A 57319-nucleotide genomic window follows, 5' to 3' on the forward strand; every position below is an offset into this window, starting at 1 on the left:
CGGGCGGTGGTGCGGCGCGCGGCGGGTGTGCGCTCGGGGGGGGGGGCGGGGGGGGGCCCCGGCGTTTTTGCCCCCCCCCGGGGCCGGTGGGGGCGCGGGTCCGGGCAGAGCCCGGTGAACGGGAGAAGGGCGGGGCGGGGAGACGGCACCCGCAGGGCCCGGACGGCCGACGGGCCGCCCGGGTCCTGCCGTCCGCACCCCGGCCTGTCAGGCCGTGGCGCGGCCCCGCCGCGACCGCCGCACCACGATCAGGCCGACGGCGCCGAGCGCAACCGCACCCGCCGCGGCCCCGCCGGCCGGCAGCACGCTCCCGTCAGCGGGCGGCGCCGCCGCCTCCGCGTAGCCACCCGCCCCGCCCCCCTTCGCGTACGCGGACCCCGGCAGCTTGTCCCCGTACGCCCGGGTCACCCGCGACCGGTACGAGGCGAGGCTGGTGCCCCCGGCGCCGACGGCGCGCTCGGCGTCCTCGTCCAGCGGCAGCACCCGGCTCCCCAGGGCCACGTACCAGGCGTCGATCTGCGGTTCCCGGAACACCGTGCCGCCCGGCAGTTTCGCGGCGCCGAGCTGCGCGTAGCGGAATTCGTCGTCGCCGGTCGCGATGTTCACGACCTGCCACCCCGCCTCGGTCCGGGCGGTCCACAGCGCGGCCTGCTGCCCGTCCGAGGAGACCGCCTTGCTGGCGAGGAACTCCAGCCGGGCCACGGGCGCCCCGGCCCTGCCCGCCACGAAGTCCGGGGACAGGTAGCTGACCGGTATCGCCTCGCCCTCGATCCGGGGCTGCGCCGCGGTCGGCGCGACCTTGCCCTCCCGGGCGAAGAAGCGGGAGAGCGTGGCCAGCGTGTCGGGGGCGGCGGCCGCCCGCGCGGCTGCGGCCCTGGTCTCGGCGGTGACGGACCGGGGCTGCGGCACGGGAGCCGCCGAGGCCTGCGGGGCCAGTACGAGAACGGCGGTCGCGGCGAGAACCGCGGCGGCGGCGCGCTGGGTCATGGCGGTCACGCCCCGATCCGGTAGAGCGAGTGGGTCCAGGAGAAGGTGCTGTTGTCCACGTACCAGGCGTGCGAGGCCCAGTTGTAGCGGTCGCTGGAGGGCCACGGGTCGCCCCAGTAGAGCCAGCTGTCGGCGGTGTCGTAGCCGTAGATGACGTGCATGTGGCCGCCGCCGCCGGACCACTGGATGCGGGTCTCGACCGGCCGGTTCGCGTCGATCTCGCTCTGCACGGTGGTGTAGCGGAGCCAGCCGTTCACGTACGAGCCGGAGTTGATGCCGGCCCAGTCCAGGGCGGTCTGGACGTTGCCCAGCGTGGCCTGGTCGTTGGGGCAGTCGTAGCCCTGCGGGCGGTTGAAGGCGGCGTTGCAGAACTGGTTCTGGGTGTAGTTGCGGCCGAACCAGGTGGCGATGGTGTTGCCGCTCGCGGCCCAGCACCAGTTGGTCTTCTGCTGTGCCTGCATGGTGATGTCCAGGCGCTTGTACGCCAGGGCGGAGTCGGCGGCGGCATCGGCGGCGGTGGCGGTGGCGGTGGGCAGGGCGAAGAGCACGGCGGTGACGACGGCGGCCAGGGAAAGCCGCCGGTTTCGGTTGCGCATCGCGTTCCTCCCGTGGGGGATCTCCCCGGCGGGGCCGGGGAGGGTGGGGATGGAGGAGCGCGTCCGGACGCTGTTGCCGAGCATCAGGGTGTTGTCGCGATCAGGTCAACAGGCTTCAATACGCCGTGACATTGCAGTGTGAACGGCAGGACCGCAGTGTGAACGACTGCCGTCCTTTCACCTGGCCCCCGGGTGCCACCGGCGAGCTCTCCCGCCCCACCGTGCGTGAATGTTCACAGGAGGAGCCGTCATGCGGTCGACCGGGGAGAGCGCGCAGGGGAGCACGCAGGAGCTGGGGCGCCTGCTGCGCGCCGGGCCCTTCCACCTCGCGCTGCGCGCCGCCCTGACCGCCCGCGGCCTGCCCCTGCACCGCGTACAGCACCGGCTCGCGGCCCGCGGCATCAAGCTCGGCGTGACCAGCCTGAGTTACTGGCAGCAGGGCGCCCGCCGGCCGCGCCGCCCCGAGTCCCTGAAGGCCGTACGGGCCCTGGAGCAGATCCTGGAACTGCCCGAGGGGGCCCTGCTGCGGCTGCTGGCCGCCCAGGACGGCGCCGGGCCCGAAGCGGTGCGCCCGCCGGCCCGCTCGTACCGGGCCCTGGTCAGCGTCGGCGCGGCCGTGGAGGGGCTGCTGGCCGGGATGGAGCTGCCCGCGGACGGCGGCCTGCACACCGTCGGCCACCACGAGCGGGTGCGGATCGGTGCGGGCGGCGAGCTGCTGGACCGCGAGTCGCAGCACGTCGTACGGGCCCACCGCGACGGGGTCGACCGGTACCTCGCCGTCCACCACGGCGACCCCGGCTGCGACCCGGCCCGGGTCCGCGTCCGGGCGGACGAGAACTGCCGGACCGGACGCGTCCGCTGGCACCGGGAGGCCGAGGTGCTGGTCGCCGAGCTGCTCTTCGACGCCCGGCTGCGCGCCGGGGACACGTACGTCTTCGGCTACGGCTTCGAGGACGGGACCGGCGGCCGCTGCACCGAGTACGTCCGCGGGTTCAGCTACAGCGGCGGGCAGTACGTGCTCCAGGTCCGCTTCGACGAGGCGGCGCTGCCGGTGCGCTGCCGGCGGTTCAGCCGGTCCGGACCGGGGGCGCCGCGCAGCGGTCTGGCGGACCTGACGCCGAGCGGGCGCCACCGGGCCGTGCACCTGGTGGAGCCGGGGGTACGGCGCGGGCTCCTGGGGATCGCCTGGGACTGGGCGTAGCGGGCGCTGCCCTGCGACGGATCAGCCCGCGATGAGCTTGCCGCCCTCGGCCTTGACCGGGACGGCGGGCAGCGGGTCGGTGGCCGGGCCGCGCAGCACCTTGCCGGTCGTCACGTCGAAGCGGCTGCCGTGGCAGGGGCAGTTCCCCTCGCGCTCGACGATCTTGTCCAGGACACAGCCGGCGTGCGTGCACTGGGCGCTGAACGCCTTGTACTGGCCCTCCGCCGGGCAGCTGACGACCAGCTTCTGCTCCCGGAACAGCTTCGACCCGCCGACCGGGACCTCGGACGCGGCGCCGAGCTCCACCGGGGCGGCCGGGACCGCCGGGGAGCCGGAGCCGCCGGTGCCCTCGGTGGAGCAGGCCGCGAGCGTCGCCCCGCCGCCGACGGCCCCGACGATCGCGGCGGCGCCCTTGAGCACGGTACGGCGGGCGGCGGACTGCGAGGCGGACATGCGGTTCTCCTGGCCTGAAGGTTCTGCTGGGCCCCCCGACGATACCGCCGCCCGGTTCCGCCGCCCGATGGGATACCTTCCCCCGCGTGATCGTCGTCGGTGGAGAAGCCCTGATCGACCTCGTGCCCGTGGCGCAGCCGCCGGGCGCGCTGCTGCCGCGGCCGGGCGGGGGGCCGTACAACACCGCGCTGGCGCTGGGCCGGCTCGGTGCGGAGGTCGCCTTCTGCTCCCGGGTCTCGGCGGACGGCTTCGGCGAGAGCCTGCTCGCCGGGCTGCGCGCGGCCGGGGTGGACCTCTCGCTGGTGCAGCGCGGGCCGGAGCCCACCACCCTCGCCGTGCCCTCGCTGGCCCGGGACGGCTCGGCTGCCTACGAGTTCTACGTGGAGGGCACGGCCGACCGGCTGTTCACCCTGCCGCAGGCGCTCCCCGCAGGCACCCGGGCGCTGGCGCTCGGCACGTGCTCCCTCGCCCTGGAGCCGGGCGCGAGCGCGTACGAGGCCCTGCTGCGCCGGGAGTCCGGGCGCGGCCTGCTGACCCTGCTGGATCCCAACATCCGCCCGGCGCTGATCGCGGATCCGGCGGCGTACCGTGCCCGGTTCCTGGGCTGGCTGCCGTACGTCTCGGTCCTCAAGCTGTCGGAGGAGGACGCCCGGTGGCTGGGCGGGCGGGTCTCGGACTGGCTGGACGCGGGGCCCTCGGCGGTGGTGCTCACCCGGGGTGCGCAGGGGCTGACGGTCCGGACGCGGGAGGGTGCGGAGCACACGGCGGCGGCCCGCCGGGTCGCCGTGGCGGACACGATCGGCGCGGGCGACACGGTCAACGCGGCCCTGCTGCGCCGCCTGTCGGATCAGGCCGGCGGCCCGGTGGACTGGCCCGGCGTCCTGGCCTACGCGGCCCATGCGGCGGCGCTGACCTGCACCCGGGCGGGCGCGGAGCCGCCGTACGCGGTGGAGCTCAGCGGATAGCGGACCACGGGGTCCGGGCGACGGCGGGGGCGAACTCCTCGACGGGCCGGACCACCTCCGGGCCGGAGAAGTGCAGGAAGAAGGCCCGCTGGAAGCAGGCGCCGAGCAGCAGTGCGGCCGCCGCCTCCGGATCGGCGTCGGGGCGCAGCCGCCCCCGCTCGAGCTCGCGGCGCAGCAGGCCGGTCAGGGCGTCGCGTACGACGTGGGGGCCAGTGCCGATCTCCTGGACGCCCTCGCGGTGCCGGGTCAGCAGGGCGGGCTCGGCGAAGAGCGAGGCGGCCATGGGCATGGCGTCCCCGTGGAACAGCGGGGCGTGACGGGCGACCGACGGGCTCGACGAGCAACAAGCAGGCCCGGCTCGCGCCGGTCATCGGGCCGGCGGTACGGGCCATCGTGTCGGCGATGGACCGTACGGGGGTGAGCCGCCTCGCGGCGGTGAGCGCGGCCCCGGTCGGGCCGGATGTGGAGAGCGACGGGGTGGTGACCCGGAAGGTCTTTCTCCCGCTGCTGCGGCGGGCGCTGCGCGGCGTCCCGGAGGGCCCCGGCCGGCGGCCGGGTCCCTCCGGGCACAACAGCGCTCCGCGCCGCCGCCGGACACCCCCTAGGCCTTGCGGGACCTCGCCGTCTTCTTCGCCGCGGCAGCGGTCTTGGCCGGGGCCGCGGCCTTCTTGGCCGCAGTCCGCTTGGCGGCCGCCTTCTTGGCCGGTGCCTTGGCCGGAGCCGCGACCGGGGCCGCGTCGGAGATCCGGTCGGCACCGAGGATGTCCCGGAGGAACTTGCCGGTGTGGCTCGCGCCCACCGAGGCGACCTGCTCCGGCGTGCCCTCGGCGACCACCAGGCCGCCCCCGTAACCGCCCTCCGGGCCCATGTCGATGACCCAGTCCGCGGTCTTGATGACGTCCAGGTTGTGCTCGATGACGATCACCGAGTTGCCCTTGTCCACCAGCCCCGACAGCACCTTGATCAGCTTCGAGATGTCCTCGAAGTGCAGACCGGTCGTCGGCTCGTCCAGCACGTACACCGTCCGCCCCGTCGACCGCTTCTGCAGCTCCGACGCCAGCTTCACGCGCTGTGCCTCACCGCCCGACAGCGTCGGCGCCGACTGGCCGAGCCGGACGTACCCCAGCCCCACCTCGTTCAGCGTCCGCAGGTGCCGCGCGATCGTCGGCACCGCCTCGAAGAAGTCCAGCGCCTCCTCGATCGGCATGTTCAGGACTTCGGCGATGGACTTGCCCTTGTAGTGGACCTCCAGCGTCTCCCGGTTGTACCGGTCGCCGTGGCAGACCTCGCACGGGACGTAGACGTCCGGCAGGAAGTTCATCTCGATCTTGATCGTGCCGTCGCCGGAGCAGTTCTCGCACCGGCCGCCCTTCACGTTGAAGGAGAAGCGGCCCGGCAGATAGCCGCGCACCTTCGCCTCCATCGTCTCCGCGAACAGCCTGCGCACGTGGTCGAAGACGCCCGTGTACGTCGCCGGGTTCGACCGCGGGGTCCGGCCGATCGGCGACTGGTCGACGTGCACGACCTTGTCGACGAGGTCGTCGCCGTCCACCCGCGTGTGCCGTCCCGGCACGGACCGGGCGCCGTTCAGCTCGCGCGCCAGGTGCGTGTACAGGATGTCGTTGACCAGCGTCGACTTGCCCGATCCCGACACGCCGGTCACCGCGGTGAGCACGCCCAGCGGGAAGGACACGTCGATGTCCCGCAGGTTGTTCTCCTTGGCGCCGTGGACGGTCAGCTTCCGGTCCCCGTTCACAGGCCGGCGGATGTCCGGTACCGCGATGGACCGCTTGCCGGACAGGTACTGCCCGGTCATCGAGTCGCCGTTCTTCAGCAACTCCTTCAGCGAGCCGCTGTGCACGACCTTGCCGCCGTGCTCGCCGGCGCCCGGGCCGATGTCCACGACCCAGTCGGCCACCTTGATGGTGTCCTCGTCGTGCTCGACCACGATCAGGGTGTTGCCCATGTCCCGCAGCCGCACCAGCGTCTCGATCAGCCGGTGGTTGTCGCGCTGGTGCAGGCCGATGGACGGCTCGTCCAGTACGTACAGCACGCCGACCAGGCCGGAGCCGATCTGGGTGGCCAGGCGGATGCGCTGGGCCTCGCCGCCCGACAGGGTGCCGGCGGCGCGGTTCAGCGAGAGGTAGTCCAGACCGACGTCGACGAGGAAGCGGAGCCGCTCGTTGACCTCCTTCAGGACCCGCTCGGCGATCTTCTTGTCGCGGGCGTCGAGCCGCAGCTGCCCGAGGAAGTCGGCGCACTCGCTGATCGACATCGCGGCGACCTCGGCGATGGACTTCTCCATCACCGTCACGGCGAGCACGATCGGCTTCAGCCGGGTGCCCTCACAGGTCGGGCAGGGCACCTCGCGCATGTAGCCCTCGAAGCGCTCGCGGCTGGCGTCGCTCTCGGACTCGGCGTGCCGGCGCTTGACGAACGGCACGGCGCCCTCGAAGGCCGTCGTGTACGCCCGCTCCCGCCCGTACCGGTTGCGGTAGCGGACCTCGATCTGCGTCTTGTGCCCGTACAGCAGGGCCTTCCTCGCGCGCAGCGGCAGCCCGGCCCACGGGATGTCCGTACGGAAGCCCAGCTCCCCGGCGAGCGCGCCGATCAGCCGCTGGAAGTAGTCCTTGGTGTGGCCGAGGGACCACGGGGAGACCGCGCCCTCGTCCAGGGACTTCTCCTCGTCGGGGACGATCAGCTCCGGGTCCACCTCCATGCGCGTACCGATGCCGGTGCACTCGGGGCAGGCGCCGAAGGGCGAGTTGAAGGAGAAGGAGCGCGGCTCGAGCTCCTCGAAGGACAGGTCGTCGTACGGGCAGTAGAGGTGCTCGGAGTACATCCGCTCACGCTCGGGGTCGTCCTGGGCGAGGTCGACGAAGTCCAGGATCACCATGCCGCCGGAGAGGCCGAGGGCGGTCTCCACGGAGTCGGTGAGCCGGCGCTTGGCGCTGTCCTTGACGGTGAGGCGGTCGATGACCACCTCGATGGTGTGCTTCTCCTGCTTCTTCAGCGTGGGCGGCTCCGAGAGCTGGATGGTCTCCCCGTCCACCCGCGCCCGGCTGTAGCCCTTGGTCTGGAGGTCGGAGAAGAGGTCGACGAACTCGCCCTTGCGCTCGCGCACCAGCGGCGAGAGCACCTGGAAGCGGCTTCCCTCGGGGAGGGCGAGCACCTTGTCGACGATCGCCTGCGGCGACTGGCGCGAGATCGGGCGGCGGCACTCGGGGCAGTGGGGCTTGCCGATGCGCGCGAAGAGCAGGCGGAGGTAGTCGTAGACCTCGGTGATGGTGCCGACCGTCGAGCGCGGGTTGCGCGAGGTCGACTTCTGGTCGATCGAGACGGCCGGCGAGAGCCCCTCGATGAAGTCCACATCGGGCTTGTCCATCTGCCCCAGGAACTGGCGGGCGTACGACGAGAGCGACTCGACGTAGCGGCGCTGGCCCTCGGCGAAGATCGTGTCGAAGGCCAGGGAGGACTTGCCCGACCCGGAGAGTCCGGTGAAGACGATGAGTGAGTCGCGGGGCAGGTCGAGCGAGACGTTCTTGAGGTTGTGCTCGCGAGCGCCACGAACGATGAGACGGTCGGTCACGCCGGTCCGCACCTTTCTTGAGAGAGCGGGGGCACGGGCCCCCGACTGTCCAGCGTATGGGGGCTGGGGGGCGCCTCTGCAATGGAGAAGAGCTTGGACTTCGAGCGTATAGCACGCGCATTCGATTTACGGCACTCCGCAGACGTCTTCACCCGTTCGTGTGCCCCGGGCCCCGCGGCACTAGGCTCGTATCCATGACTGATCATGTGCACGACCTGCAATCTGTACGTGAAGCCACGGACCGACTGCTGACCGCGGTCGCGAAACTGGACAACGCCGCCCTGTCCGAGGAGTCACACCTCCCGGGCTGGACCCGCGGCCACATCCTGGCCCACCTGGCGCGCAATGCGGACGCCCTCGTCAACGTCTTCGCCGGCCGCCCCATGTACGAGAGCGCCGAGGCCCGCGACTGCGACATCGAGCGCGACGCCCCGCGCCCGCTGGAGGTCCAGCTCGCCGACGTACGCGAGACCCACGCCCGCTTCCTGGCGCAGACCGAGCAGGACCAGGACTGGTCACGCACCGTCGAGCTGCGCAACGGGGTCACCGACCTGGCCTCGAACGTGCCCTTCCGCCGGCTCGTCGAGATCGAGCTGCACCACACCGACCTGAACATCGGCTACGAGCTCTCCGACCTCCCGGAGGAGTTCACCGCCCGCGAGATCGCCTTCCTCGCCGACCGCTGGTCGGGGCGCTCCGAGGTGCCCCCGGTGACCCTGCAGATCGGTGACGACGGCAGCGGTGCCACCCGGCACACCGGTGGCACCGAGGGTACTCCCGTCACCCTGATCGGCACCGGGGCCGAGCTGCTCGGCTGGCTGGCCGGACGCGGGGACAAGGGCGCACACCTCACTGTCGTCGGAGGCCCCCTCCCGACCCTCCCCCCGCTTTAGGATCAGGACATGACGTACAGCGGAGCGGTCAAGGTCGGCGGTCCGGCCGACGTGCACGAACTCCCGGACCTGATGATTTCCAAGGTCGCGGTGGGCCCCATGGACAACAACGCGTACCTGCTGCGCTGCCGTGCCACCGACGAGCAGCTGCTGATCGACGCGGCGGCGGAGCCGGAGACGCTGCTGCAGCTGATCGGCGACGACGGCATCGCGTCCGTCGTCACCACGCATCGGCACGGTGACCACTGGGGCGCACTCCAGGCCGTGGTCGCGGCGACGGGCGCACGCACCTACGCGGGTGCCGACGACGTCGAGGGCATCCCGGTGGCGACCGACGTGCCGGTGGCGGACGGGGACACGATCCGGGTCGGACGGGTCACGCTGACCGCCCGCCACCTGGTCGGGCACACCCCCGGCTCGATCGCCCTGGTCTACGACGACCCGCACGGGCACCCGCACGTGTTCACCGGGGACTGCCTCTTCCCGGGCGGCGTCGGCAACACCGGGAACGACCCGAAGGCCTTCGCCAGTCTCATCGACGACGTGCAGCACAAGCTCTTCGAGCAGCTGCCGGACGAGGCCTGGGTCTACCCGGGGCACGGCAACGACACCACGCTCGGCGCGGAGCGGCCGCACCTGGCCGAATGGCGCGAGCGCGGCTGGTAACACCCGCCCGGTCCCGGTCAACACCAGGGAAGGAAGCACTCCTTCCGGTCGAAGATGACCGAACGCACGTCCTGGGGGTGTGGGGCGGGGTAGTTGCTGCACCATGCAACAAGACTCCTCCCCCGCCCTCCCTCTCCCCGTCGCTCCCCGCTCCCCCTCGATGCTGCGGCTGGCATCGGCCTCGCTCGCCGGAACCGCCATCGAGTTCTACGACTTCTTCGTCTACGGCACGGCCGCCGCCCTCGTGCTCGGCCCGCTGTTCTTCCCGTCCTTCTCCCCGCTCGCCGGGACCCTCGCCGCCTTCGGCACCTTCGGCATCGGCTTCCTCGCCCGCCCGCTGGGCTCCGTGGTCTTCGGCCACATCGGCGACCGCTACGGCCGGCGCCCGGTGCTGCTCGGCTCCCTGCTGCTCACCGGCCTCGCCACGGTCGCGGTCGGCTGCGTGCCGACGTACGCGACGATCGGCATGGCGGCGCCCCTGCTGCTGCTCATGCTGCGCTTCCTCCAGGGGCTCGGCCTCGGCGGCGAGTGGGGCGGCGCGGTCCTGCTGACCGCCGAACACGCCCCCGAGCAGCGGCGCGGGCTGTGGGCGAGCTTCCCGCAGGCCGGCCCGGCGGTGGGCTTCCTGCTGGCCAACGGCATGACCCTCACCCTGTCCGCGACGCTGACCGACGGGCAGTTCGCCTCCTGGGGCTGGCGCGTGCCGTTCTGGGCGGCGGGCGTGCTGGCCCTCGCAGGGCTGTGGCTGCGCCGCTCGGTGGAGGAGACCCCGCAGTTCCGGGCCCTCGCCGAGACCGGCCGGCGCTCCGACGCCCCGCTGTCCGAGGTGGTGCGCGGGCACTGGCGGCTGCTCCTGCTGACCGGCGGGGCCCTGTCCGCCGGGTACGCGGTCTTCTACGCGGTGACCACCTGGTCCCTCGCGTACGCGACGGAGCACCTCCGCGTGGAGCGCACGGTGATGCTGGCCTGCATCATGGCGGCCGTCGCGCTCAAGGGCCTGATGACCCCGCTGGCGGCGGTGCTCGGGGACCGGTACGGCCGGCGGCCGCTGTGCCTGGCCGGCAGCGCGATGTGCCTGGTGTGGATGTTCCCGTTCGTCGCGCTGCTGCGGACGGGAGACCCGCTGCTGATGACGCTGGGCTGCCTCGGCGGGCTGCTGGGCATGGTGACGATGTTCGCCGTGGTGGGCGCGTACCTGCCGGAGCTGTACGCCCCGCGGATCCGCTGCACGGGCGCGGCCGTGGGCTACAACCTGGGCGGGGTGCTGGGCGGCGCGCTGACCCCGATCGTGGCGACGGCGCTGGCGGACGGCTCCGGTCCGCCGTGGGGCGTGGCCGTGTACCTGAGTGCGATCACCCTGCTCAGCCTGGTCTGCTTCGTGCTGCTGCCGGAGACGAACCCGACGGTCGTCCGGGCCCGCACGGGTCCCGGTACCGAGTCGGGCACGAGCGCGGGTACGGGAACGGGGGCGGCCGAGGCGGCCGCCCCCGCGTAGCCCCGCGGGGCCGTCGGGCCCTATGCGTCGATGCTCTCCGGGCAGGCGGCCGCCTCCGCGGCCGCCTGCTTCTTCGAGGCCGTCAGGCTGGTGATCGTGGTGATCACCAGGACACCGCAGATGACGCCCAGGGAGACCGGGATGGAGATCTGCGGGACGTGCACCCCGGACTCGTGGAGGGCGTGCAGCACCAGCTTGATGCCGATGAAGCCGAGGATGACGGACAGGCCGTAGCTGAGGTGGACCAGCTTCTTGAGCAGGCCGCCGATGAGGAAGTACAGCTGGCGCAGACCCATCAGGGCGAAGGCGTTGGCCGTGAAGACGATGTACGGGTCCTGGGTGAGGCCGAAGATCGCGGGGATCGAGTCCAGGGCGAACAGCACGTCGGTGGTGCCGATGGCGAGCATGACGACCATCAGCGGGGTCAGGATGCGCTTGCCGTTGTCCCGGATGAAGAGCTTGGTGCCGTGGTAGCGGTCGGCGACGCCGAACTTCTTCTCGATCGACTTGAGGAGGCGGTTCTCCTCGAACTCCGCCTGTTGGGAAGACGCCTCCTCGTCCTTGCGGGCCTCCTGGATCAGCTTCCACGCGGTGTAGACCAGGAACGCACCGAAGAGGTAGAAGACCCACGAGAACGTGGTGATGATCGCGGCGCCGGCGGCGATGAAGATCGCGCGCAGCACCAGGGCGATCAGCACGCCCACGAGCAGGACGCGCTGCTGTAGGTGGGAGGGCACCGAGAACTTCGCCATGATCAGGACGAAGACGAAGAGGTTGTCCACGCTCAGGGACTTCTCGGTGATGAAGCCGGCGAAGAACTCCTGGGAGGCCTGGCCGTTGCCGAAGAACAGCAGGCCGAGCCCGAAGAGGGCGGCCAGGACGATCCAGACGACCGTCCAGATGCCCGCTTCCTTGATCGATACGTCGTGCGGTTTGCGGCCGATGAAGAAATCGGCGCCGATCAGGATGCCCAGACCGAGGATGGTCAGCACCCAGAGGGTCAACGAAACGTCCACTGCTTATTCGCCTCCGGCAGATGGCTCAGCACACATGTCAGCGTCATCGCTGCCGGAGGTCTCTTCCACCCGGGCGGCCTGGAGGCCGTGGGCCGGCGCCCCGGGACCGACGGGGCTCATGGCCCGAAGTGGTCCGTATTGACGGGTTCGCCGTAGCAGGAAAGCAGGAATACTCCCCTCCGCGTGCTCAGGCTACCCGCCAGACCCCCAAAAGGTAAAGGGAGCCCCAAGAGCCGGTCATGGGCGGGCATTGCGCCGGGTCGCGGCGATCCGGTCCAGGGTCTGTTCCAGGATCCGGCTGCCCTGCGGCGGCAGGTCCGGCTCGAAGGTCCAGGCGTGGCCGACCCACGGGTCGGCGAGGTGGTTGTCCGGCACCGGCGACAGCCGCATCAGCGAGCGCCACAGCGGGTCCAGCAGCGGCCCGTACGCCGAGGCCTCGTCACGGTCGGCCACCATCAGCAGGTGCACGCCGACCGCCGGACCCTCGTCGGCCAGGTAGCGCAAGCGGGTGACGGCCCGGTCGTCGAAGCCGTGCGGGAAGTCGTGCACGATCAGCAGCTGGTCGGCGGTGTCCACGTCGGACGGCAGGTCCTCGGGGGCCCCGGCCCGCACGGCCATCTGTACGAGGTCCACCCGTCGGGTCAGCTCGGCCAGGGTCCGGGCGACTCCGGCGGCCCCCGCGGCCGGCGGACCGGCCAGCACCCCGGCCGCGACCAGCGGCGCCAGCGAGGCGGCCCCCGCCCCGGCCGCGTCGATGACGTGCACGGAGAACCGGTCCCCGGGGTGGACCGCGAGCAGCCGGACCGCGTGGGCTACGGCCATGTCCATGGCGGCCCGGCGCAGCCGGTCGGTGTCCATGGCCATCGCGGCCTCGGAGCCGGTGCGGCCGTTGTCGATCCACAGCCCGCGCTCCGCCGGGACCCGCACCAGCATGGGGATGCGCAGGTCGGGCCGCTCGGGCAGGTGCAGGTCGCCGAGGCGCAGGGCCATCGGGGCCTCCTCGGGGACCCCGTGCCCGTGCCAGACGGGGTTGGCCCAGCGGGCGTACGGGGCCGGCAGCGCGGGCTCGACCACCTCGGACTCGGCGATCAGCTGGGCGAGGTCCCGGTCGAGCACGGCCTTGGCCTGGGCGACGAGCTCGTCGTGGCGGGCCCGGGCCTCGTCGCGGGCGGCGTCGCCGGCGCCTGCGAGCCGGGTGCGGGGGTCGGACAGCGCCGCGTCGAGCTCGCGGTCCATCCGGGACTCGGCGAAGTCGCAGGCGCTGCGGTAGGCGGCCACCGAGCGGGCCAGGTCCTCGAACATCCCCCAGACCTGGTTGTAGAGCCGCTCGTCCATGGACCAGCCGCTGGCGTCGCCGGCGACCGGGACGGGCGGCCGGCCGGGCTGCTCGGGCGCGGCGGCCTGCGGCGCCGGTTCGGGCGGCTCGGTGGTGCTGCGGCGCCGACGGGGGTGCACGTAGCTCAGCGTCGGCGGGCCGTCGCCGGCGCCCTCGGGCACGGGGCCCGGCGGGCCGGCGTACGGGGCTCCGGAGACGGGCACGGGGGCCGGCTCCGGCTGCCCGGGGGCCACCGGGGCGGGCACGGCCGCAGCCGCGTCCTGCGGTTCCGGGAAGGCGAGGGGTGTCCCCGGGACGGCCCCGGTGGGCACGGGCGCACGCGCGGCCTCGTCCCGCGCGGCCGCGCCCACGACCGCGGCGGCCAGGGCGATGGCGGCCGGCGCGCCCAGTCCGGCGTCGGCCAGCAGCGCGCCGAGCCCGTCGGCATACCCCTGGCCCACGGCACGGACCTTCCAGCCGCCCTGGCGCCGGTAGAGCTCGAGGGCCACGACGGCGGTCTCGGACTCGAGCCCGGTCAGCCGGTACCCGGCGATCTCGGCGCCCTCCGGCTCGGCCACGGCCACGTACGACACGGGGGCCGCGCCGAACCGCGCCGGGCCGCCGGGCGGCAGCACGAGCACCACCCCGAGCCGGTGCACGGCCGGCGCGACGGCATCGAGGTCGACGGCGAAGCGGTGCTCGCCCGCCACGGCCCCGGGCGCCTCCAGTCCGGGCAGGATCCGGGCGCCGGGATGGGCCACCGACTCGGGGCCGGCCAGCCGGCCCGCGTCATCGCAGGCCGAGGCCAGGGCCAGCACGGGCGTGCCCGCCGAGACCCTGATCTCCACCTTGGTCTGGGACAGGGGGTGGTTCTGCCCCCGGACCAGTTCGGCCGTCATCGTGCAGCCCTCCCCCGTGCCCTTTGTTCTTCTGTTTCTGTGCTCTGTCGCGCTGCGGTGCTTACAGGTGCGGCAGGATCGCCGGCATCAGGTCCTGGAAGGTGCGGCCGTTGGCCGGGTTGCCGAGGGCCGTCATCTGCCAGCCGCCGCCGACGCGCGACACCTTCGCCATGATCTGCGCGGTGTACTGCCCGCCGCCGTCCAGGGTGTAGCGGGCCAGCTCCTGCCCGTTGGTCTCGTCGACGATGCGGCAGAACGCGTTCTGCACCTCCTGGAACGTCTGGCCGGTGAACGAGTTCACCGTGAAGACGATCTGGTCGATGTGCACCGGCACGCGCTGGAGGTCGACGAGGATCGACTCGTCGTCCCCGCCCTGGCCGGCGCCGCCGACGAGGTTGTCACCGGTGTGCCGGACCGAGCCGTCGTCGCTCTGCAGGTGCCGGAAGAACACCACGTCCACCGGCTGCTTGTCGGCGAACAGCACCGCCGACGCGTCCAGGTCGATCTCCCGGGTCCGCGAGCCGAACAGCCCGCGGCGCTTGGCCGCCTGCCAGCCGAGGCCCATCCGGACCGCGGTCAGCGTGCCCCCGTCCTGCTTCTGCAGACTGATGGCCTGACCCTTGGTCATGTTGACCGTCACGCGCTGTCCCCTCTCCCTAGCCCGCCCCCGGTGTGGGTGCGCACATGTACCTGCGGCTGCAGCCAACCCTACTGACCGGCCCCGGGTCAGGCGAGGCCCGCTTCCTTCATCTGCCGCAGCTCCTTCTTCAACTCGCTCACCTCGTCGCGGATCCGGGCCGCGACCTCGAACTGGAGCTCGGCCGCGGCGCCGCGCATCCGCTCGGTCATCTGCTCGATCAGCGCGGCCAGTTCCTCGGCCGGACGGTCTGTCGGCACTGCGCCGGCCTTGGCGCCCTTGGCCCCCTTGGCCGCCTTGCCGCCGCCGGCGGCCTTGCCCTGCACCGCCTTGGCACCGCCGAGCGCGGGCACGGGAGCCTTGGCGCCCTTGCCGTCCTTCGACTGGCGGTACCCGGTACCGAGCAGTTGTTCGGTGTCCAGCTCCTCCCGGGCGATGGTGGCGACGATGTCGTTGATCTTCTTGCGCAGCGGCTGAGGGTCGATCCCGTTCGCCGTGTTGTACGCGATCTGCTTCTCCCGGCGCCGGTTGGTCTCCTCGATGGCCTTCTCCATCGCCGGGGTCATCTTGTCCGCGTACATGTGGACCTGGCCCGAGACGTTGCGCGCCGCCCGGCCGATGGTCTGGATCAGCGAGGTCCCCGAGCGCAGGAAGCCCTCCTTGTCGGCGTCGAGGATCGCCACGAGCGACACCTCGGGCAGGTCGAGGCCCTCGCGCAGCAGGTTGATGCCGACCAGGACGTCGAACTCGCCGGCCCGCAGCTCGCGCAGCAGCTCGATGCGGCGCAGCGTGTCGACGTCGCTGTGCAGGTAGCGGACGTGGATGCCGAGCTCCAGGAAGTAGTCCGTGAGGTCCTCGGCCATCTTCTTGGTGAGGGTGGTGACCAGGATGCGCTCGTCCTTCTCCACCCGCTGCCGGATCTCGTGGACCAGGTCGTCGATCTGCCCCTCGGTGGGCTTGACCACGACCTCGGGGTCGATGAGGCCGGTGGGGCGGATGATCTGCTCGACGAAGCCGTCGCCGCGGGAGAGCTCGTACTTGCCCGGGGTGGCGGACAGGTAGACCGTCTGGCCGATCCGCTGCTGGAACTCCTCCCACTTCAGCGGCCGGTTGTCGAGCGCGGAGGGCAGCCGGAAGCCGTGGTCGACCAGGGTCCGCTTGCGCGAGGCGTCGCCCTCGTACATCGCACCGATCTGCGGCACCGTGACGTGCGACTCGTCGATGACGAGGAGGAAGTCCTCGGGGAAGTAGTCGATGAGGGTGTTGGGCGCGGAGCCGCGCTCGCGGTCGTCCATGTGCAGCGAGTAGTTCTCGATGCCGGAGCAGGACCCGATCTGGCGCATCATCTCCAGGTCGTACGTGGTGCGCATGCGCAGCCGCTGCGCCTCCAGCATCTTGTTCTGCTTCTCCAGCTCGGCGAGGCGCTCGGCCAGCTCCGCCTCGATGCCGGCGATCGCCTTCTCCATGCGCTCGGGGCCGGCGACGTAGTGGCTGGCGGGGAAGACGTAGAGCTCGCGGTCCTCGCTGATGACCTCGCCGGTCAGCGGGTGCAGGGTGGAGAGGGCCTCGATCTCGTCGCCGAACATCTCGATGCGGACGGCCAGTTCCTCGTAGACCGGGAAGATCTCGATGGTGTCCCCGCGCACGCGGAAGGTGCCGCGGGTGAAGGCCACGTCGTTGCGCGTGTACTGGATGTCGACGAAGCGGCGCAGCAGCTGGTCCCGGTCGATCTCCTCGCCGACCTTGAGCGAGACCATCCGGTCGACGTACTCCTGCGGGGTGCCGAGGCCGTAGATGCAGGACACGGACGCGACGACGATCACGTCGCGCCGGGTGAGGAGCGAGTTGGTCGCGGAGTGGCGCAGCCGCTCCACCTCCTCGTTGATCGAGGAGTCCTTCTCGATGTAGGTGTCCGACTGCGGTACGTAGGCCTCGGGCTGGTAGTAGTCGTAGTACGAGACGAAGTACTCGACGGCGTTGTTCGGCAGGAGCTCGCGGAACTCGTTCGCCAGCTGGGCGGCGAGGGTCTTGTTCGGCGCCATGACCAGGGTGGGGCGCTGGAGCTTTTCGATCATCCAGGCGGTGGTCGCCGACTTGCCGGTGCCGGTCGCACCCAGCAGGACGACATCCTTCTCACCTGCACGGATGCGCTTTTCCAGCTCGGCGATGGCCGCCGGCTGGTCGCCGCTGGGCTGGTAGGGGCTGACGACCTCGAAAGGCGCCACCGTGCGTTCGATCTTCGATACGGGCCGCATGAGTCCACCGTACGACCCCCCACTGACACCCACGCAGCCGCGCGCGGGGCCGCGGCGCTGCGGCAGGTCCGGCGCATGGGGCGGAATTCCTCCTTTCTGGTCCGTTTGTCGTAGTTCGGTGGCGGCCCCGTGATCTTCAACCGCATGATCGCCGTAGAGGTCCCCGCCGTAAGTGCACCGCCGCAACGTCTGCCATTCCGCACGCGTCTGACGCAGGAACAGGGCTCCCGAACCGAGGAGAACGCACATGTACGTCCGACCCGCCGCCGCGGCCGCCGCCGCATTCCTGGGCTTCACCCTGACCGTGCTGGGCGGGACGACCTCCTGCGCCGCCACCGGCCCCGCTTCCCCCTCCTCCCCTTCCTCCCCCGCCGGTGCCACCGGCGCTCCGGGGCTGCTGGGCCCCGTCGTGTACGCCCACCGGGGGGCTTCGGCGTACGCACCGGAGAACACCCTCCCCGCGATCGACCTCGCGATGCGGCTGGGCTTCGACTGGGTCGAGAACGACGTCCAGCGCACCAAGGACGGCGAGCTGGTCGTGGTCCACGACGACACCCTGGCCCGCACCACGGACGCCGAGCAGGCGTTCCCGGACCGGGGGCCCTGGCGGGTCAAGGACTTCACGGCGGCGGAGATCGCCACGCTCGACGCGGGCAGCTGGTTCGGCGAGGAGTTCGCGGGCGCCCGGATCCCGACCCTGCGGGCGTACCTCGACCGGGTGCAGCGCAACCGGCAGCGGCTGCTGCTGGAGATCAAGAAGCCCGAGCTCTACCCCGGGATCGAGGAGCAGACGCTGCGGGTGCTGGACGCGGCCGGCTGGCTCGACGCGGACCACGTGCAGCGCCGCCTGGTCGTGCAGAGCTTCAGCGCGGACTCCGTACGCATCGTGCACGGCATGCGCCCGGACCTCGTGACGGCCTTCCTGGGCACCCCGACCGTCGCCGACCTGCCGAAGTACGCCGAGTTCACGGACCGGATCAACCCGTGGCACACCACCATCTCGGCCGACTGGGTGGCCGCGGTGCACCGCCTGCTGGGCGCCCACGGCAAGGCGATGGAGGTGGACACCTGGATCGTGGACGACCAGGCGACGGCCCGGAAGGTGCAGGGGATGGGCGTGGACGGGATCATCACCAACACCCCGGACGTCGTACGGAAGGCGGTGCTCGGGGCCTTCGCGTACTGAGCCGCCGCGTACCGGGCCGCCGCGTACCGGACCGCCGCGTACCGGACCGCCGCGTACCGGACCGCCGCGTACCGGACCGCCGCGTACCGGACCGCGACGTACCGGACCGGCCGGGCTGTCATACCTCCCCCGTACGGTGGAGGGGTGGACAGCACCGAGCGGCCCCGCGGGCCGCACCTCGAATGGACCGTCGTCGCCAGCGACGTCGGGCCCCTGCTCCTGGCCGCGACCCCCGAGGGTCTGGTCCGGGTCGGGTTCCGTGCCGGTCCGGACCGGGTCGAGAGGATGATCGGCTCCCTCGTCTCCCGGCTCGGCGCCGACGCCTGGCGCCCTGCCCCGGGCCGGGAGGTGCTGCTGGCCGAGCCGATACGCCAGCTGACCGCGTACTTCGCGGGCTCGCTCAAGCGCTTCGAACTGCCGCTGGACTGGCGGCTCAGCTCCGGCTTCAACCGGCAGGTGCTCCAGGAGCTGGACCGCTCGGTGCCGTACGGGGCGGTCGTGGGGTACGGGGAGCTCGCGGCCCGGGTCGGCCAGCCGGGCGCGGCCCAGGCCGTGGGCAACGCCATGGGGTCGAATCCGCTGCCGCTGGTGGTGGCCTGCCACCGGGTCGTGGAGAACGACGGGGGCATCGGCGGCTTCGGCGGCGGGGTGGAGACCAAGCGGTCCCTGCTGGCGCTGGAGGGCGTCCTGCCGCAGCCGCTGTTCTGACGCGCGGACCGGCGGGGCAGGGGTGCGGGGCGGGCGGGGCAGGCGTGCGGGGCGGGGCGCGGGCAGGGGTCGGTCCTGGGCCGGGGCGCGGGAGTGCATCCCCCGTTCCGTCGGGCGGTAAGGGGTGGGAGACTGCCGCGGTGACTACTCCTGCTGCCTCAGGCCGCACCGCGCCCGTACACCGCCCTGCGCCGCGACAGCGGTGGACGAGGTGACCGCCGTACCCGGCACCGACCGGCCCGCTCCGGCGGTCGACCCGGCGGACCTGCCCCGGCTGCAGCGGCGCACCTCCCGGGTGCTGATCGCGAGCCAGATGCTGGGCGGCCTCGGCGTGCCCATCAGCATCGCCCTGGCCCCGGTCCTCGCGGCGCAGGTCAGCGGCACCGAGTCGCTGTCCGGCTTCGCGTCCACCGCCGCCGTGATCGGCACCGCGGCCGTCTCGCTGCCGCTCGCCGCCCTGATGACCGCGCGCGGCCGCCGGGTCGGGCTGGTCCTCGCGTACGGGATCGGCGCCATCGGCGCGGGCGTGGTGGTCCTCGCCGCCGCGATCAAGAGCTTCCCGCTGCTGATGCTCGGCATGGCCGCCTTCGGAGCCGCATCCTCCGCCAACCTTCAGTCCCGGTTCGCGGCCGCCGACCTCGCCACCCCGGACCGGCGGGCGCGGGCCGTCGCCGTGGTCGTCTGGGCGTCGACCCTCGGGGCGGTGCTCGGGCCCAACCTCTCCGCCCCGGCCGGCCGCAGCTTCGCCGGGACCTCCATACCCGAGACGGCGGGCCCCTTCGTCTGGGCCGGCGCCGTCTTCATCCTCACCGGCACGCTGATCGGCGTCTTCCTGCGCCCGGACCCGCTGCTGACGGCCCGGGCGCTGGCCGCGCCCGAGGAGCAGACCCGCGAGGGCCGCTCGCTGCGCTCCGGATTCGCGGCCGTCAAGGCCTCCCCGCGGGCGCGGCTGGCACTGGTGACCGTCGCGGTGTCCCACACCGCCATGGTCTCGATCATGGTGATGACCCCGGTCGACCTGGGCCACCACGGCGCCGGGCTGGAGCTCGTCGGCCTGGTGATCAGCGGCCACATCGCCGGCATGTTCGCCTTCTCGCCGGTCATGGGCTGGCTCGCGGACCGCGTCGGCCGGCTGTCGGTCATCGGCCTGGCGGCCGGGCTGCTGTCGCTGGCCGCCCTGCTCGCCGGCACCGCCGGGCCGGACCACGCGCAGAGCGCGCTCGGCCTGTTCCTGCTCGGCCTCGGCTGGTCCGCCGGGATGGTCTCCGGCTCGGCGCTGCTCACCGACTCGGTGCCGCAGGCCGCGCGGGCCGCCGTACAGGGCCTGAGCGATCTCACGATGAACACCTGCGCGGGCGTGGGCGGGGCGGCCGCCGGCCTCGTGATGTCCCACGCGGGCTACGGCTGGCTGAACGTGATCGGCGCGAGCCTGCTGCTGCCGATGGCGGCGCTCGCCCTGTTCACCGCGCGCCGCCATCCCGCTGCCGTCGCTGCCGCTAGCAGGTGATGTGGTAGGCCTTGCGCAGCGTCTCGTGGACGGTCCAGGTGGTCTTGTCGCCCTCCCGGAGCACACAGGCGGAGCCCGGGCCCACCTCCAGGGTCGCGCCGCCCTCGACCTCGATGGTGGCGCGGCCGCTGACCACGACGAACAGCTCGTTCGCCTCGGTGTCGGTGACCACGCCCGGGGTGATCTGCCAGATGCCGCGCAGCTGCTTGCCGTCGGGGGACTCCCACAGCACCTTGCCCGTCACGACGGGCTCGCCGGAGAGGATCTGGCCGGGATCGAGGTCCTCGACCTCCAACTCGGCATCCGGTACGGATACGACGAAGGAGGCGGGGCCGTGCTCACGGGTGCTCATGCCGAGTCACCCTATTGCGGCCGTCCGGAGCCGCGCGGTGACCAGAGCGTCCAGGTTCCGCCCGGCGGACGGGTCAACCTGTCCAGCCGGCCGCCGCGGCGGGCCGCCGGGCGCTGAGCACCGGCTGGTGGAATCCGATGGCCTGCGCCGGGTGCCACACCGTTTCGCCGAACCCGGCCCGGCGCGCGTAGCCCGCCGTCTCCTCCTCGGGCAGCGCCCAGTACGTGGCCCTGGACGTCCGGGTGGTCCACGTCTCCCGGCCGGGCGTGCCCGACGGCAGCAGCTGGAAGAGCTCCAGGTCGTACCGCTCCCCGTCCTCGTGCCACTCCCAGAGCTGGAAGCTGATGGTCCGCCCGTCCGGGCCGGTCCGCACGTGCGGGGCGTCGCTCTGCGGCCGGGTCCGCCGCAGTTCGCCGTACGGGCGGGTCGAGAGCAGCAGCAGGCCGCCCGGGCGCAGCACCCGCAGGGTTTCGGCCAGGGCGGCGCACACGTCCTCGGCCGTCAGGAGGTGCGGCAGGGCGTTGTCCGCGCACACGACCGCGTCGAAGGAGCCGTCCCGGAAGGGCAGGGCCCGCATGTCCGCGGCCGCGGTGGACAGGGCGAGCCCGCGCGCAGCCGCCTCGCGGGCGGCCCGGGCGGCCGCGACGGGGCTCAGGTCGGTCCCGGTGACCCGATGGCCCTGGGCGGCCAGGCCCAGCGCCTGGGTGCCGATCCCGCAGGCGTTGTCGAGCACGCTGTGCGGTCCGGGGCCCAGGAAGGCGGTGAGCAGCCCGTTCAGTGCCCGGCCCTGGCGGGCGATGCCGGCGTCCCAGTCCACGTACAGGAGGTCGTACCGGTCGGCGAGTTCGTCGTAGAAGGCGCGCGTGTCCCGTGGGTCCATGGGGGGAGGCTACTCGGACAGGTTCGGAAGGCCGGCGGGGAGCGCGTTTGGGGGCGCACATCCGGTGCCATGGATGGGACATGCACACATCACCCGAGGTCCCCGTCCTGTCCGAAGAGGTCCGCGAGGCGCTCGACCGGCGCCGTCCCGTCGTGGCTCTGGAGTCGACGATCATCGCGCACGGCCTGCCCCGCCCCCGCAATCTCGCCGTGGGTGCGGAACTGGAGGCGCTGGTGCGCGCCGAAGGGGCGGTTCCGGCCACGGTCGCGGTCGTCGACGGCGTGGCGTACGCGGGCCTCGACAAGGCGCAGCTGGAGCGGATCGCCGGCGGTGAGGGCGTACGCAAGCTCGGCCACCGGGATCTGGCTCCCGCGCTGGCGGCCGGCGCGACGGGCGCGACGACGGTGTCCGCGACGGCGTTCCTGGCCGCGCGGGCCGGGCTGCGGGTCTTCGCCACGGGCGGGCTGGGCGGCGTACACCGGGAGTGGGCGCAGACGCAGGACGAGTCGGCGGATCTGCAGCTGCTGGCGCGGACGCGGATCACGGTGGTGTGCGCGGGGGTGAAGTCGATCCTGGACGTGCCGGCCACGCTGCAGCGGCTGGAGACGCTCGGGGTGGGGGTGCTGGGTTACGGGACGGAACGTTTCCCCGGGTTCTACCTGGCCAGTTCCGGCGAGCCTGTGGACTGGACCGTCCACCGGCCGGAGGAGGTGGCCGCGGTGATGGCAGCTCAGGACGCGCTCGGCGGACCGGAGTCGGCGCTGCTGGTGGCGAATCCGGTGGCAGAGGCTGAGCAGTTGGATCCCGACCTGCACGACCGGGTCCTGGCCGAGGCCCTCGAGGAGTGCCACGAGCGCGGGATCACGGGGCAGGCGGTGACCCCGTTCCTGCTGGGGTTCCTGGTACGGGCGACGGGCGGGGCCTCGCTGGAGGCCAACCTGGCGGCGGTACGGGGCAACGTGACGCTCGGAGCCAGGATCTCGGGGGCCTGGGCGGCGCGCCCGTGACCGCACCCGGGGCGCTGCTGGTCGTCGGGGACGTGGTGACGGACGTCGTGGCGGTGCATCCGGAGCCGCTGGCTCCGGCCACGGACACGGCCGCGCGGATCCGGACCCTGCCGGGCGGCGCCGGGGCCAATGCGGCCTGCTGGGCGGCCCACGCGGGGGTGGCGGAGGTACGCCTCCTCGCGCGGGTCGGCACCGAATCCGCCCGGTGGCACGAGCAGTCGCTACGGGACTCGGGGGTGCGGCCGCGGCTGGTGATCGATCCGGCCGAGCCGACCGGGACGGTGGTGGCGCTGGTCGGCAAGGACGCGGAGCGGACCTTCCTGACCGACAGCGGCGCGGCGCTGCGGCTGTCCCCCGAGGACTGGGCGCCGGCCCTGCTGGACGGGGCGGCCCATCTGCACCTGTCCGGTTACCTCTTCTTCGCCGACAGCAGCCGCGAGCTGGCCCTGGTCGCACTGCGGGCGGCCCGGGCCCGCGGGGTGCCGGTGAGCGTGGACCCGGCCTCGGCGGGGTTCCTGGTCGCGCTGGGTCCCGAGCGCTTTCTCGATGCCGTGGCGGGGATCGGCGTACTGCTGCCGAACGAGGACGAGGCGCGGCTGCTGGCCGGGCTGCCGGAGCCGGCCGGGCCGGCCCGGGCTGCGGCGGAGCTGAGCCGGCGGGTGCCGCTGGTGGTGGTCACCCGGGGCGCGGCGGGGGCGCTGGTGGCGGAGGCGGGCCGGGTGACCGCCGAGGTGTCGGCGGAGTCGGCCGAGGCAGTGGACTCGACGGGTGCCGGGGACGCCTTCACCGGCGGGTTCCTGGCGGCCCGGCTCGCGGGCGCGGCCCCGGCGGACGCGGCCCGGGCGGGGTGCCGCGCGGCCGCACAGGCGGTCACCCGGCTGGGCGGGCGTCCGTAGCAGCGGCGGGAGCGGCGGACGGCGGACGCGGCGGACGCTCGGCCGCGGCGGTTACGAGGTGTACTCCTCCTGGCCGAGGGTGTCGATCACGCCGGCGTGGTTCACGTTGTAGTGGAACACCAGGCCCTTGTTCGGGTGGGTTTCCAGCCACGAGGTGAGCTCGTGCGTGGTGATCGGCTTGTTCACTGAGGTGGGGAGGATCGGGTCGTGGGCGCTGATCTTGGCGTCCTCGGCGATCGGGATGAAGGTCTCCTCGCCGACGGTCACGAACGGGGTGGCCCCGCCCGCGACGGCGCAGCCCCAGTGGCCTTGCTTGACGATCAGGCTGTAGGCGCCGCCCTCGGGGGTGTAGCGGTAGACGGCGATCTCGTTCGGCGAGACCGGATCCTTGGGGGCACAGGTGGGTCCGGGGGCGGGCGGCTTCGGCTTGGCCGCGGTGGTGGCGGTCGGGGCGGGCTTCTTCGAGGAGGCCGCGGAAGCGGACGGCGCCGGTGCGCCGGAGGCTGCCGAGGGGGCGGCGGTGGCCGAGGGGGTCGCCGGGCTCGCGCCGGGCGTCGTGCCGGCGGCTCCCGCGCCGCTGCCGTCGTCGCCGTTGCAGGCCGTGAGGGCCAGGGTTCCGCAGAGCACCAGAGCGGCGGCACAGGCCTGCCGCCGCAGCCGTCTCGGACCCTGAACCACCTTGCCGCGTCCGCTCATTTCCGTCTCCCTCTGCCAAGGCGCCACCGGGTGGCCGCCGTCCGAGCGTGGCGACAACGTAGCGCGCGGTTCCGGCCGGGACGACGGCCGGATCGCGTTCGTCACCGAGCCGGGATGCCGCTGTTGCGGATCGCGGACGTCCGTGACGAGCGGGTGCGCGGAGGTCAGCCGGTGGGGCCGGTGAGACCGGTCCAGGCGGGGTGGCGGGGGTCGTCGGCCCGGACCACCGCGTCGGCCTGTGCCGCGGGGTCGGTCTCCGCCTCGTAGCGGGCGAAGGCGGGCAGGGTCCACCGCGCGGCCTCCTCGGTGCGGCGGGCCAGCGCCCCCGGGGAGAGCCGGATGTGCACGCCGAGGTCGAAGGGGAACCAGTGGCCGAGCAGCAGTGGGCCGTGCACGATCAGCACGCCGCCGGGCGGGAGTTCGGTGTACGGGCTGCGGGTCGCCCGGTCGGTCACCGGATCCCAGAGGTCGGGCAGCACCCGGCCGGTGCCGCCCGGGTCGGTCGGGCCGAACACCTCGCGCCAGAGGGCGGCGGTGTCGTACCAACCGCCGAGGTACGAGTCCACATCCTCGCGGCCGAACTCGAAGCGGAGGGAGGCCGGCCGCAGGAACCCCTCGGCCGGGACCACCAGGACCGGGCGGCTGCGCAGCCGCAGCGCGTCGGCGAGGTGGCCGGCGAGCACGCCGGTGCCGGCGGCGGGTGCGCCGTCGATGCCCACCCGCTGCCAAGTCCCCTGCTCCGGGGAGGTCCTGTGTTCGTCGAGGTGGCCGGCGAGCCGCTCGGCCATCCGCTGCCATGTGATCGCTTCCAGCTGCACGAGCCCATTGTCAGTGGTGGGCCGTAGCGTTTTTCACGAGGGATCACCGGCGGGAAAGAGCCGTTGGCCCGACCTTGGGGAGGGGTCTGTCATGGCTCGCGAGACGACGTACCTGGAGCTGTCGCAGGATGGCGGCGGGGCGCACAAGTTCTACGAGGTGACCGTGGACGGCGCGGCCGTCTCGGTGCGGTACGGACGCATCGGCGCGGACGGCCAGGTGCAGAGCTCGTCGTTCCCGACCGTCGAGAAGGCCCGGGCGGCGGCCGCGAAGAAGATCGGGGAGAAGGTCCGCAAGGGGTACGCCCCGGCGGTGGCCGGACAGCGCGCGGCCCGGGCGGTGACCCGCCGCCAGGTCACGTCGGCGCCGTCGACGGCGCGGGCGGTGGCCCCGGTGCTGTGGCGGTTCCGTACGGGTTCCGCGGCCTTCGGGATCCACGTGGACGAGGACCGCTGCTGGGTGGGCAACCAGGCGGGGGACGTCTACACGCTGAGCCACGGGGGCGAGGTGCTGGCCCGGTACTCGCTGCCGGACGGGGTGAAGTGCCTGGTGGCGGACGAGTTCTGGATCTACGCGGGCTGTGACGACGGCACGGTGTACGACCTGTCGTCGAAGGTGCCGTTCGGGGCCTACGACATCGCGGCGGACGTGGACATCTTCTGGCTCGACATCCACGAGGGCGTGCTGAGCGTGTCCGACCGCAACGGCGGGCTGACGGTCATCGACCACGAGGACGAGTTCCAGTGGTCGCGGCGGTCGTCGGGCTCGAATGCGTGGATGGTCCGGTCGGACGAGCAGGCGGTCTACCACGGGCACAGCCAGGGCGTGACGGCGTACGCGGCCGACGGCGGGGCGCAGTTGTGGCACACGCCGACCAACGGCTCGGTGCTGTTCGGCTGGCAGGAGGACCACACGGTCTATGCGGGCACCGGGCGGCACACCGTGCAGCGGCTGGCGAAGGCGACGGGCGCCGTGGAGGCCTCGTACCGGTGCGACGCCGCCGTGTACGCGTGCGCGAGTTCGCCGGACGGCCGGCACGTGTTCGCCGCCGACTACTGCTCCTCGGTGTACTGCTTCGACGCCGACGGGCAGCGGCTGTGGAAGCTGGGCACCGGCGGCGGTTCGGCCCTGTCCATGCAGTACTTGGACGAGCGGCTGTACCTGGTCACCACGGACGGGTCCCTGATCTGCATGGACGCGAGCGAGGCGGCGATCCTCGCGGCCCAGCGGGGCTCGGTGCCGACCGCCGTGGATGTGAAGTCGGCGGCTGCGCTCCCGGTGTTCACCCCGGCGGCTTCCGCGTCGGCGGTGGCGACCGTCTCGGTGGCGGCGGCGCCGGCGGACGGCGTGGTGGTGGAGTGCGTCCAGCAGGGCGCCCGGATGCGCGTGCAGGTGGTGACGGGCGGCTTCGACCCCTCGTGGAACGTGCAGTTCCCGCGGGGGATCCGGGAGCCCGGGGCCCGGTATGTGGTGGACGGGCTGCACGCGGCCTCGGGTGGCTTCTACCGCGTGCGCGGGGAGATACGCCGCCTGGTCTGAGCGGGGCGGCATCCGGCGGGCCGGTTCACGCAAAGCCCCCTGGACAGGAGCACGGTGTAGCGCCGCGCGGGGCGGCAGCGGGTATGGAGAAGGCCTCGTCCTCGGCAAGCGTGGAGGTCACGTACAGCACGACCGGTACGGTGCCGAGGTTGCGGCCGAGATGGAGGTGCCCGATGCCGGGCGGCTCGACGAAGCTGGTGCCCGGCCGGTGGACCACGACCGAGTTGTCGTGCAGGATCCGGGTGAGCGTCCCCGACTTGACCAGCACGATCAGCGGGACCCGGTGGAAGTGCCAGCCGGTGCATCCGCCGGGCTCTATGACGACCTCCCGGCCCGCGACGTCGCCCGCGGCGGCCTGAGCCCTCGGCAGCCGCGCCGTCGCGTGCCGTCCTCCCATGTGTCCCCTCCCTCCACGGGCCGTGCGGCCATACCGCAGCCCGGTCTCGCTACGGTAGAGGGGGATCCGGACAGGCTGGTTGCGTTGGGGAAACCTCAACATCGTTTCGCTGCAAGGTGATAAGCGCACCGGGTGGCGGTATCACATCGTCATGAGCCTCGTCGTGTTCGAGTCGCTGAAGCAGATCCGCTGCGCGGAGTGCCGCCAAGGGCCGCTCCGGCTTCTCGTCCGCGAGGCCGGTGTGCCCCGCTGCCTGGACTGCGCCGACCTCGGACACCTCGTCTACGTGCCGCGCGGGGATGCCGCACTCACCCGGCGGGCCCGTGAGGCCAGTTCGCTCTCCGCCGTCGTCGTGCGCTTCAACAAGCGGCGCCGCCGCTACGAGCGCCAGGGGCTCCTGGTCGAGGACCCCGCCCTGGCCCGCGCGGAGCGTGCCTGCCTCGCGGACGCCGAGGCGCGGGCCCGCCGCCGGGAGCGCGACCGGCTGCGCCGGGCGGTCGAGGACACCCGGTTCACGGCCGCCTTCGCCGCGGAGATCCGGCGGCTGTTCCCGGGGTGCCCCGCCGAGCGGGCGGCGGCGATCGCCGCCCACGCATCGGTGCGCGGCAGCGGGCGGGTGGGCCGTACGGCGGCCGGCCGGGCCCTCGACGAACAGGCGGTGTCGGTGGCGGTGCGGGCGGCGGTGCGGCACACGGACACCGAGTACGACGCCCTCCTGATGGCGGGCGTCCCGCGGTTCGCGGCCCGTGCCCGGCTGGCGGCGCGGATCGACGCGATTCTGGACGGCTGGCGCACACCCCCGCCACCGTCCGTGCCCCTGCCCCTGGCCCTGCCCTTGGCCCTGCCCGATTCGGGCCTCGAGCCGTAGTCCTGCGGCCTACCGGAGGCGGAACCGGCGGTAGAGCAGCACCCCGCCCAGCAGCAGCGCCCCGCTGCCGGGCAGCAGGAAGCCGGCGCCGTCGGCCCCGGTGTGGGCGAGCGCCGCGCCGTGCTGCGACGGTGCGGGCGGGGTGACGGGCCGCTCGACGACGGGCGGCTGCAGCGGCTGCAGCGGCTGCGGCGGCTTGGCGCCGCTGGGCTCCTCGCCGTTGACGGAGGTGCTGCCGGTGGCGCTGTTGCCGACGCCGACGACACTGACCGCGTTTCCGCTGACGTTGACCGGGACATCGACCGGGAGCTGGATCCCGTTGCCGGACAGCAGCCCGGGCGAATGCTCTCCGCGTCCCTCGGCGCGGGCTCCCCCGCCCTTCCCGGTCCCGTTCGCGCTCCCGGGTTTCGCCGGATGCGAGGACGTCGCCCCTGGATGCCCGTCGCCACCGCCCCCGGCCTCGTTGGCACAGCGGTTGCCCGCGGCCGAGTTGAGCACGCCGACCACGCTCACGGTGTTGCCGCACACGTTCACCGGGGTGTGCACCGGCAGCTGCACCAGATTTCCGGACAGCAGCCCCGGCGAACTCTCTGCCTTCCCGCCCGCGCCCGCGTCGGCGTAGGCCAGTCCGCCGACACCCGCGACCGCCAGTCCACCTCCCGCAACCACCGCCGCGATCAAGCCATTCCGACGACTGTGACGCATCAGTTTTCCTGCCTTCCGGAGGAGTTCACGGGCGCTGCACCCGCACCGGAAACAACGCTGTAAACCCATTCGGGTTATAGAGCCGGTAGGTATTTCACTCCATCGTGTCCTGGGTAGTGCCTACTTCATGACCGATCACCCGCTGCTGCTCCTCGACGTGGACGGCCCCCTCAACCCCTTCCGGTCCCCCCTCGCCGGACTGCGCGGATACACCAGTCACCGGATGCGTCCGGACATCTGGATGTCCCGCCGGGATCCGGACTCCCCCTCCGCCCGGCGCGGTCTGCGGGTCCGCCTGCACCCGTCCCACGGCGCCCGCCTGCTGGCCCTGCCCTTCGAACTCGTCTGGGCCACCACCTGGATGCACCAGGCCAACACGATGATCGCCCCGCACATCGGACTACCCGGTGATCTTCCTGTCATCGAGTGGCCGGAACTCTTCGCCCGTGACCCCGACGGTCTGTCCTGGAAGACCCGCCCGCTCCTCGACTGGGCCGCCGGCCGCCCCTTCGCCTGGGTCGACGACATGATCAGCCCCCGCGACCGCGCCTGGACCGCCGCCCACCACCCGGCCCCGGCCCTCCTCCTGCGCATCCACCCCCGCCACGGCCTGCGCGACCGCGACTTCACCACGTTGACGCGCTGGGCGGCGGACGTCAGTCGCGGAGGGCGGTGAGGGGGTTTGGGGAGGGGGTGCCCGTGGGCCACCAGTCCTCGGTGTCCGGGCGGGACTCGTAGGCGTACCAGAGGCCGTCGCGGCCCAGCCGGAGCTGGCGGGTGTGCGCGGTGAGGCGGTTGCGCTCGGGGCGGAAGGCCCCCCGGGCGGCGGCCAGGAGGGCCGGGCGGGCCCGGTCGAAGGGGCCCGCCGGGGGGTCCCAGGGCTCCTCGAGGGCGGCGAGCGCGGGCAGGCCGCCCTGGCGCCAGGCCGCGGCGGCCCGGGCCAGGTCGGTGGTGGTGCGGCCGGTGGCGCGGGCCAGGTCCCGGTAGAGGGTGCGGGCCGCGCCGGTGAGGCCGGCCGTGTGGTGCGCGGAGGCCAGCCGGACGGCGTCCTGCCAGAGGGTGAGGCCGGCGATCGGGTCCTCGGCGGTGGTGAGCAGCGCGAGGGCACGGGCGGCGGCGTCGGTGGCGAGCTGGTCCAGGGCCAGCGGGTCGGGGGCTGCCGGGTCGGCCGGGTAGGCGGGCGGGAGGCCCGCGGCGGCGGGCGCGGCGGGCGGGGCCGGGAGCGGCGGCAGGCTGGTGCGGGCCAGCGCGGCGCGCGCCGGGACGCCGGGGAAGTCCGGTGCGGCGTCGGGCTGTTCCCGTGCGGCGTGGGCGGCATTGCGGCGGGTCAGCTCGTCGAGGAGCTCCCGCTCGCCCCGGCCGCGCAGGAGCAGCAGGACGAACGGGTCCTCGTCGAGGAGGCGGGCCGCCCGGTAGCAGAGGGCCGCGGCGTGCTTGCACGGCGGTCGGGCGACGTCCGGGCAGGAGCAGCGCGGGACGAGCTCGCCCGCGCCGGGCAGGACCGTCCCCGCCAGGGACTGCGGAACCTCCCGCTCCAGCAGGCTCGCGAGGGCCGCGGGGTCGGCCGCCACCGCCTCCAGGAGCTCGCTCCACTCGGCGTCCGGGAAGGGGCTCAGGGCCAGTTCCGTGCGGTACGGGCGGGCCCGGCTGCCCCGCACGTACGCCACGATCCGGCCCGGGGTGATCGTGACCGCGTCGACATGGCCCTCGGCGGCGTACGCGCGGCCCCGGGCCAGGCGGGCCGGGTCGCGGGACACCTCCTCGAGCGCCGACACCCAGGCCCGCCCCCACCAGCTGGCGGCCTCCGCCCCGGCGGGCACGGTCTCGAAGGTGCGGCGGCGGTCGTCCCGCGCGGTGATCATCCGGGCCTCCGCAGGGAGACGAGGTCGGCCAGCTCACGGTCGGTCAGCTCGGTCAGCGCCGACTCTCCCGAGCCGAGCACGGCATCGGCCAGGGCCCGCTTCGTCTCCAGCATCTCGGCGATCCGGTCCTCCACGGTGCCCTCGGCGATGATCCGGTGGACCTGGACCGGCTGCGTCTGGCCGATCCGGTAGGCGCGGTCGGTGGCCTGCTCCTCCACCGCCGGGTTCCACCAGCGGTCGAAGTGGACGACATGGCCGGCCCGCGTGAGGTTCAGCCCCGTGCCCGCCGCCTTCAAGGACAGCAGGAAGACCGGGACGTCGCCGGACTGGAAGCGGTCCACGAGCTCCTCGCGGCGCGCCACCGGGGTCCCGCCGTGCAGGAGCTGGTGGGAGATCCCCCGGGCGGCCAGGTGCCGCTCGATGATCCGGGCCATCGTCACGTACTGGGTGAAGACCAGCACCGAGCCGTCCTCCGCGAGGATCGTGTCCAGCAGCTCGTCCAGCAGGGCCAGCTTGCCCGAGCGGTGCGGGATGCGGGGCTGCTCCTCCTTCAGGTACTGCGCGGGGTGGTTGCAGATCTGCTTGAGCGAGGCCAGCAGCTTCATGATCATGCCGCGTCGCTCGATGCCCTCGCTCGACTCGATCACGGCCATCGCCTCGTCCACCGCGGCCTGGTACAGCGAGGCCTGCTCGCGGGTGAGGGAGACCGGATGGTCGGTTTCCGTCTTCGGCGGCAGCTCGGGGGCGATCCCCGGGTCGGACTTCTTGCGCCGCAGCAGGAACGGCCGTACGAGCGCGGCCAGCCGGGCGACCGCCGCCTCGTTGCCCCCGTCCTCCTCCTGCTGGTGCTCCACCGGGCGGGCATGCCGGGCCCGGAAGGCCGTCAGCGGGCCCAGCAGCCCCGGCGTGGTCCAGTCGAGCAGCGCCCACAGCTCGGACAGGTTGTTCTCCACCGGAGTACCGGTCAGGGCCACTCGGGCCGACGCCGGGATCGTGCGCAGCGCCTTCGCCGTCGCCGAATGCGGGTTCTTCACGTGCTGCGCCTCGTCGGCGACGACCATGCCCCAGGGCTGGCCGGCCAGCCGGGCCGCGCTCGCGCGCATCGTCCCGTACGTGGTGAGCACGAATCCGCCGGCCAGTCCGTCCAGGCTGCGGCTGCCGCCGTGGAAGCGGCGCACCGCGACCCCGGGCGCGAACTTCTCGATCTCCCGCTGCCAGTTGCCCAGCAGCGACGCGGGGCACACGACGAGCGTCGGCTCGGGCCGGTCCCGGTGCAGGTGCAGCGCGATCAGCGTGACCGTCTTGCCCAGGCCCATGTCGTCGGCGAGGCAGCCGCCGAGGCCGAGCGAGGTCATCAGGTCCAGCCAGGCCAGGCCGCGGGCCTGGTAGTCGCGCAGGGTGGCCTTCAGCCCGGCGGGCTGCGGCAGCGGGGCCAGCTCGCCGGTCAGCCGCTCCCGCAGGGCGGCCAGCGCGCCCACCGCAACCGCCGCCACCGGCTCCCCGTCGACCTCGGCCGTCCCCGTCAGTACGGTGGCCAGCGCATCCACCGGATCGAGCAGCCCGAGCTCCCGCTTGCGCGCCTTGCGCACCAGCTCGGGATCGACCCGCACCCACTGGTCGCGCAGCCGCACCACGGGCCGGTGGGCCTGCGCCAGCGCGTCCATCTCCCCCGGGGTGAGCCGGTCGCCGCCGAGCGCGAGCTCCCAGGAGAAGGCGAACAGGTTCCGGGCGTCGAAGAACGCCGTGCCGTCGGTGGCGGAGCCGGGCGCGGTGGACCGTACGACCGCGGTCGCGGACAGCGTACGAGCCAGCTCCCGCGGCCAGTGGACCAGGACCCCGGCGGCCGCCAGCCGGGTCGCGGCCGCGCCGAGCAGGTCTTCGAGCTCCGGGTCGGACAGGGCGAGGACATCGGGCGCCGGCTGGTCCAGCAGCCGCAGCAGCGGCGGCCAGACCCGGGCGGCCCGGCGCAGCGCCAGCACGGCGTCGATCCGGGCGCGCGGCCCGAATCCGGCGGCGGCCGCACCGGCCCACAGCAGCCCGGCATCGGTCACGAGCGTGGGGTCGGCGAGGCTGTGCACCTGGACGACGGCGGCGCCCGCGCGGCGGGTGTCCTCCCGGTCCTCCTCGTCCGCCGCGTCGAAGAGGCGGAAGGAGGACAGGTCGAGCCGCAGCGAGATCCCCACTCCGGCGTCGGCGCCGGCCGCGACCTGCGCGGCCCAGTCCTGTATCCCGGGCACCCGCTGCGGCTCCTGCGCGGCGAACGGCCGCCCGGCGGCCACGGGCGCGGCCGGGGTGCGGGGCAGGCTGTCGGCGACGGCGTCGAGGAACGCCCGGACCAGGGCCTCCGGTTCGGGCAGCTGGAGCGGGCGGCGGCCGGCCAGGGGCGTCGCGTACCCCTCGTACGGGAGCGCGGCGGCCACCGCGCGGAGGTGGCCGACGTCCTCGGCGTCGAGCGGACCGGCCCGCCAGGCGTCGACCCCGTCGGGGGTGACCCCGGGGAGGAGCCGCCCGCGGGCGACGAGCGCGAGCGCGTGGAGGGCGGCGGTGCCCCAGGCGCGGGTGGCGGGGTGCGTGACGGCGCTGCGCGGGGCCCGGGCGAGCAGGGGCAGGGCGTCGGCGACGGAGAAGCCGAGGGAGGGGACGGTACGGGTGCGGACGGACTGGCCGTGGCGGCGTACGACCGTGAGCGGAGAGGGGATCCCGGCGCCGTCCGGGAGCGGGTCCCCGTCGGGGGCCCAGAAGGCGATGCGGGCCTCGCGGGGGACCGGGGCGGGGAGGAAGACGGCGGGGTGGCGCAGGAGGGCGTGCACAGGCTGCTGCGGCTGCGGTGTCACGGTGTCGCCTCCCCTCCCCTTCGCGCCTTCAGGTCAGACGGATCCCGTCTGCCGTCGAGTCTAGGTGCGGGCACTGACAAGGGCGATGAGCTGGGCAGACACCGGCTCCGGTGCTGGTCCGACGCCGGCCCCGGAACCGGGCGCGGGACCCTTCTCACCACCGCCCCGCCGGTGGGACCATGGACCTGAGGCGATGGCCATGCGTTCCGGAAACGAGCCGGTGAACGCCCGCAGTCCGCTGCGGCTGCGGTTCTGGCTGAGCCTGTGGGGGCTGGTCTGGGCCGTCGCCGGGGCGGCCGCGTTCTCGCTGGTCGGCCGTCCCGGGTGGGCTGCCGCCTGCGCGGTGCTCGCGGTGGTCGCGACCGTGGACCTGGCCGTGGTCCTGCACCACATCCACCAGGGACCGCACTACCAGCCCGGCCGGGACATCCCCCCGTACGAACCTCCCCGCGGGCGGTGACGCAGAGGCGGGGCTGGAGGGTGTCCGGCGGATCAGGGCCGGGCCCGGCCGTGATCCGCCGGACACCCCCTAGTCCTCGAAGCGGGCCGCTGCCAGGTAGTCCGGCCGGGGGTCCAGGGCGGCCGCCAGGCGGAAGTGCTTGCGGGCCTGTTCGGGGCGGCCGGAGCGCTCGTGGGTGCGGGCCAGCGCGAAGTGCGCGAAGGCGTTGTCCGGCTCCCGTTCCAGCACCAGCTCGAACTCCAGTGCCGCCGGACGCAGTTGGGCGGCGGCGAAGAAGGCCCGGGCGCGCAGCAGCCGGGCCGCCGTGTTCTCCGGGTGGGCGGCGATGACCGAGTCGAGCAGTTTCACGGCGCCGCGCGGGTCGCGCGCGGCCAGGAGGTGCTCGGCGGCCCGGTAGTCGATGACGTGTGTCTCGGGGGACGAGCCGGACGGCGAAGGCGGCTGCGGCGGTATGGGCGGCGGCGTGGTGTAGGACACGGTCTGTTCCTTCCCTCTGCAGGCGCGTTCAACGCCCCGCGCCCCGCCCGCTATTCCATGTGCACGTCAGGCACCAGTGGTACCGGCCGCCGCCGCCCGTGCGGTGAGCTCCGCCCACACCTTGCGCACCTGCGGCTCAAGCGCCTCCAGCGGCCCATCGTTGTCGATCACGAGCGTGGCCACCGCCAGCCGCTGCTCCCGCGTGGCCTGCACGGCCATCCGGGCCCGCGCCTCTTCCTCGGCCATCCCGCGCAGCGCGGTCAGCCGGGCCAGCTGCGTCGCGGGGGCGGCGTCCACCACGACCACCAGGTCGTACAGCGGCGCCAGGCCGTTCTCCGTGAGCAGCGGTACGTCGTGCACCACGATCGCGCCGGGACCGGCAGCGGCCTCCAGCTCGGCCGACCGGGCCCCGACCAGCGGGTGCACGATGCCATTCAGGGTCTGGAGCTTCGCCGGGTCGGCGAACACGATCGACCCCAGCTTCGGCCGGTCCAGCGCCCCCTCGGCGGTCAGCACGGATTCCCCGAAGGCTGCCACGACGGCCGCCAGCCCGGGTGTACCGGGCTCCACGACCTCCCGCGCGATGCGGTCGGCGTCCACGACGACCGCCCCGTACCCCGCCAGCAGCCGCGAGACCTCGCTCTTGCCCGCACCGATTCCGCCTGTCAAGCCGACCTTCACCATGCCCAGCAGACTAGACCCCGCGCCCTGGCCCCCGCACAGCCCCCCGGTCCCGGTCCCCGGTCCCCGGCCGAAGGGGACCGGTCAGCCCTCGCCCTCGCGCTCCGCCAGGAACCGCTCGAACTCGCGGCCGATCTCGTCCGCCGACGGGATGTCCTGCGGCTCGGCGATCATGTTGCCCCGCGTCTCGGCGCCGGCCGCCGCGTCGTACTGGTGCTCCAGCCCCTGGACCAGGGCGACCAGTTCCTCGTCGCCCTCGCGGATCTGCCGGTCGATCTCCGTCTGGGTGCGGTGCGCCTCGGTGCGCAGCGTGTGCGCCACCGCCGGCAGGACCAGCCCGGTCGCCGCCGTGATCGCCTCCAGCACCGTCAGCGCGGCGTCCGGGTACGGGGAGCGCGCGACGTAGTGCGGTACGTGCGCGGCGACGCCCAGCACGTCGTGCCCGGCCTGGCCGAGCCGGAACTCGACGAGCGATTCCGCGCTGCCGGGCACCTGCGCCTCGTCGAACGGGCTGCGGTGCCCCGGCATGAGGTCGGTCCGGTTGCCGTGCGGGGTGATCCCGACGGGCCGGGTGTGCGGGACGCCCATCGGGATACCGTGGAAGTTGACCGAGAGCCGGACGCCGAGGCGCTCGACGATCTGCCGGACGGCGACGGCGAAGCGCTCCCACTCCACGTCCGGCTCGGGGCCGGAGAGCAGCAGGAACGGCGCGCCGGTGGCGTCCTGGACGAGACGCACCTCGAGCCGGGGCTCCTCGAACTCGGTCCAGTGGTCGCGCTGGAACGTCAGCAGCGGGCGCCGGGCGCGGTAGTCGACCAGCCGGTCCGCGTCGAACCGGGCCACGACCTGGTGGGGCAGGGTGTCGAGCAGCCGCTCGACGATCTGCTCCCCGGCCTCGCCCGCGTCGATGTACCCCTCGAAGTGGTACAGCATGACCAGCCCGGCCGAGTCCTGGGCAAGTGCCAGGTCCGCCACTGCCAGGCCCTTGGCATCCCATGCGTACAAACCCTGTGGATCAAGCACCGCCACCACTCCTCCTCGCCCGTCTTCTCTGCGAAGAACGTCCAAGGCGGCTGCTCCATTCCCCAGTTGGCCCCTTTCACAGGAACGCAACAAGGCCCGCCCCCCTGAGGGGACGGGCCTTGCTTTCAGCTCAGCTCACACCGGGGTGTGATGCGCTGCGATCAGCTCTGGCCGCCGGCCAGCTTCTCGCGGAGCGCGGCCAGGGCCTCGTCGGAGGCCAGGGCGCCCGAGGTCTCGTCCGACTCCGAGGAGTACGAACCACCCGAGATGCCCGCACCGGCGTTGCCACCGGCGGCCGGGGCGGCAGCACCCTCGGCAGCGGCGGCCTCGTCGGCCTCGCGGCTCTTGATGACCTGCGCCTGGTGCTGCTCGAAGCGGACCTGCGCCTCGGCGTACTGGCGCTCCCACGTCTCGCGCTGGGTCTCGTAGCCCTCGAGCCAGTCGTTGGTCTCGGGGTCGAAGCCCTCGGGGTAGATGTAGTTGCCCTGGTCGTCGTAGGACGCGGCCATGCCGTACAGGGTCGGGTCGAACTCGACCGACGCCGGGTCGGCACCGAAGGACTCGTTGGCCTGCTTCAGCGACAGCGAGATCCGGCGACGCTCGAGGTCGATGTCGATGACCTTGACGAAGATCTCGTCGTTGACCTGGACGACCTGCTCCGGGATCTCCACGTGGCGCTCGGCCAGCTCGGAGATGTGGACCAGACCCTCGATGCCCTCGTCCACGCGGACGAACGCACCGAACGGAACCAGCTTGGTGACCTTACCCGGGACGACCTGACCGATCTGGTGGGTCCGGGCGAACTGCTGCCACGGGTCCTCCTGCGTCGCCTTCAGCGACAGGGAGACACGCTCGCGGTCCATGTCGACGTCGAGGACCTCGACGGTGACTTCCTGGCCGACCTCGACAACCTCGGACGGGTGGTCGATGTGCTTCCAGGACAGCTCGGAGACGTGGACGAGACCGTCGACGCCACCCAGGTCCACGAAGGCGCCGAAGTTGACGATCGAGGAAACGACGCCGGAGCGGACCTGACCCTTCTGCAGGGTGGTGAGGAACGTCTGGCGAACCTCGGACTGGGTCTGCTCCAGCCAGGCGCGGCGGGACAGGACCACGTTGTTGCGGTTCTTGTCCAGCTCGATGATCTTCGCCTCGAGCTCCTTGCCCACGTAGGGCTGGAGGTCGCGGACGCGACGCATCTCGACGAGGGAGGCCGGCAGGAAGCCGCGGAGGCCGATGTCGAGGATGAGACCACCCTTGACGACCTCGATGACGGTACCGGTGACGATGCCGTCTTCTTCCTTGATCTTCTCGATCGTGCCCCAGGCACGCTCGTACTGAGCGCGCTTCTTGGACAGGATCAGACGGCCTTCCTTGTCCTCCTTCTGGAGAACCAGGGCCTCGATCTCGTCGCCAACCTTGACGACCTCGTTCGGGTCGACATCGTGCTTGATCGAGAGCTCACGGCTCGGGATCACGCCTTCGGTCTTGTAACCGATGTCGAGCAGGACCTCGTCCCGGTCGACCTTCACGATGACGCCGTCGACGATGTCGCCGTCGTTGAAGTACTTGATCGTCTCGTCGATCGCGGCGAGGAATGCTTCCTCGTCACCGATGTCGTTGACCGCAACCTGCGGGGTGGTGGCGGTGGTCTCGGTGCTGCTCGTCATGTGGGTAAGGGCTCCGGTTACGGACAGAAAGTCGTAGGTACTGCTACGCCGGGAGCCCTTATCGGCATCTGCCGAAGAAGCCGGACAGCCAAGGAAGCCCATACTCCGCGTGAAGCGGACAGGGCCTCGAGAACCGAGAGGTCATCAACAGATGCAAGCGCAGCCTGCTAGGTCTGAGGAGCACAGGCTCGCAGCGCAACTTGTAGCATACGGGGGCAGCCGGACAGGGTCAATGCGCGAAGGCGCACACCCCGGGCGGATCACCGCATAACCGGCACAATTCGTGGGCGGGCGGGCGCCGATGCCCCATCCGCACCTCGTTCCGACACTTTCCGCAGACTACGACGACAGGCCCCATGAACCAAGAGGACTACGACCCCGAAGAAGCGTACGAAGCCGACAGTGGCGCCGGCGAGGACGCCGAGGCCACCCGGCGTGACGCCGACGATGCGGAGAGCAGCCGGGCGAGCCGCGGCTGGTGGGACGGCAACGCCGACGAGTACCAGAACGAGCACGGAGCGTTCCTCGGCGACGACCGCTTCGTCTGGGGGCCCGAGGGCCTGGACGAGGCGGAGGCCGCGCTGCTCGGCCCGGCGGAGTCCCTGAAGGACAAGGACGTCCTGGAGATCGGCGCCGGCGCCGCCCAGTGCTCGCGCTGGCTGGCCGCCCGGGGCGCCCGCCCGGTGGCCCTGGACCTCTCCCACCGCCAGCTCCAGCACGCCCTGCGCATCGGCGGCAGCGATGTGCCGGGGGTCCGGCTGGTCGAGGCCGACGCCGGGAAGCTGCCCTTCCGCGACGCCTCCTTCGACCTGGCCTGTTCCGCGTACGGGGCCGTCCCCTTCGTCGCCGACCCCGTCAACGTCATGCGCGAGGTGCACCGCGTGCTGCGCCCCGGCGGCCGCTGGGTCTTCTCGGTCACCCACCCGATCCGCTGGGCCTTCCCCGACGAGCCCGGCACGGAGGGGCTGTCCGTCGCCGCCTCCTACTTCGACCGGACCCCCTACGTCGAGCAGGACGAGCAGGGCCGCGCCGTGTACGTGGAGCACCACCGCACCCTCGGCGACCGGGTCCGCGACGTGGTGGCCGGCGGGTTCCGCCTGGTCGACCTGGTGGAACCGGAGTGGCCCTCGTGGAACACCCAGGAGTGGGGCGGGTGGTCCCCGCTGCGCGGCAACCTGATCCCCGGCACCGCGATCTTCGTCTGCGAGAGGGACTGAGACCCCGTTGACCCGCCAGTCCCGCCAGTCCCCTCAGTCCCGCCAGTCCTCTCAGTCCCCTCCGTCCCGCCCGCGCCGCCAGGCCGAGCTCGACGCGCTGCCCGTACGGGAGGCCCTGCCGGCGCTGGTCTCCGCGCTGGACACCCACGGCACGGCGGTGCTCTGCGCCCCGCCCGGCACCGGCAAGACCACGCTGGTGCCGCTGGTCCTGGCCGGGCTGGCGGGCGGCGGACCGCGGCGCCGGGTGGTCGTCGCCGAGCCGCGGCGGATCGCCGCCCGGGCGGCTGCGCGGCGGATGGCCTGGCTGCTGGGCGAGGCCGTCGGCGGCTCGGTGGGCTTCACGGTGCGCGGCGAGCGGGTGGCGGGGCCGGCGACGGTGGTCGAGGTCGTCACCACCGGTGTGCTGCTCCAGCGGCTCCAGCGGGACCAGGAGCTGGCCGGGGTCGACCTGGTGATCCTGGACGAGTGCCACGAGCGGCACCTCGACGCCGACACGGTCGCCGCCTTCCTCCTGGACGTACGGGAATCCCTGCGCCCCGAGCTGCGGCTCGTGGCGGCGTCGGCGACGACCGACGCCGCCGGCTGGGCCCGAGTGCTCGGTCGTGGCCGTCTCGGCGGCGCGCCGGTGGTGGAGGCCGCGGGGGTCTCGTACCCGGTGGAGACGGTCTGGGCCCCGCCGCCCCGGCCGGTGCGGCCCCCGCACGGGATGCGGGTGGACCCGGCGCAGCTGGCGCACGTGGCCTCGGTGGTGCGGCGGGCGCTGGCGGAACGCAGCGGCGACGTGCTGTGCTTCCTGCCCGGCGTCGGCGAGATCGCCCGGGTCGCGGGGCAGCTGGGCGGGGTGGACGCGGAGGTCCTCCAGGTCCACGGCCGGGCCCCGGCGGCGGTCCAGGACGCGGCGCTGACGGCCGCGGACCACCGCAGGGTGATCCTCTCCACGGCGGTGGCGGAGTCGAGCCTGACCGTGCCGGGGGTACGGGTGGTCGTGGACTCCGGGCTGGCCCGCGAGCCCAGGGTGGACCATGCCCGGGGGCTGGGCGCGCTGGCGACCGTACGGGCGTCCCGCGCGGCCGGGCGGCAGCGGGCGGGCCGGGCCGGCCGCGAGGCACCGGGGGCGGTGTACCGCTGCTGGCCGGAGGCCGAGGACGGCCGCCTGCCCGCGTTCCCCTCCCCCGAGATCCGGATCGCCGACCTGGCGCAGTTCGCGCTGCAGGCCGCCTGCTGGGGCGACCCGGACGCGACGGGCCTGGCGCTGCTCGACCCGCCGCCGGCCGGGGCGATGGCCGCGGCGCGGGAGGTGCTGGTGGCGGTGGGCGCGGTGGACCATGCAGGCCGGGTCACCCCGCGCGGGCAGCGGATGGCCCGGCTGGGCCTGCACCCGCGTCTCGCCCGCGCGCTGCTGGACGGAGCCGTCGCCGTGGGGGCCCGCCGGGCGGCGGAACTGGTCGCGCTGCTGAGCGAGGAACCGCCGCGGGAGTACGGGGACGACCTGGCCGGCGCCTGGCGGCGGGCCCGCGCGGGCGGCGACGCCTACGCCGCCCGCTGGCGCGCGGAGGCCCAGCGGCTGCGTCGGGCTGTTCCGGACCCTGCGGGGACCTCCCCCACCCCGCCCCTTCCCGAAACCGGGGCTTGCGACCCCGGCCGCCGCCCGTCGGGCGAAGGGCGGGCAGGGGACTCCTCACCCGGCGCCCACATCGCCGACACCTCGGGGCCCGGCACCACGGCGGGCGGCACCTCGGCGGGCAGCGGCTCAGCGCGCGGCGGCTCGGCAGCCGGAGGCTCAACGGCCGACGCCTCGGGGCCCGGCGGCTCGACGGTCGGCACCTCGGCGGGCGGCGGCTCGACGGGCGGCGGCGTGGCCGACGACGCCGCCGCCGGGCTGGTCGCGGCGCTGGCGTTCCCGGAGCGGGTGGCGAAGGCCAAGGGCGAGGGTGCCTTCCTCATGGCCGGCGGCACCGCCGCCGAGGTCGGCGACGGGTCACCGCTGCGCAGCGCGCTCTGGCTGGCCGTCGCGGTCGCCGACCGGGCCCCGCATTCCGCGTCCGCCCGGGTCCGGCTGGCCGCCGTCATCGACGAGGACACCGCCCGCGATGCCGCCGGGCACCTCCTCACCGCCGGAGAAGAGGTGCGCTGGGAGGACGGGGACCTCGTCGCCCGCGCCGCGGAACGGCTCGGGGCCGTCGAGCTGGCCGTGCGCCCGCTCAAGAACCCGGCCCCGGACCTCGTCAGGGCCGCCCTCCTCGACGGCCTGCGCTCCGAGGGGCTCGGCCTGCTGCGCTGGTCCGCGGATGCGGAGGCGCTCCGGGCCCGGCTGGGCTTCCTGCACCGCACCCTCGGCGGCGCCTGGCCCGACGTCCGGGACGACGCCGCCCTGCTGGACCGCGCCGACGACTGGCTGGAGCCCGAGCTGTCGCGGGCCCGGCGCCGGGCCGATCTCGGGCGGATCGACGCCGGGCAGGCGCTGAACCGGCTGCTGCCCTGGGCCACCGGTGAAGCCGCCCGCCTCGACGAGCTGGCCCCGGAGCGGATCGAGGTGCCCAGCGGCTCCCGGATCCGGGTGGACTACTCGGCCGAACACGGGCAGCCGGTCCTCGCCGTGAAGCTCCAGGAGCTGTTCGGGCTGGCCGAGACCCCGAGGGTGGCCGGGGTGCCCGTCCTCGTGCACCTGCTGTCCCCGGCCGGGCGGCCCGCCGCCGTGACCGCCGACCTGGCTTCCTTCTGGCGGGGCGGCTACCGCGCCGTGCGCGCCGAGCTCCGGGGCCGCTACCCCAAGCACCCCTGGCCGGAGGATCCGGCGACCGCCGAGCCCACCCGGCACACCAACGCCCGCCTCAGGCGGTGAGCCCCTCTTCGGTCTCGCCGCGGCGGCCGCGGCCCCGCGCCTCCAGCCACAGCGCCAGCCCGAGCAGCGCGAGCCCGCCGGCCGCGAGGCCGGCCGGGGCGTACGTGTGCAGCGCGAGGACCTTCGTACGGTTCGACCGGACCAGGTCGAGGGTGTACTTCGCGTAGTCCTCGCGCATCTTCACGTGCCCGGCGAAGACGGTGAGCTTGCCGTCGGGGGCGCCGGCCGCGATACCGCCGCGCATCTCCTGTTCGATGATCTGCTCGGCGTTGACGGGTGCCCCGGTGACCGGGTCGACCCAGAACATCGCCTTGACCTGATACCAGAGGCTGGTGCCGGTGCTCTGCTCGAACGTCGCCGGGTCGATGCCCTCGATCGGCATCTTCTTCGGCAGGGAGACCTTCGTCCACGGCACGGTCTGCTCGTAGTAGTAGACGTCCATCCCCTTGTACGTGCGCGGGCCGACGTAGTGGATGGGCGAGGAGCTGCGGGTCTGCGCGTCGAAGTAGAGGTAGTCGCGCGGCTCGGTGAAGAACGGCCACTTGAACTCGATGCCCTCGCGTCTGACCGGGTCCCCGTCCACCATCTCGCCGGTGGCGTGGACCGGGTCCTGGGTGTGGGCGTCGAAGATGTAGCGCTCGGGGATCTGGGAGACCATCTTCCCGTCCGGGCCCATGATGTACGACAGCGTGTCCCAGACGACGACGTCCTTGCCGGCGCTCGCCTCGATCTCTTTCGACGCCTCGACGTTGCCCTTCAGGGTCTGGACGATGGTGACCTTGTCGACCTTCTTGGGCTCCATGCCGGCGGTGTAGTCGAGGAGGGTCGCGTCCTTGGCCTCCAGGACCATCTCCTGGTACTGGTTCGGCGGGATCTTGGCGAGCCGGGGGTACGCGTACCAGCGCAGCAGCGGTGCGAGGGCTGCGCAGAACACCGCCAGGGCAAGCAGGACGAGGCTCGCTCTGCGTCGCATGGCCGGCCTCCTCTACTTTCCGGGCGCGGCGGGCGCGGTGGTGAGCAGCGGCTTGGGCGAGGTCTTGCCTTCCGGCACCCCGAACGCCGTGATGGCGAACACGAGGGCCAGCGCGGCGGCCAGCCCGATGGCGGCGGCGACGAATGCGCGCATGCCGGGCCTCCGGAATCTGATGGGGTGTCAGGGCGGAGGCACCGTAGCAACGCGCGAGCGAGATGAGAACCGTTTGACTACGGGGTTCCCGTGGGAGCGGGGGTCCGGCTCGGCGACGGGCTCGCCTCGGCGGTCGGCGTAGGGCTGGACGTCGGCGACGGGGTCACGGTCGGGCTGGGTGTCGGGGTGGGCATGGGCGTCGGCGTGGGCGTGGGCGTGGGGGACGGTGTCGGACTCGGCGTGGGCGTCGGGGTCGGCTTCGGGTCCGGCGTAGGCGTCGGGGTCGGCTTCGGGGGCGGGGTCGGGCTCGGCGTCGGCTTCGGGTCCGGCGTAGGCGTCGGGGTCGGCTTCGGGGTGGGGGTGGGGGTGGGCTTCGGGGTCGGGGGCGTCGGGGGCTGTGCGCCGCTGCCGTCCGGGATCTCGCGCGTCCCCTTGAGGTAGTACGTGAACCAGGACCTCACCGTCCGCAGGTACTCCCCGGACTGGTTGTACGAGAGCACCGCCCGGTCCAGGTCCGCGGGCACCCGCAGGTCCCGGGGCCCCGCGCACAGGTAGCGGCCGGCCGCGAGGGCCGCGTCGTACACGTTGTTCGGGTTGCGCCGGCCGTCGCCGTCCGCGTCCTGGCCCCACGCCGCCCACGTGGACGGGATGAACTGCATCGGCCCGACCGCCCGGTCGTACATGGCGTCCCCGTCGTACTCCCCGCCGTCCGTGTCCCGGATGTTCGCGAAGCCGTTGCCGTCGAGCACGGGGCCCAGGATCGGCCGCAGCGTGGTGCCGGCGGCGTCCACGCGGCCGCCGCGCGCCTGCCCGGACTCGACCTTGCCGATCGCCGCGAGCAGTTGCCAGCGCAGTCCGCATCCGGGGTCGCTCTCCCCCACCTTCTTCTCCGCCAGCCGGTACGCCGCCAGGACGGTCGCCGGTATCCCCTGCGCGCCCTCCCCGCCGCCCATGGCCACGGGCTCGTTGTGCGCTGCGGCCTCGGCGGCCGCCTGGCCGGGCTGCGCCGCCGGGGCTCCCTCCGGCAGCAGGACCGCGGGGGGCTCGGGGCCGGCCAGGGGCGGGAGTTCGGTGAAGTAGGCGGAGTCCCCGCCGGATCCGGCCGGCTCCGACGGCTGCGCGCCCTGCGCGCCGTCCTCGCCGGCCGCGGATATCCGCTCCCCCGGCGGGCCTTGGGAGGCGGTCACCGCGGCGGCCACGAGTGCGCAGACCAGGGCGGCGGCCCCTCCCTTGCGCAGCCTGCGTCCGAACCGAACCGCCGACCGAACCGCCGGCCGAGCCGTCTTCCCAGCCGTCTTCCGAGCCGCCATGAGCCGGGTCCCCTCCCCCTCGACGTCGGCGTGACCCTATGTCAGCTCCCTGCATCCTGCACGGATCGTCGCCCGGAATTCACGACTTCCCCACGTCCCGTGCAGCTCACGCATACTGTCCGGACCGTTCGGGGCACATGGGCCCGAAGTAAGGAAGAGGTGCCATGCCGTTCACCCTCAGCCATGCGGCCGCCGTCCTGCCGGCCGTCCGCCGGGCCGGCCGCGCCCGCGGGCCGCTGGTCGCATCGGCACTGGTCCTCGGGTCGTTCGCGCCCGACACCTTCTACTTCGCGGACGCCGTCGTCTCGGGCGTCATGCCGTACGGCGCGTTCACGCACTCGCTGCCCGGGGTGTTCACCGCGGACGCCGTGCTGACCGCCGTGCTCGCGGGGTGCTGGCTGCTGCTGCGCGAACCGCTGATCGCGCTCCTGCCGCGCCGCCGCCAGGGCCGGATACACGCCTTCGCACGGGGCGAGGACTGGCGGGGCGGCGGCCGCCGACTGCCTTCGCTCGCGCTCTGGTTCTACCTCTCGGCGGTCGTCGGCTCGCTCACGCACGTGGTGTGGGACAGCTTCACGCACCTGGACCGGTGGGGGACGAACGCGCTGCCCGCGCTCGAGGAGCCGCTCGCCTTCGGCCTTCCCCTCTACTCGTACCTGCAGTACGGCTCTTCGGCGGTCGCGGCCTGCGCCCTGGTCTGGTTCACGGTGACCGCCCTGCGCCGGCTGCCCGACGGCGCCGCTCCCGCGTCCGTGCCGGTGCTCGGCCGTGCGGAGATCCTGGGCGCGGTCGCCCTGGTCGCGGTGTGCGTGGCGGCCGGGGTGACGATGCGCGTGCTGCGCTATTTCACGTTCTTCGACCGGATCCGCACCCCGCTCGACATCATCCCGACCGTCTGCTTCGGCGCGGGCGGCGGCCTCACCGTGGCTCTGCTGCTGTACGGGGTCCTCGTACGGCTCGTGCACCGGCGCCGGCGGTCCCGTACGGACGAGGAGACGCGGACGCCCGTCCCCACGGCATAGCGGGGACGGGCGTGCGGTGAACGGTGCGCGGTGCCTCGGCGCGCGGTGCCTCAGTGCGCGGCGGACTCCCAGTCGGCGCCTACGCCCACCGACACGTCCAGCGGGGCGCGGAGCTCGACGGCGGCGCCCATCTCGCGGCGCACCAGCTCCTCGACCGGTCCCCGCTCGCCCGGGGCGATCTCCAGCACGATTTCGTCGTGGACCTGGAGCAGCATCCGCGACTTCAGGCCGGCCTCGTTGATCGCCCGGTCCACGCGCAGCATCGCGACCTTGACGATGTCGGCGGCGGTGCCCTGGATCGGGGCGTTCAGCGCCATCCGCTCGGCGGCCTCACGGCGCTGGCGGTTGTCGCTGTTGAGGTCGGGCAGGTAGCGGCGGCGCCCGAAGACGGTCGCCGTGTACCCGGTGGCCCGGGCCTCCTCGACCACGCGGCCCAGGTAGTCCCGGACCCCGCCGAACCGCTCGAAGAAGGTCTCCATCAGGCCGCGCGCCTCGGCGGGCTCGATGTTCAGCTGCTGGGCGAGCCCGAAGGCGGACAGCCCGTACGCGAGACCGTACGACATGGCCTTGATCTTGCGCCGCATCTCGGCGTCGACCTCGGAGCGCTCCACGCCGAACACCTGGGAGGCGACGGTGGTGTGCAGGTCCTCGCCGGACAGGAAGGCCTCGATCAGGCCCTCGTCCTCGGAGAGGTGGGCCATGACGCGCAGCTCGATCTGGCTGTAGTCGGCGGTCATGAGGGATTCGAAGCCCTCGCCGACGACGAAGCCGCGGCGGATGGCGCGGCCCTCGTCGGTGCGCACCGGCACGTTCTGCAGGTTGGGGTCGGTGGAGGACAGGCGTCCGGTCGCGGCGACGGTCTGGCTGAAGCTGGTGTGCACGCGGGCGTCGGCGGCGATCGTCTTGACGAGGCCCTCGACGGTGACGCGCAGCTTGGCCTGCTCGCGGTGGCGGAGCATGATCACCGGGAGTTCGTGGTCGGTCTGGGTGGCAAGCCAGGCCAGCGCGTCCGCGTCCGTGGTGTAGCCGGTCTTGGTCTTCTTCGTCTTCGGCAGGTCCAGCTCGCCGAAGAAGACCTCCTGGAGCTGCTTGGGCGAGCCGAGGTTGAACTCGTGCCCCACCGCCGCGTGCGCCTCCTTCACCGCCTGCTGCACCGCTCCGGCGAACTGCTGCTCCATGGCCTCCAGGTGGTCGCGGTCGGCGGCGATGCCGGACCGCTCCATCCGGGCCAGCAGCTCGGAGGTGGGCAGCTCCATGTCGTGGAGCAGCTCCGCGGCGCCGACCTCGGCGAGCTTTCCGGTGAAGGCGTCGCCGAGGTCGAGGACGGCGCGGGCCTGCGCCATCAGGGCCTCCGCCTCGGCCGTCTCGTCGGCGCCGAAGGCCAGCTGGCCGTCGGCCGCGGCGGGCTGGAGCTCGCGGTGCAGGTATTCGTTGGACAGCACGTCCAGCGCGAAGGAGCGGCGGCCCGGCTTGACCAGGTACGCGGCGAGCGCGGTGTCCATGGTGACGCCGGCCAGGGTCCAGCCGTGCTCGGGGAAGACCCGCATCAGGCCCTTGGCGTTGTGCACCACCTTGGGCTTCGCCGCATCGGCGGCCCAGGCCGCGAAGGCCTGCTCGTCGGCCTCGTCCAGCGCGGACGGCTCGAACCAGGCGGCGGCGCCGCCGGCCGCGGCCAGCGCGATCTCGCTGACATTGCCCTGGCCCAGCGCCCAGCTGTCCACGGTGGAGACGCCGAGCGGCCCGCCCGCGTGGCTCGCCAGCCACGGCGCCAGCTCGCCCGCGCCCAGCACGCTCGCGTCCAGTTCCACGCCGGCGGCCGGAGCCGGCGCCTCTTCCTGGGCCGCACCCGGGTCCACGGCCAGCAGCCGCTCGCGCAGCGAGGCGTTGCGGATCTCCAGCACGTCCAGCACGCCGGTGACGGCGGAGCGGTCGTACGGGGCGCGGGCCAGGTCGGCCGGGGTCTTGGGCAGCTCGACGTCCTTGACCATCTCGGTCAGGACCCGGTTGAGCTTCACGGCCTCCAGGTGGTCCCGGAAGTTCTGCCCGGCCTTGCCCTTGACCTCCTCGGCGCGCTCCACGAGCTCCGCGAACGACCCGAACTGGGTGATCCACTTCGCGGCGGTCTTCTCGCCGACGCCCGGGATGCCGGGCAGATTGTCGGACGGGTCGCCGCGCAGCGCCGCGAAGTCCGGGTACTGCTGCGGGGTGAGCCCGTACTTCTCCTCGACCTTCTCCGGGGTGAACCGGGTCAGCTCGGAGACGCCCTTGGTCGGGTAGAGCACGGTGGTGTGCCCGGAGACCAGCTGGAAGGAGTCCCGGTCGCCGGTGACGATCAGCACGTCGAAGCCGAGGGCCTCCGCCTGCGTCGCCAGCGTGGCGATCACGTCGTCGGCCTCGAAGCCGTCGACCGCGAACCGCGGCACGTTCATCGCGTCGAGGAGCTCGCCGATCAGCTCGACCTGCCCCTTGAACTCGTCGGGGGTCTTGGAACGGTTCGCCTTGTACTCGGGGAACTCCGTCGAGCGCCACGTCTTGCGCGAGACGTCGAACGCCACCGCGAAGTGCGTGGGCGCCTCGTCGCGCAGCGTGTTCGCCAGCATGGACGCGAAGCCGTAGATGGCGTTCGTCGGCTGGCCGGTCGCCGTCGTGAAGTTCTCCGCGGGCAGCGCGAAGAACGCCCGGTACGCCAGGGAGTGCCCGTCCATGAGCATCAGGCGGGGGCGGTCCGCTGCGGTCGTCTGGTCGGTCTTCTTCGATGCGTTCTCTGCCACGCCCCCGATCCTAGGCGGCCGCGCTGACAATTCCGGCGTCGGCGATGTCCGCAGGGCGTGACAGGATCGGACGCCCACACGAATTACGCGCGGCGGCCGCCGCCGCGGTGCTCGACTGCTCAAAGGGGAGCGACATGGCGACCAAGCCGCCCGCAGGTGATCCCGTACAGGACGCGCCGCAGGTCGCGCCCCCCAAGCACGCCGCCGCCGGGCTGCCCGCGATCGGGCACACCCTGCGGATCGCGCAGCAGCAGATGGGCGTCTCCCGCACCGCGCGCACCTTGCTCAAGGTCAATCAGAAGGACGGCTTCGACTGCCCCGGCTGCGCCTGGCCCGAGGGCGAAAAGCGGCACACCGCCGAGTTCTGCGAGAACGGCGCCAAGGCCGTCGCCGAGGAGGCCACGCTGCGCCGGGTCACCCCGGACTTCTTCGCCCGCCACCCGCTGTCCGACCTCGCCGGCCGCTCCGGCTACTGGCTGGGCCAGCAGGGCCGCATCACCGAGCCCATGTACCTCCCCGAGGGCGCCGACCGGTACGAGGCGGTCCCCTGGGAGCGGGCCTTCGAGATCATCGCCGAGGAGCTGACGGCCCTCGGCTCCCCCGACGAGGCCCTCTTCTACACCTCGGGCCGCACCAGCAACGAGGCCGCGTTCCTCTTCCAGCTGTTCGCGCGCGAGTTCGGCACCAACAACCTGCCCGACTGCTCCAACATGTGCCACGAGTCCTCGGGCTCCGCGCTGACCGAGACCATCGGCATCGGCAAGGGCAGCGTCTCCCTCGAAGACCTCCACCAGGCCGACCTGATCATCGTCGCCGGGCAGAACCCGGGCACCAACCACCCGCGCATGCTCTCCGCCCTGGAGAAGGCCAAGTCCGCCGGCGCGAAGATCATCTCGGTGAATCCGCTGCCCGAGGCCGGCCTGGAGCGCTTCAAGAACCCGCAGACCCCGGTCGGCATGCTCAAGGGCACCGCCCTCAACGACCTCTTCCTGCAGATCCGCATCGGCGGGGACCAGGCCCTCTTCCGCCTCCTCAACAAGCTCGTCATCGAGACCGAGGGCGCCACCGACGAGGCCTTCATCCGCGAGCACACCCACGGGTACGAGGAGCTCGCGGCCACCGCCAAGAAGGCCGACTGGGCCGAGACCCTCACCGCCACCGGCCTGACCCGTCCCGAGATCGAGCAGGCGCTGGCCATGATCCTGGCCTCGAAGCGCACCATCGTCTGCTGGGCCATGGGCCTCACCCAGCACAAGCACGGCGTCGCCACCATCCGCGAGGTCGTCAACCTCCTGCTGCTGCGCGGCAACATCGGCCGCCCCGGCGCCGGCGTCTGTCCCGTCCGCGGCCACTCCAACGTCCAGGGCGACCGCACCATGGGCATCTTCGAGCGCCCCGCGCCCGCCTTCCTCGACTCACTCGACCGCGAATTCCAGATCACCTCGCCGCGCGGGCACGGCTACGACGTGGTCCGCTCCATCCAGGCCCTGCGCGACGGCGAGGCCAAGGTCCTCTTCGCGATGGGCGGCAACTTCGTCGGCGCCACCCCCGACACCGACGTCACCGAAGCCGCGATCCGCCGCGCCTCCCTGACCGTGCACGTCTCCACCAAGCTCAACCGCTCCCACGCGGTCACCGGCCGGCGCGCCCTGATCCTTCCCACCCTCGGCCGCACCGACAAGGACGTCCAGGCCTCCGGCAAGCAGTTCGTCACCGTCGAGGACTCCATGGGCATGGTCCACGCCTCCCGCGGCAACCTCGCCCCCGCCTCCCCGCACCTGCTCTCCGAGCCCGCGATCGTCGCCCGCATGGCCCGCGCGGTCCTCGGCGCCTCCTCCGCCACCCCGTGGGAGGAGTTCGAGCGGGACTACGCCGCCATCCGCGACCGGATCTCCCGCGTGATCCCCGGCTTCGAGGACTTCAACGCCCGCGCCGCCCGCCCCGAGGGCTTCCGGCTCCCGCACGCGCCGCGCGACGAGCGCCGCTTCCCCACCAAGACCGGCAAGGCCAATTTCACCGCCGCGCCCGTCGAGTACCCGAAGGCCCCCAAGGGCCGGCTGCTGCTGCAGACCCTGCGCAGCCACGACCAGTACAACACCACCATCTACGGCCTCGACGACCGCTACCGCGGCATCACCGGCGGCCGCCGCGTCGTCATGGTCCACCCCGAGGACGCGGCGGAGCTCGGGCTCGCGGACGGCTCGTACACGGACCTGGTGGGCGAGTGGACGGACGGCGTCGAGCGGCGCGCGCCCGGCTTCCGCGTCGTGCACTACCCGACCGCCCGGGGCTGCGCGGCCGCGTACTACCCCGAGACCAACGTGCTGGTCCCGCTCGACTCCACCGCGGACACCAGCAACACCCCCGCGAGCAAGTCCGTCGTCGTGCGCTTCGAACCGGCCTGATAGAACGACCTCAGGACAAGATGGTTAACGATCGTTGACGAACGGAGCCTGCCCATGGGCGAGCAGCACGCTGTGAAGTTCCCGCAGGAGGTCCTCGACGAGTACGCAGCCCTGGGCATCGACCTGCCCGCGCTGTTCTCGGCGGGCGACCTCGGCGAGCGGATGGACATCCGCATCCTCGAGGCCTCGGCCGAGCGGGTCGTCGGCACCATGCCGGTCAAGGGCAACACCCAGCCGTACGGGCTGCTGCACGGCGGGGCCTCCGCCGTCCTGGCCGAGACCCTCGGCTCCGTCGGCGCGATGATGCACGGCGGCATCAACAAGGTCGCCGTCGGCGTGGACCTGAACTGCACCCACCACCGGGGCGTCCGCTCCGGCACCGTCACCGGCGTCGCCACCCCCGTGCACCGCGGCCGCTCCACCACCACCTTCGACGTCGTGATCAGCGACGAGGAGGGCCGGCGGGTGTGCAGCGCCCGGCTGACCTGTCTGCTGCGCGACGCAGGGCCCGCCGCCGAGGCCTGAGCCGCCCGCCACGAGCCCCGCAGGCCCCGCAGGCCCGGATCGCGCCCCTCCCGGGGGCCGGATCCGGGCCTGCGGCGCGTACGGGCCGGCCCCGCCGCCCGCGCGGATCCGCCGCTTCCGGACCTCCCGAGCCCGGAATCCGCCTGGCGTCTGCCCGGAATCCGCCAGTCCGCTCGCGGTGCTGCGCCGACTGTTGTGTCACCGAAGGTGACGGCCTACCTTCCCTTCATGGGGACCCAGCCATGCATCGCGGCCCGGTACGGCGTCACCGCGCTCCTCACGGCGCTCGCCTTGTCCGGATGCTCCACTTCCGCCCCAGACGCCCAACAGGCCCCGTCAACGCCCGTATCCAACCCCTCCTCGCCTGCCCAGATCTGCACAACTCTGGTGTCCTACTGGGCGAAGGAGACCCTCAAGGGCAGCAAATGGTCCGGTCTGGACTGGGAGCAGAAGGGGCTTTCCAACGACCAGTACAGGATCCACGAGGACGCGGTCGCCGCAGGCCGCACCGAAGAGCGAACTGCCGGTCTGGACAAGGCACTTGAGCTGGTCGACCGGTTCGTGGCGCAGCGCTGCGCCGAGCAGAACGGGGCCACCTGGAGCTCCGAGAACTGGCGGCTCCCGAGCCCGGCCGGGTGACCGGAATCCCGCGCACGCTGTCCGGCTTCCGGGCACCCTCCGGCGTACGGCCGATCCGCAGGTCGCAGGCCCCTCGCACCCCGGACCAAGATCCATCCGACCGAAGTGGATCAAGAGGAAACATTACCCTCAGTAATGCCAACGCCCCACAGAATCCCCTTTTTCCCCGGCGGAATGCCACCCGCCGGATTCTTTCGGACACACTCAGCGACACTCGGTCCGTTTTGATCAATGACAGGAGCATGAGGCCCTCAAGCCCCTTAGAGAAACGGGGAATTCTCAGCATGCGGACATTCCCCGAAGTCGCCAAACGCCCGATCTGTCCGTACTCCCGCCACACATTCTTGGCCTCGGCATAACAAGACAGTCACATCCTCCTTTCCCCGCTCCCCGCGCTCGCCACCTCGGCCTAGAGTCACGGCCAGTCACCGCGCCGCAGGGCGCGACTCAGCACGGCCGTGGACCTCCCAGTGCGGCCCGGCGACCAAACGGCACCTCGTATGAGGGGGCCGCGCCAGGGAAAGGAAAAAACGTGCGACACCGTTCTTTGCTCGTCCTCACCACCGTGATCACCACGGGAGCACTGACCCTCACCGCCTGCGGTTCGCGCGATGAGGCGAAGACCGGGGACAAGTCCGACGGCTCCAAGACCGTCGTCGTCATCGGCGTGGACGCCCCCCTCACCGGCTCGCTCTCCGCGCTCGGCCAGGGCATCAAGAACTCCGTCGACCTCGCGGCCAAGACGGCCAACAAGAACAACGAGGTCCCGGGCATCGAGTTCAAGGTCGAGGGCCTCGACGACCAGGCGGTCCCCGCCTCCGGTCAGGCCAACGCCACCAAGCTCGTCGGCGACAAGGACGTCATCGGCGTCGTCGGCCCCCTGAACTCCGGCGTCGCCCAGTCCATGCAGGGCGTCTTCGCCTCCGCCAACCTGGCGCAGGTCTCCCCCGCCAACACCAACCCCTCGCTCAGCCAGGGCGACAACTGGGGCAAGGGCGACTTCAAGCGCCCCTTCAAGACCTACTTCCGCACCGCCGCCACCGACGTGGTCCAGGGCAAGTTCGCCGCCCAGTACCTCTTCAAGGACGCCGGCAAGAGGAAGGTCTTCGTCGTCGACGACAAGCAGACCTACGGCGCCGGCCTCGGCGCGATCTTCTCCGACGAGTTCAAGAAGCTCGGCGGCGAGGTCGTCGGCACCGACCACGTCACCGTGAAGGAGACCGACTTCTCCTCCACCGCCGACAAGGTCAAGAGCTCCGGCGCCGACTCCGTCTACTTCGGCGGCCAGTACCCCGAGGGCGGCCTCCTCGCCGACCAGGTCAAGAAGGCCGGCGCCAACATCCCGCTCATGGGCGGCGACGGCATCCAGGACCCCGCCTTCATCACCGCCTCCGGCGAGCCCAACGAGGGCGACCTCGCCACCTCGATCGGCTACCCGGTCGAGAAGCTGCCCACCGCCAAGACCTTCATCGCCGACTACCAGGCCGGCGGCTACAAGGACCCGTACGCGGCCTACGGCGGCTACTCCTACGACGCCGGCTGGTCCGTCATCCAGGCGGTCAAGGCCGTCGTCGCCGCCAACGGAGGCAAGCTCCCCACCGACGCCCGCGCCAAGGTCGTCGAGGCCCTCTCCAAGGTCTCCTTCGAAGGCGTGACCGGCAAGGTCGCCTTCGACGAGTACGGCGACACCACCAACAAGCAGCTCACGGTCTACAAGGTCGAGGGCGGCAAGTGGGTCGACGTCAAGAGCGACACCTTCAACCAGTAGTCCCCACGCACCACCCGAAGTCCCAGGCCCCGGCCTGATCCTCCCCAAATGAACCACGCCGCGCGAGGGCGCAAACAGCGCCCTCGCGCGGACTCATATCCGACACGCACATCGGAGGCCCTGCGGTGCACGAACTGCCGCAACAGCTGGCCAACGGCCTGTCCCTCGGTGCCCTGTATGGCCTCATCGCCATCGGGTACACCATGGTCTACGGCATCGTCCAGCTCATCAACTTCGCCCACGGCGAGATCTTCATGATCGGCGGCTTCGGCGCCGTCTCCACCTACGCCGCCCTCCCGAGCGGCACCTCCCTCCTGGTGGCGATACCGCTCATGATCATCGGTGGCGCGATCGCCTCCGTAGCCGTCGCAACCGCAGCGGAACGCTTCGCGTACCGCCCCCTTCGCAACGCCCCCCGACTGGCCCCGCTCATCACCGCGATCGGCCTGTCCATCGTCCTTCAGCAGCTCGTCTGGGGCTTCTACCCCGACGCCAAGAAGGCCGTCAGCTTCCCCGAGTTCACCGGCGAAGCCTTCAAGATCACCTCGAGCCTCTCCATCCAGCGCTCGGACGCCTTCGTCCTCATCCTCGCCCCCCTCTGCATGCTCGTCCTCGGCGTCTTCGTCCAGAAGAGCCGCAGCGGCCGCGCCATGCAGGCCACCGCGCAGGACCCGGACACCGCGAAGCTGATGGGCATCAACACCGACCGCATCATCGTCATGGCCTTCGCCATCGGTGCCGCGTTCGCCGCCGTCGCCGCCGTCGCCTACGGCCTCGACAAGGGCCAGATCAACTTCGAGATGGGCTTCATCCTCGGCCTCAAGGCCTTCACCGCAGCCGTCCTCGGTGGCATCGGCAACATCTACGGCGCCATGGTCGGCGGCATCGTCCTCGGCCTCGCCGAAGCCCTCTCCATCGCCTACATCGAAGACATCCCCGGCATGCAGCAGCTCGGCGGCGGAGCCTGGTCCAACGTCTGGGCCTTCGTACTCCTCATCGTCGTCCTCCTCGTGCGGCCACAAGGCCTCCTCGGCCAGCGCGTCGCGGATCGGGCGTGACCAACATGACCAACGAAGCCACCCTCCCGCTGGAGGCCGAGACCTCCGGCACCACCTCCCGGACCGCGCTGCTCTACGCGATCATCGGCGGCAGCCTCCTCACCGTCGTCAGCGCCTTCCTCGCCTGGACCTGGACCACCGAGTTCCCGGGCAACCTCACCATCAACGGCAACCCCGCCCAGCTCCAGCTCCTCACCCTGGTCGGCGCCGTCCTCACCGCCCTGCACGCGCTCTCCGCCCTCGGCATCAAGGGCCTCGGCTGGCTCACCCCCGCCGGCTCGCGCAAGGCACTGTGGATCCTCGCCCTCGGCACCTTCGCGACCACCCTCTACACGGTCGTCGCGATCGCCTGGGTCCTCGGCGGATTCGTCCACCTCGAGCCCGGCGCCTACGTCGCGCTCATCGGAGCCGTCGTCCCGGCCCTCGCCGCGTACAAGCTCCCCGACGACACCCGCAAGGCCGCCCCGGCCAAGAAGCTGTCCTCCTGGGCCGAAATCCTGGTCATCGTCGCCGTCTTCGCCGTCGGCCTCTACGTGATCACCTTCGGCATCGACACCGACGACAAGGAACCGCAGCTCTTCACTGCGTACCTGATCCTCGTCGCGTTCGCCTCCTTCGCGGTCATGAAGTCCGGCCTCACCCAGCGCCTGAGCGACATCACCGCGAACAACCGCCAGATCACGGTCATCGCCGCCTTCGTCGCAGCCATCGCCTTCCCCCTCACCCAGCAGGGCGGCGACACCTACACGCTGATCGCGGTCAACATCCTGATCTTCGCGACCGTCGCCCTCGGCCTCAACGTCGTCGTCGGCCTCGCAGGCCTCCTCGACCTCGGCTACGTCGCCTTCCTCGGCGTCGGCGCCTACACCGCGGCCCTCGTGTCCGGAAGCGCGTCCTCCGCCTTCCACGTGCACTTCCCCTTCTGGGCCGCAGTCCTGACCGGCGCCCTCGCCTCGCTGGTCTTCGGCGTCATCATCGGCGCACCCACCCTGCGCCTGCGCGGCGACTACCTCGCCATCGTCACCCTCGGCTTCGGAGAAATCTTCCGCATCGCCATGGGCAACCTCGACGGCGTCTCCGGCCCCAAGATCACCAACGGGCCGAACGGCATCACCAACATCCCCGACCTCGAAATGTTCGGCTGGAACTTCGGACAGCCCCACACCGTCCTCGGCATCCAGCTCGGCGCCTACGCCAACTACTACATGCTCATGCTGCTCGCGATGGCCGTCGTGGTCATCGTCTTCAGCCGCGCAGGCAGCAGCCGCATCGGACGCGCCTGGGTCGCCATCCGCGAAGACGAGACCGCCGCCACCGCCATGGGCATCAACGGCTTCCGCGTCAAGCTCATCGCCTTCGCCCTCGGCGCCACCCTCGCCGGCCTCGCCGGCACCGTCCAGGCGCACGTCCAGCACACCGTGGTCCCCGAGATGTACCAGTTCGCCGGCCCCGTGCCCCCGAACTCCGCATTCCTCCTCGCCGCCGTCATCCTCGGCGGCATGGGAACCATCCGCGGCCCCATCCTCGGCGCCGCACTCCTCTTCCTGATCCCGGCCAAGCTGTCCTTCCTCCAGGACTACCAGCTCCTCGGCTTCGGCATCGCCCTCATCATCCTGATGCGCTTCCGCCCCGAAGGCCTCATCGCCAACAAGCGCGCGCAGCTCGAGTACCACGACGACACCGCTGACCAGGCCCCCGCGGACCTGGCCACCGCCAAGGCTGGTGCGTGAACACCATGACGACCACCACCGACACCACCACCCCCGCCGCCGCCACCCCGGCCGGCGAGACCGTCCTCGAAGCCAGCGGCGTCACCATGCGCTTCGGCGGCCTCACCGCCGTCCGCTCCGTCGACCTCAAGGTCAACGCAGGCGAAATCGTCGGCCTCATCGGCCCCAACGGCGCCGGCAAGACCACCTTCTTCAACTGCCTCACCGGGCTGTACATCCCCACCGAGGGAACCGTCAGCTACAAGGGCACCGTCCTGCCGCCCAAGCCCCACCTCGTCACCAAGGCAGGCATCGCCCGCACCTTCCAGAACATCCGGCTCTTCTCCAACATGACCGTCATGGAGAACGTCCTCGTCGGACGCCACACCCGGACCAAGGAAGGCCTCTGGTCCGCCCTCCTGCGCGGCCCCGGCTTCAAGAAGGCCGAAGCCGCCTCCGAGGCCCGCGCCATGGAACTCCTCGAGTTCATCGGCCTGGAGCACAAGGCCCAGCACCTCGCCAAGAACCTCCCGTACGGCGAGCAGCGCAAGCTCGAAATCGCCCGCGCCCTCGCGAGCGACCCCGGCCTGCTGCTCCTCGACGAGCCGACGGCCGGCATGAACCCGCAGGAGACCCGCGCGGCCGAAGAACTCATCTTCGCCATCCGCGACATGGGCATCGCCGTACTCGTCATCGAGCACGACATGCGCTTCATCTTCAACCTCTGCGACCGCGTCGCCTGCCTCGTCCAGGGCGAAAAGCTCATCGAAGGCACCGCAGCCGAAGTCCAGGGTGACGAGCGCGTCATCGCCGCCTACCTCGGCGAGCCCTTCGAGGGCGACCCGGGCGCAGCGGAGGCCGCCGCAGTCGAAGCCGCCGAACAGAACGCGGAGGCCGAGGCCGAGGCACCGGCCGTGGCCGAGGCCGACGCCGACGCACCGGCCGTGGTCGAGGCCGACGCCGACGCACCGGCCGTGGTCGAGGCCGACGCACCGGCCGTGGTCGAGGCCGAGGCACCGGCCGACGCCGACGCCGACCCGGAGTCGGACGCGGAGTCGGACGCGGACAGCACCACCAGCACCACCAGCACGGACGGAGACGCCAAGTGACCGCACTGCTCGAGGTCAAGGACCTCAAGGTCGCCTACGGCAAGATCGAAGCCGTCAAGGGAATCTCCTTCGAAGTCAACGAAGGCGAAATCGTCTGCCTCGTCGGCACCAACGGCGCCGGCAAGACGACCACCCTGCGCACCCTCTCCGGGCTCCTCAAGCCCGCCGGCGGCACCGTCACCTTCGACGGCAAGCCGCTCGCACAGGTCCCCGCCCACAAGATCGTCTCCCTGGGCCTCGCCCACTCCCCCGAGGGACGCCACATCTTCCCCCGGCTGACGATCGCC

General features: G+C 72.7%; 50 protein-coding genes (1 of these 50 cut by a window edge). 25 read left to right on the plus strand and 25 right to left on the minus strand.

From position 1 onward, the window contains the following. Positions 1-207: 207 nt before the first annotated feature. Together AB0I68_RS00665 and AB0I68_RS00670 are read right to left on the minus strand one after the other, a co-directional pair. Positions 208-996, minus strand: a complete 789-nt coding sequence (locus AB0I68_RS00665) for a hypothetical protein (protein ID WP_363174963.1) — start codon at positions 994-996, stop codon at positions 208-210. Then, positions 993-1583, minus strand: a complete 591-nt coding sequence (locus AB0I68_RS00670) for a papain-like cysteine protease family protein (RefSeq protein ID WP_363175359.1) — start codon at positions 1581-1583, stop codon at positions 993-995. The genes AB0I68_RS00665 and AB0I68_RS00670 overlap by 4 nt, the downstream gene beginning before the upstream one ends. 250 nt (positions 1584-1833) lie before the next feature. Between AB0I68_RS00670 and AB0I68_RS00675 the strand changes: the two genes are divergently transcribed. Beyond that, the gene (locus AB0I68_RS00675; RefSeq protein WP_363174964.1) at positions 1834-2784 is read left to right on the plus strand and encodes a hypothetical protein; all 951 of its coding nucleotides are present in this window, start codon (positions 1834-1836) and stop codon (positions 2782-2784) included. A gap of 21 nt (positions 2785-2805) precedes the next feature. On the opposite strand, the gene AB0I68_RS00680 is transcribed toward AB0I68_RS00675, so the two are convergent. Continuing rightward, the gene (locus AB0I68_RS00680; protein ID WP_363174965.1) at positions 2806-3237 is read right to left on the minus strand and encodes a Rieske (2Fe-2S) protein; all 432 of its coding nucleotides are present in this window, start codon (positions 3235-3237) and stop codon (positions 2806-2808) included. Between the two features lie 86 nt (positions 3238-3323). On the opposite strand from AB0I68_RS00680, the gene AB0I68_RS00685 reads away from it, so the two are divergent. Beyond that, on the plus strand, positions 3324-4202 hold the full coding sequence (locus tag AB0I68_RS00685; RefSeq protein WP_363174966.1) for a carbohydrate kinase: 879 nt from the start codon (positions 3324-3326) through the stop codon (positions 4200-4202). Here AB0I68_RS00685 and AB0I68_RS00690 read toward each other — a convergent pair. Continuing rightward, on the minus strand, positions 4192-4491 hold the full coding sequence (locus AB0I68_RS00690; RefSeq protein ID WP_363174967.1) for a TetR/AcrR family transcriptional regulator C-terminal domain-containing protein: 300 nt from the start codon (positions 4489-4491) through the stop codon (positions 4192-4194). The two genes, AB0I68_RS00685 and AB0I68_RS00690, sit on opposite strands and share 11 nt — an antisense overlap. A 312-nt stretch (positions 4492-4803) precedes the next feature. Next, on the minus strand, positions 4804-7791 hold the full coding sequence (gene uvrA / locus AB0I68_RS00695; protein ID WP_363174968.1) for an excinuclease ABC subunit UvrA: 2988 nt from the start codon (positions 7789-7791) through the stop codon (positions 4804-4806). 194 nt (positions 7792-7985) lie between these two features. On the opposite strand from uvrA, the gene AB0I68_RS00700 reads away from it, so the two are divergent. The 3 genes from AB0I68_RS00700 (at position 7986) to AB0I68_RS00710 (ending at position 10845) form a co-directional block, all read left to right on the plus strand. Then, positions 7986-8684 carry a maleylpyruvate isomerase family mycothiol-dependent enzyme gene (locus tag AB0I68_RS00700; RefSeq protein WP_363174969.1) on the plus strand — a complete coding sequence of 233 codons (699 nt, stop codon included), beginning with the start codon at positions 7986-7988 and terminating at the stop codon, positions 8682-8684. 9 nt (positions 8685-8693) lie between these two features. Then, entirely contained in the window at positions 8694-9350 is a 657-nt protein-coding gene (locus tag AB0I68_RS00705; RefSeq protein WP_363174970.1) for an MBL fold metallo-hydrolase, read from the plus strand. A 160-nt stretch (positions 9351-9510) separates the two neighbouring features. Beyond that, the gene (locus tag AB0I68_RS00710) at positions 9511-10845 is read left to right on the plus strand and encodes an MFS transporter (RefSeq protein WP_363175360.1); all 1335 of its coding nucleotides are present in this window, start codon (positions 9511-9513) and stop codon (positions 10843-10845) included. Between the two features lie 20 nt (positions 10846-10865). Here the strand turns inward: AB0I68_RS00710 and AB0I68_RS00715 are convergent, their stop codons facing one another. The 4 genes from AB0I68_RS00715 to uvrB all read right to left on the minus strand — a co-directional run bounded on the left by AB0I68_RS00715 (position 10866) and on the right by uvrB (position 16967). Beyond that, positions 10866-11861: a TerC/Alx family metal homeostasis membrane protein gene (locus tag AB0I68_RS00715; RefSeq protein WP_363174971.1), complete on the minus strand. Its 996-nt coding sequence runs from the start codon at positions 11859-11861 to the stop codon at positions 10866-10868. Between the two features lie 237 nt (positions 11862-12098). Then, a complete protein-coding gene (locus tag AB0I68_RS00720) occupies positions 12099-14075 on the minus strand; it encodes a TerD family protein (protein WP_363174972.1) in 1977 nt (658 codons plus the stop codon). 61 nt (positions 14076-14136) lie between these two features. Then, a complete protein-coding gene (locus AB0I68_RS00725) occupies positions 14137-14715 on the minus strand; it encodes a TerD family protein (protein WP_048476673.1) in 579 nt (192 codons plus the stop codon). A gap of 86 nt (positions 14716-14801) precedes the next feature. Next, complete coding sequence (gene uvrB, locus AB0I68_RS00730) at positions 14802-16967, minus strand: excinuclease ABC subunit UvrB (protein WP_363174973.1); 2166 nt, start codon at positions 16965-16967, stop codon at positions 14802-14804. Positions 16968-17214: 247 nt separating this feature from the next. Here uvrB and AB0I68_RS00735 point away from each other — a divergent pair, with 247 nt between their 5' ends. The 3 genes from AB0I68_RS00735 (at position 17215) to AB0I68_RS00745 (ending at position 20368) form a co-directional block, all read left to right on the plus strand. Continuing rightward, positions 17215-18153 carry a glycerophosphodiester phosphodiesterase family protein gene (locus tag AB0I68_RS00735; protein ID WP_363174974.1) on the plus strand — a complete coding sequence of 313 codons (939 nt, stop codon included), beginning with the start codon at positions 17215-17217 and terminating at the stop codon, positions 18151-18153. Between the two features lie 144 nt (positions 18154-18297). Next, a complete protein-coding gene (locus AB0I68_RS00740) occupies positions 18298-18861 on the plus strand; it encodes a methylated-DNA--[protein]-cysteine S-methyltransferase (protein ID WP_363174975.1) in 564 nt (187 codons plus the stop codon). 211 nt (positions 18862-19072) lie between these two features. Then, positions 19073-20368 carry an MFS transporter gene (locus tag AB0I68_RS00745; RefSeq protein ID WP_363174976.1) on the plus strand — a complete coding sequence of 432 codons (1296 nt, stop codon included), beginning with the start codon at positions 19073-19075 and terminating at the stop codon, positions 20366-20368. Here AB0I68_RS00745 and AB0I68_RS00750 read toward each other — a convergent pair. Both AB0I68_RS00750 and AB0I68_RS00755 read right to left on the minus strand, forming a co-directional pair. After that, positions 20358-20720 (minus strand): cupin domain-containing protein, encoded by a 363-nt coding sequence (locus AB0I68_RS00750; RefSeq protein WP_363174977.1) that lies wholly within the window; start codon positions 20718-20720, stop codon positions 20358-20360. The genes AB0I68_RS00745 and AB0I68_RS00750 overlap by 11 nt on opposite strands. 73 nt (positions 20721-20793) lie before the next feature. Then, on the minus strand, positions 20794-21600 hold the full coding sequence (locus AB0I68_RS00755; RefSeq protein ID WP_363174978.1) for a class I SAM-dependent methyltransferase: 807 nt from the start codon (positions 21598-21600) through the stop codon (positions 20794-20796). Positions 21601-21680: 80 nt separating this feature from the next. Here AB0I68_RS00755 and AB0I68_RS00760 point away from each other — a divergent pair, with 80 nt between their 5' ends. Together AB0I68_RS00760 and AB0I68_RS00765 are read left to right on the plus strand one after the other, a co-directional pair. Then, positions 21681-22607, plus strand: coding sequence for a pseudouridine-5'-phosphate glycosidase (locus tag AB0I68_RS00760; protein ID WP_363174979.1), 927 nt, complete (start codon positions 21681-21683; stop codon positions 22605-22607). Next, a complete protein-coding gene (locus AB0I68_RS00765; protein ID WP_363174980.1) occupies positions 22604-23503 on the plus strand; it encodes a PfkB family carbohydrate kinase in 900 nt (299 codons plus the stop codon). The genes AB0I68_RS00760 and AB0I68_RS00765 overlap by 4 nt, the downstream gene beginning before the upstream one ends. Positions 23504-23554: 51 nt before the next feature. Here AB0I68_RS00765 and AB0I68_RS00770 read toward each other — a convergent pair whose 3' ends face one another. Next, on the minus strand, positions 23555-24199 hold the full coding sequence (locus AB0I68_RS00770; RefSeq protein ID WP_363174981.1) for a hypothetical protein: 645 nt from the start codon (positions 24197-24199) through the stop codon (positions 23555-23557). A 164-nt stretch (positions 24200-24363) separates the two neighbouring features. Beyond that, positions 24364-25017, minus strand: coding sequence for a uridine kinase (locus AB0I68_RS00775; protein ID WP_363174982.1), 654 nt, complete (start codon positions 25015-25017; stop codon positions 24364-24366). Positions 25018-25108: 91 nt separating this feature from the next. Here AB0I68_RS00775 and AB0I68_RS00780 point away from each other — a divergent pair, with 91 nt between their 5' ends. Continuing rightward, a complete protein-coding gene (locus tag AB0I68_RS00780; RefSeq protein WP_363174984.1) occupies positions 25109-26554 on the plus strand; it encodes a WGR domain-containing protein in 1446 nt (481 codons plus the stop codon). A gap of 25 nt (positions 26555-26579) precedes the next feature. Here the strand turns inward: AB0I68_RS00780 and AB0I68_RS00785 are convergent, their stop codons facing one another. After that, entirely contained in the window at positions 26580-26951 is a 372-nt protein-coding gene (locus tag AB0I68_RS00785) for a cupin domain-containing protein (RefSeq protein WP_363174985.1), read from the minus strand. A gap of 151 nt (positions 26952-27102) precedes the next feature. Between AB0I68_RS00785 and AB0I68_RS00790 the strand changes: the two genes are divergently transcribed. Beyond that, positions 27103-27819 carry a DUF2293 domain-containing protein gene (locus AB0I68_RS00790; protein WP_363174986.1) on the plus strand — a complete coding sequence of 239 codons (717 nt, stop codon included), beginning with the start codon at positions 27103-27105 and terminating at the stop codon, positions 27817-27819. 9 nt (positions 27820-27828) lie between these two features. Here the strand turns inward: AB0I68_RS00790 and AB0I68_RS00795 are convergent, their stop codons facing one another. Beyond that, positions 27829-28488, minus strand: a complete 660-nt coding sequence (locus AB0I68_RS00795; protein WP_363174987.1) for a chaplin — start codon at positions 28486-28488, stop codon at positions 27829-27831. 163 nt (positions 28489-28651) lie between these two features. Here AB0I68_RS00795 and AB0I68_RS00800 point away from each other — a divergent pair, with 163 nt between their 5' ends. Continuing rightward, on the plus strand, positions 28652-29200 hold the full coding sequence (locus tag AB0I68_RS00800; protein WP_363174988.1) for an HAD domain-containing protein: 549 nt from the start codon (positions 28652-28654) through the stop codon (positions 29198-29200). On the opposite strand, the gene AB0I68_RS00805 is transcribed toward AB0I68_RS00800, so the two are convergent. Next, positions 29181-30386 carry an SWIM zinc finger family protein gene (locus AB0I68_RS00805; RefSeq protein WP_363174989.1) on the minus strand — a complete coding sequence of 402 codons (1206 nt, stop codon included), beginning with the start codon at positions 30384-30386 and terminating at the stop codon, positions 29181-29183. The genes AB0I68_RS00800 and AB0I68_RS00805 overlap by 20 nt on opposite strands. Beyond that, positions 30383-33220 carry a DEAD/DEAH box helicase gene (locus tag AB0I68_RS00810; RefSeq protein ID WP_363174990.1) on the minus strand — a complete coding sequence of 946 codons (2838 nt, stop codon included), beginning with the start codon at positions 33218-33220 and terminating at the stop codon, positions 30383-30385. Before AB0I68_RS00810 ends, AB0I68_RS00805 begins: the two co-directional genes overlap by 4 nt. A gap of 199 nt (positions 33221-33419) precedes the next feature. Between AB0I68_RS00810 and AB0I68_RS00815 the strand changes: the two genes are divergently transcribed. Continuing rightward, a complete protein-coding gene (locus AB0I68_RS00815) occupies positions 33420-33680 on the plus strand; it encodes a DUF6343 family protein (protein ID WP_363174991.1) in 261 nt (86 codons plus the stop codon). Between the two features lie 69 nt (positions 33681-33749). Here AB0I68_RS00815 and AB0I68_RS00820 read toward each other — a convergent pair whose 3' ends face one another. From AB0I68_RS00820 to rpsA, 4 genes are all read right to left on the minus strand, one after another. Beyond that, complete coding sequence (locus AB0I68_RS00820; RefSeq protein WP_363174992.1) at positions 33750-34157, minus strand: tetratricopeptide repeat protein; 408 nt, start codon at positions 34155-34157, stop codon at positions 33750-33752. A gap of 66 nt (positions 34158-34223) precedes the next feature. After that, positions 34224-34841 (minus strand): dephospho-CoA kinase, encoded by a 618-nt coding sequence (coaE, locus tag AB0I68_RS00825; protein ID WP_363174993.1) that lies wholly within the window; start codon positions 34839-34841, stop codon positions 34224-34226. An 81-nt stretch (positions 34842-34922) separates the two neighbouring features. Beyond that, the gene (locus AB0I68_RS00830; RefSeq protein WP_363174994.1) at positions 34923-35861 is read right to left on the minus strand and encodes a PAC2 family protein; all 939 of its coding nucleotides are present in this window, start codon (positions 35859-35861) and stop codon (positions 34923-34925) included. A gap of 161 nt (positions 35862-36022) precedes the next feature. Then, positions 36023-37531: a 30S ribosomal protein S1 gene (rpsA, locus tag AB0I68_RS00835; protein WP_363174995.1), complete on the minus strand. Its 1509-nt coding sequence runs from the start codon at positions 37529-37531 to the stop codon at positions 36023-36025. A gap of 356 nt (positions 37532-37887) precedes the next feature. Between rpsA and AB0I68_RS00840 the strand changes: the two genes are divergently transcribed. Beyond that, positions 37888-38748, plus strand: a complete 861-nt coding sequence (locus AB0I68_RS00840; RefSeq protein WP_363174996.1) for a class I SAM-dependent methyltransferase — start codon at positions 37888-37890, stop codon at positions 38746-38748. Positions 38749-38845: 97 nt separating this feature from the next. Further along, positions 38846-41590, plus strand: a complete 2745-nt coding sequence (locus AB0I68_RS00845) for an ATP-dependent helicase C-terminal domain-containing protein (protein WP_363175361.1) — start codon at positions 38846-38848, stop codon at positions 41588-41590. Here the strand turns inward: AB0I68_RS00845 and AB0I68_RS00850 are convergent. The 3 genes from AB0I68_RS00850 to AB0I68_RS00860 all read right to left on the minus strand — a co-directional run bounded on the left by AB0I68_RS00850 (position 41580) and on the right by AB0I68_RS00860 (position 43915). Beyond that, the gene (locus tag AB0I68_RS00850) at positions 41580-42563 is read right to left on the minus strand and encodes a DUF3068 domain-containing protein (RefSeq protein WP_363174997.1); all 984 of its coding nucleotides are present in this window, start codon (positions 42561-42563) and stop codon (positions 41580-41582) included. The two genes, AB0I68_RS00845 and AB0I68_RS00850, sit on opposite strands and share 11 nt — an antisense overlap. 12 nt (positions 42564-42575) lie before the next feature. Further along, a complete protein-coding gene (locus AB0I68_RS00855) occupies positions 42576-42716 on the minus strand; it encodes an SPW_0924 family protein (RefSeq protein ID WP_107093454.1) in 141 nt (46 codons plus the stop codon). A 77-nt stretch (positions 42717-42793) separates the two neighbouring features. Further along, positions 42794-43915, minus strand: coding sequence for a lytic transglycosylase domain-containing protein (locus AB0I68_RS00860; RefSeq protein ID WP_363174998.1), 1122 nt, complete (start codon positions 43913-43915; stop codon positions 42794-42796). A 275-nt stretch (positions 43916-44190) separates the two neighbouring features. Between AB0I68_RS00860 and AB0I68_RS00865 the strand changes: the two genes are divergently transcribed. Next, positions 44191-45048 carry a DUF4184 family protein gene (locus tag AB0I68_RS00865; protein WP_363174999.1) on the plus strand — a complete coding sequence of 286 codons (858 nt, stop codon included), beginning with the start codon at positions 44191-44193 and terminating at the stop codon, positions 45046-45048. Positions 45049-45098: 50 nt separating this feature from the next. Here AB0I68_RS00865 and polA read toward each other — a convergent pair whose 3' ends face one another. Then, the gene (gene polA, locus AB0I68_RS00870) at positions 45099-47819 is read right to left on the minus strand and encodes a DNA polymerase I (RefSeq protein WP_363175000.1); all 2721 of its coding nucleotides are present in this window, start codon (positions 47817-47819) and stop codon (positions 45099-45101) included. Between the two features lie 134 nt (positions 47820-47953). Between polA and AB0I68_RS00875 the strand changes: the two genes are divergently transcribed. The 8 genes from AB0I68_RS00875 to AB0I68_RS00910 form a co-directional block, all read left to right on the plus strand. Next, positions 47954-50224 (plus strand): FdhF/YdeP family oxidoreductase, encoded by a 2271-nt coding sequence (locus AB0I68_RS00875; protein ID WP_363175001.1) that lies wholly within the window; start codon positions 47954-47956, stop codon positions 50222-50224. Positions 50225-50278: 54 nt separating this feature from the next. After that, positions 50279-50749, plus strand: coding sequence for a hotdog fold thioesterase (locus AB0I68_RS00880; protein WP_363175002.1), 471 nt, complete (start codon positions 50279-50281; stop codon positions 50747-50749). 228 nt (positions 50750-50977) lie between these two features. After that, the gene (locus tag AB0I68_RS00885; RefSeq protein WP_363175003.1) at positions 50978-51388 is read left to right on the plus strand and encodes a hypothetical protein; all 411 of its coding nucleotides are present in this window, start codon (positions 50978-50980) and stop codon (positions 51386-51388) included. A gap of 532 nt (positions 51389-51920) precedes the next feature. Then, on the plus strand, positions 51921-53156 hold the full coding sequence (locus AB0I68_RS00890) for a branched-chain amino acid ABC transporter substrate-binding protein (protein ID WP_363175004.1): 1236 nt from the start codon (positions 51921-51923) through the stop codon (positions 53154-53156). Positions 53157-53281: 125 nt separating this feature from the next. Then, positions 53282-54214 (plus strand): branched-chain amino acid ABC transporter permease, encoded by a 933-nt coding sequence (locus AB0I68_RS00895; RefSeq protein WP_363175005.1) that lies wholly within the window; start codon positions 53282-53284, stop codon positions 54212-54214. A gap of 5 nt (positions 54215-54219) precedes the next feature. Then, positions 54220-55944 (plus strand): branched-chain amino acid ABC transporter permease, encoded by a 1725-nt coding sequence (locus tag AB0I68_RS00900; RefSeq protein ID WP_363175362.1) that lies wholly within the window; start codon positions 54220-54222, stop codon positions 55942-55944. A gap of 5 nt (positions 55945-55949) precedes the next feature. Next, positions 55950-57032, plus strand: coding sequence for an ABC transporter ATP-binding protein (locus AB0I68_RS00905; protein WP_363175363.1), 1083 nt, complete (start codon positions 55950-55952; stop codon positions 57030-57032). Beyond that, on the plus strand, positions 57029-57319 hold the 5' portion of the coding sequence (locus tag AB0I68_RS00910) for an ABC transporter ATP-binding protein (protein WP_363175006.1). 426 nt of this gene lie beyond the right edge of the window; 291 of the gene's 717 nt are visible here — the first part of the coding sequence; the start codon lies at positions 57029-57031; its stop codon lies off the right edge, out of view. Before AB0I68_RS00905 ends, AB0I68_RS00910 begins: the two co-directional genes overlap by 4 nt.

Source organism: Streptomyces sp. NPDC050448 (assembly GCF_040655295.1).
Classification (GTDB): Bacteria; Actinomycetota; Actinomycetes; order Streptomycetales; family Streptomycetaceae; genus Streptomyces.

Bases quoted from the DNA above. Each gene is read 5' to 3' on its own strand.
- AB0I68_RS00670 (WP_363175359.1), bottom strand. From the start codon at position 1,583: ATGCGCAACCGAAACCGGCGGCTTTCCCTGGCCGCCGTCGTCACCGCC.
- coaE (WP_363174993.1), bottom strand. From the start codon at position 34,841: ATGGTGAAGGTCGGCTTGACAGGCGGAATCGGTGCGGGCAAGAGCGAG.
- AB0I68_RS00680 (WP_363174965.1), bottom strand. From the start codon at position 3,237: ATGTCCGCCTCGCAGTCCGCCGCCCGCCGTACCGTGCTCAAGGGCGCC.
- AB0I68_RS00850 (WP_363174997.1), bottom strand. From the start codon at position 42,563: ATGCGACGCAGAGCGAGCCTCGTCCTGCTTGCCCTGGCGGTGTTCTGC.
- AB0I68_RS00785 (WP_363174985.1), bottom strand. From the start codon at position 26,951: ATGGGAGGACGGCACGCGACGGCGCGGCTGCCGAGGGCTCAGGCCGCC.
- AB0I68_RS00885 (WP_363175003.1), top strand. From the start codon at position 50,978: ATGGGGACCCAGCCATGCATCGCGGCCCGGTACGGCGTCACCGCGCTC.
- AB0I68_RS00755 (WP_363174978.1), bottom strand. From the start codon at position 21,600: ATGGACCCACGGGACACGCGCGCCTTCTACGACGAACTCGCCGACCGG.
- AB0I68_RS00735 (WP_363174974.1), top strand. From the start codon at position 17,215: ATGTACGTCCGACCCGCCGCCGCGGCCGCCGCCGCATTCCTGGGCTTC.
- AB0I68_RS00720 (WP_363174972.1), bottom strand. From the start codon at position 14,075: ATGACGGCCGAACTGGTCCGGGGGCAGAACCACCCCCTGTCCCAGACC.
- uvrB (WP_363174973.1), bottom strand. From the start codon at position 16,967: ATGCGGCCCGTATCGAAGATCGAACGCACGGTGGCGCCTTTCGAGGTC.
- AB0I68_RS00790 (WP_363174986.1), top strand. From the start codon at position 27,103: ATGAGCCTCGTCGTGTTCGAGTCGCTGAAGCAGATCCGCTGCGCGGAG.
- AB0I68_RS00880 (WP_363175002.1), top strand. From the start codon at position 50,279: ATGGGCGAGCAGCACGCTGTGAAGTTCCCGCAGGAGGTCCTCGACGAG.
- AB0I68_RS00770 (WP_363174981.1), bottom strand. From the start codon at position 24,199: ATGAGCGGACGCGGCAAGGTGGTTCAGGGTCCGAGACGGCTGCGGCGG.
- AB0I68_RS00865 (WP_363174999.1), top strand. From the start codon at position 44,191: ATGCCGTTCACCCTCAGCCATGCGGCCGCCGTCCTGCCGGCCGTCCGC.
- rpsA (WP_363174995.1), bottom strand. From the start codon at position 37,531: ATGACGAGCAGCACCGAGACCACCGCCACCACCCCGCAGGTTGCGGTC.
- AB0I68_RS00840 (WP_363174996.1), top strand. From the start codon at position 37,888: ATGAACCAAGAGGACTACGACCCCGAAGAAGCGTACGAAGCCGACAGT.
- AB0I68_RS00905 (WP_363175363.1), top strand. From the start codon at position 55,950: ATGACGACCACCACCGACACCACCACCCCCGCCGCCGCCACCCCGGCC.
- AB0I68_RS00705 (WP_363174970.1), top strand. From the start codon at position 8,694: ATGACGTACAGCGGAGCGGTCAAGGTCGGCGGTCCGGCCGACGTGCAC.
- AB0I68_RS00780 (WP_363174984.1), top strand. From the start codon at position 25,109: ATGGCTCGCGAGACGACGTACCTGGAGCTGTCGCAGGATGGCGGCGGG.
- AB0I68_RS00675 (WP_363174964.1), top strand. From the start codon at position 1,834: ATGCGGTCGACCGGGGAGAGCGCGCAGGGGAGCACGCAGGAGCTGGGG.
- AB0I68_RS00815 (WP_363174991.1), top strand. From the start codon at position 33,420: ATGCGTTCCGGAAACGAGCCGGTGAACGCCCGCAGTCCGCTGCGGCTG.
- AB0I68_RS00800 (WP_363174988.1), top strand. From the start codon at position 28,652: ATGACCGATCACCCGCTGCTGCTCCTCGACGTGGACGGCCCCCTCAAC.
- AB0I68_RS00700 (WP_363174969.1), top strand. From the start codon at position 7,986: ATGACTGATCATGTGCACGACCTGCAATCTGTACGTGAAGCCACGGAC.
- AB0I68_RS00750 (WP_363174977.1), bottom strand. From the start codon at position 20,720: ATGAGCACCCGTGAGCACGGCCCCGCCTCCTTCGTCGTATCCGTACCG.
- AB0I68_RS00900 (WP_363175362.1), top strand. From the start codon at position 54,220: ATGACCAACGAAGCCACCCTCCCGCTGGAGGCCGAGACCTCCGGCACC.
- AB0I68_RS00805 (WP_363174989.1), bottom strand. From the start codon at position 30,386: ATGATCACCGCGCGGGACGACCGCCGCCGCACCTTCGAGACCGTGCCC.
- AB0I68_RS00690 (WP_363174967.1), bottom strand. From the start codon at position 4,491: ATGCCCATGGCCGCCTCGCTCTTCGCCGAGCCCGCCCTGCTGACCCGG.
- AB0I68_RS00875 (WP_363175001.1), top strand. From the start codon at position 47,954: ATGGCGACCAAGCCGCCCGCAGGTGATCCCGTACAGGACGCGCCGCAG.
- AB0I68_RS00710 (WP_363175360.1), top strand. From the start codon at position 9,511: ATGCTGCGGCTGGCATCGGCCTCGCTCGCCGGAACCGCCATCGAGTTC.
- AB0I68_RS00760 (WP_363174979.1), top strand. From the start codon at position 21,681: ATGCACACATCACCCGAGGTCCCCGTCCTGTCCGAAGAGGTCCGCGAG.
- AB0I68_RS00855 (WP_107093454.1), bottom strand. From the start codon at position 42,716: ATGCGCGCATTCGTCGCCGCCGCCATCGGGCTGGCCGCCGCGCTGGCC.